At 68.1% G+C, this 54,949-nt stretch carries 61 protein-coding genes, 1 tRNA gene and 1 pseudogene (2 of these 63 cut by a window edge); 12 read left to right on the top strand and 51 right to left on the bottom strand.

The genetic code is table 11. The features are described 5' to 3' along the window. From BMX97_RS14195 to argB, 5 genes are all read right to left on the bottom strand, one after another. Positions 1–226, bottom strand: partial view of a hypothetical protein gene (locus BMX97_RS14195; protein WP_091751091.1) — the 5' portion only. It extends 56 nt beyond the left edge of the window; 226 of the gene's 282 nt are visible here — the first part of the coding sequence; its start codon is at positions 224–226; its stop codon lies off the left edge, out of view. Between the two features lie 259 nt (positions 227–485). Further along, positions 486–908, bottom strand: a complete 423-nt coding sequence (locus BMX97_RS14200; protein ID WP_091751094.1) for a metallopeptidase family protein — start codon at positions 906–908, stop codon at positions 486–488. Between the two features lie 20 nt (positions 909–928). After that, entirely contained in the window at positions 929–1,087 is a 159-nt protein-coding gene (locus BMX97_RS32865) for a hypothetical protein (protein WP_177202221.1), read from the bottom strand. Further along, positions 1,084–1,815, bottom strand: a complete 732-nt coding sequence (locus BMX97_RS14205; RefSeq protein ID WP_060845858.1) for a pyrimidine 5'-nucleotidase — start codon at positions 1,813–1,815, stop codon at positions 1,084–1,086. Before BMX97_RS14205 ends, BMX97_RS32865 begins: the two co-directional genes overlap by 4 nt. 135 nt (positions 1,816–1,950) lie before the next feature. After that, positions 1,951–2,874, bottom strand: a complete 924-nt coding sequence (gene argB, locus BMX97_RS14210) for an acetylglutamate kinase (RefSeq protein WP_060845859.1) — start codon at positions 2,872–2,874, stop codon at positions 1,951–1,953. A 321-nt stretch (positions 2,875–3,195) separates the two neighbouring features. On the opposite strand from argB, the gene BMX97_RS14215 reads away from it, so the two are divergent. After that, entirely contained in the window at positions 3,196–3,405 is a 210-nt protein-coding gene (locus BMX97_RS14215; RefSeq protein WP_060849203.1) for a hypothetical protein, read from the top strand. A 16-nt stretch (positions 3,406–3,421) separates the two neighbouring features. Here the strand turns inward: BMX97_RS14215 and BMX97_RS14220 are convergent, their stop codons facing one another. Beyond that, positions 3,422–4,198 (bottom strand): MOSC domain-containing protein, encoded by a 777-nt coding sequence (locus BMX97_RS14220; protein ID WP_091751097.1) that lies wholly within the window; start codon positions 4,196–4,198, stop codon positions 3,422–3,424. 264 nt (positions 4,199–4,462) lie between these two features. Here BMX97_RS14220 and clpB point away from each other — a divergent pair, with 264 nt between their 5' ends. Next, a complete protein-coding gene (gene clpB, locus BMX97_RS14225) occupies positions 4,463–7,102 on the top strand; it encodes an ATP-dependent chaperone ClpB (RefSeq protein ID WP_091751100.1) in 2,640 nt (879 codons plus the stop codon). Positions 7,103–7,297: 195 nt separating this feature from the next. Here clpB and BMX97_RS14230 read toward each other — a convergent pair whose 3' ends face one another. The 5 genes from BMX97_RS14230 to BMX97_RS14250 form a co-directional block, all read right to left on the bottom strand. Continuing rightward, positions 7,298–8,002: a haloacid dehalogenase type II gene (locus BMX97_RS14230; RefSeq protein WP_091751103.1), complete on the bottom strand. Its 705-nt coding sequence runs from the start codon at positions 8,000–8,002 to the stop codon at positions 7,298–7,300. A 609-nt stretch (positions 8,003–8,611) separates the two neighbouring features. After that, positions 8,612–9,652: a tryptophan--tRNA ligase gene (gene trpS / locus BMX97_RS14235; protein ID WP_091751106.1), complete on the bottom strand. Its 1,041-nt coding sequence runs from the start codon at positions 9,650–9,652 to the stop codon at positions 8,612–8,614. 90 nt (positions 9,653–9,742) lie between these two features. After that, a complete protein-coding gene (locus tag BMX97_RS14240) occupies positions 9,743–10,507 on the bottom strand; it encodes an endonuclease III domain-containing protein (protein ID WP_091751109.1) in 765 nt (254 codons plus the stop codon). A gap of 56 nt (positions 10,508–10,563) precedes the next feature. Next, complete coding sequence (locus tag BMX97_RS14245) at positions 10,564–11,202, bottom strand: septation protein A (RefSeq protein ID WP_091751112.1); 639 nt, start codon at positions 11,200–11,202, stop codon at positions 10,564–10,566. 142 nt (positions 11,203–11,344) lie between these two features. Beyond that, positions 11,345–11,584, bottom strand: coding sequence for a hypothetical protein (locus BMX97_RS14250; protein ID WP_091751115.1), 240 nt, complete (start codon positions 11,582–11,584; stop codon positions 11,345–11,347). Between the two features lie 402 nt (positions 11,585–11,986). On the opposite strand from BMX97_RS14250, the pseudogene BMX97_RS32870 reads away from it, so the two are divergent. From BMX97_RS32870 to BMX97_RS14280, 8 genes and pseudogenes are all read left to right on the top strand, one after another. Next, positions 11,987–12,193 (top strand): annotated as a pseudogene (locus BMX97_RS32870) (serine/threonine protein phosphatase); the annotation flags it as partial. Between the two features lie 137 nt (positions 12,194–12,330). Further along, positions 12,331–12,405, top strand: a tRNA-Thr gene (locus BMX97_RS14260). Between the two features lie 326 nt (positions 12,406–12,731). Next, positions 12,732–12,950: a hypothetical protein gene (locus BMX97_RS32875; protein WP_177202223.1), complete on the top strand. Its 219-nt coding sequence runs from the start codon at positions 12,732–12,734 to the stop codon at positions 12,948–12,950. Further along, positions 12,947–13,189, top strand: a complete 243-nt coding sequence (locus BMX97_RS14270) for a hypothetical protein (RefSeq protein WP_091751118.1) — start codon at positions 12,947–12,949, stop codon at positions 13,187–13,189. Before BMX97_RS32875 ends, BMX97_RS14270 begins: the two co-directional genes overlap by 4 nt. Before the next feature lie 305 nt (positions 13,190–13,494). Beyond that, entirely contained in the window at positions 13,495–13,935 is a 441-nt protein-coding gene (locus BMX97_RS32065; protein ID WP_143074619.1) for a hypothetical protein, read from the top strand. A 14-nt stretch (positions 13,936–13,949) separates the two neighbouring features. Next, entirely contained in the window at positions 13,950–14,240 is a 291-nt protein-coding gene (locus BMX97_RS32070; RefSeq protein WP_143074620.1) for a hypothetical protein, read from the top strand. Between the two features lie 310 nt (positions 14,241–14,550). Then, positions 14,551–14,880 (top strand): hypothetical protein, encoded by a 330-nt coding sequence (locus BMX97_RS14275; RefSeq protein ID WP_244538426.1) that lies wholly within the window; start codon positions 14,551–14,553, stop codon positions 14,878–14,880. Between the two features lie 193 nt (positions 14,881–15,073). Further along, a complete protein-coding gene (locus BMX97_RS14280) occupies positions 15,074–15,883 on the top strand; it encodes a glycosyltransferase family 2 protein (RefSeq protein WP_177202224.1) in 810 nt (269 codons plus the stop codon). A 64-nt stretch (positions 15,884–15,947) separates the two neighbouring features. On the opposite strand, the gene BMX97_RS32075 is transcribed toward BMX97_RS14280, so the two are convergent. After that, positions 15,948–16,178, bottom strand: coding sequence for a hypothetical protein (locus BMX97_RS32075; protein ID WP_143074621.1), 231 nt, complete (start codon positions 16,176–16,178; stop codon positions 15,948–15,950). A gap of 286 nt (positions 16,179–16,464) precedes the next feature. Here BMX97_RS32075 and wrbA point away from each other — a divergent pair, with 286 nt between their 5' ends. Continuing rightward, positions 16,465–17,100, top strand: coding sequence for an NAD(P)H:quinone oxidoreductase (gene wrbA / locus BMX97_RS14285; protein WP_244538427.1), 636 nt, complete (start codon positions 16,465–16,467; stop codon positions 17,098–17,100). A 122-nt stretch (positions 17,101–17,222) separates the two neighbouring features. On the opposite strand, the gene BMX97_RS14290 is transcribed toward wrbA, so the two are convergent. Next, positions 17,223–17,687: a LexA family protein gene (locus tag BMX97_RS14290; protein WP_091751126.1), complete on the bottom strand. Its 465-nt coding sequence runs from the start codon at positions 17,685–17,687 to the stop codon at positions 17,223–17,225. Positions 17,688–18,488: 801 nt separating this feature from the next. On the opposite strand from BMX97_RS14290, the gene BMX97_RS14295 reads away from it, so the two are divergent. Further along, the gene (locus tag BMX97_RS14295) at positions 18,489–19,598 is read left to right on the top strand and encodes a Hint domain-containing protein (protein ID WP_177202225.1); all 1,110 of its coding nucleotides are present in this window, start codon (positions 18,489–18,491) and stop codon (positions 19,596–19,598) included. 72 nt (positions 19,599–19,670) lie between these two features. Here BMX97_RS14295 and BMX97_RS14300 read toward each other — a convergent pair whose 3' ends face one another. The 38 genes from BMX97_RS14300 to BMX97_RS14480 form a co-directional block, all read right to left on the bottom strand. Next, positions 19,671–20,195, bottom strand: a complete 525-nt coding sequence (locus BMX97_RS14300; RefSeq protein ID WP_091751132.1) for a hypothetical protein — start codon at positions 20,193–20,195, stop codon at positions 19,671–19,673. After that, positions 20,192–20,419: a hypothetical protein gene (locus BMX97_RS14305; RefSeq protein WP_143074622.1), complete on the bottom strand. Its 228-nt coding sequence runs from the start codon at positions 20,417–20,419 to the stop codon at positions 20,192–20,194. The genes BMX97_RS14300 and BMX97_RS14305 overlap by 4 nt, the downstream gene beginning before the upstream one ends. A 14-nt stretch (positions 20,420–20,433) precedes the next feature. After that, positions 20,434–20,775: a hypothetical protein gene (locus tag BMX97_RS14310; protein WP_091751138.1), complete on the bottom strand. Its 342-nt coding sequence runs from the start codon at positions 20,773–20,775 to the stop codon at positions 20,434–20,436. A 7-nt stretch (positions 20,776–20,782) separates the two neighbouring features. Beyond that, the gene (locus BMX97_RS14315) at positions 20,783–21,478 is read right to left on the bottom strand and encodes a hypothetical protein (RefSeq protein WP_091751140.1); all 696 of its coding nucleotides are present in this window, start codon (positions 21,476–21,478) and stop codon (positions 20,783–20,785) included. Positions 21,479–21,558: 80 nt separating this feature from the next. Beyond that, entirely contained in the window at positions 21,559–21,810 is a 252-nt protein-coding gene (locus tag BMX97_RS14320) for a hypothetical protein (RefSeq protein ID WP_091751142.1), read from the bottom strand. Then, positions 21,810–22,508 (bottom strand): NlpC/P60 family protein, encoded by a 699-nt coding sequence (locus BMX97_RS14325; RefSeq protein ID WP_091751145.1) that lies wholly within the window; start codon positions 22,506–22,508, stop codon positions 21,810–21,812. The genes BMX97_RS14320 and BMX97_RS14325 overlap by 1 nt, the downstream gene beginning before the upstream one ends. Before the next feature lie 156 nt (positions 22,509–22,664). Beyond that, on the bottom strand, positions 22,665–22,925 hold the full coding sequence (locus BMX97_RS14330) for a hypothetical protein (protein ID WP_091751147.1): 261 nt from the start codon (positions 22,923–22,925) through the stop codon (positions 22,665–22,667). 37 nt (positions 22,926–22,962) lie between these two features. After that, the gene (locus tag BMX97_RS32085) at positions 22,963–24,633 is read right to left on the bottom strand and encodes a hypothetical protein (protein ID WP_143074623.1); all 1,671 of its coding nucleotides are present in this window, start codon (positions 24,631–24,633) and stop codon (positions 22,963–22,965) included. Between the two features lie 7 nt (positions 24,634–24,640). Beyond that, entirely contained in the window at positions 24,641–28,453 is a 3,813-nt protein-coding gene (locus BMX97_RS14340; RefSeq protein ID WP_091751153.1) for a hypothetical protein, read from the bottom strand. 82 nt (positions 28,454–28,535) lie between these two features. Next, complete coding sequence (locus BMX97_RS14345; RefSeq protein WP_091751156.1) at positions 28,536–31,547, bottom strand: TipJ family phage tail tip protein; 3,012 nt, start codon at positions 31,545–31,547, stop codon at positions 28,536–28,538. After that, positions 31,537–31,971 (bottom strand): NlpC/P60 family protein, encoded by a 435-nt coding sequence (locus tag BMX97_RS14350; protein ID WP_091751159.1) that lies wholly within the window; start codon positions 31,969–31,971, stop codon positions 31,537–31,539. Before BMX97_RS14350 ends, BMX97_RS14345 begins: the two co-directional genes overlap by 11 nt. Positions 31,972–31,975: 4 nt before the next feature. Next, the gene (locus BMX97_RS14355; protein WP_091751162.1) at positions 31,976–32,482 is read right to left on the bottom strand and encodes a hypothetical protein; all 507 of its coding nucleotides are present in this window, start codon (positions 32,480–32,482) and stop codon (positions 31,976–31,978) included. Next, positions 32,482–32,907, bottom strand: coding sequence for a hypothetical protein (locus BMX97_RS14360; protein ID WP_091751165.1), 426 nt, complete (start codon positions 32,905–32,907; stop codon positions 32,482–32,484). Before BMX97_RS14360 ends, BMX97_RS14355 begins: the two co-directional genes overlap by 1 nt. Next, entirely contained in the window at positions 32,904–36,800 is a 3,897-nt protein-coding gene (locus BMX97_RS14365) for a phage tail length tape measure family protein (protein WP_091751168.1), read from the bottom strand. Before BMX97_RS14365 ends, BMX97_RS14360 begins: the two co-directional genes overlap by 4 nt. Next, positions 36,790–36,939 carry a DUF7697 family protein gene (locus BMX97_RS32880; protein ID WP_177202226.1) on the bottom strand — a complete coding sequence of 50 codons (150 nt, stop codon included), beginning with the start codon at positions 36,937–36,939 and terminating at the stop codon, positions 36,790–36,792. Before BMX97_RS32880 ends, BMX97_RS14365 begins: the two co-directional genes overlap by 11 nt. Positions 36,940–37,040: 101 nt before the next feature. After that, positions 37,041–37,457, bottom strand: coding sequence for a hypothetical protein (locus tag BMX97_RS14370; protein WP_091751171.1), 417 nt, complete (start codon positions 37,455–37,457; stop codon positions 37,041–37,043). Between the two features lie 231 nt (positions 37,458–37,688). Continuing rightward, positions 37,689–38,630 carry a phage tail tube protein gene (locus BMX97_RS14375; RefSeq protein ID WP_091751174.1) on the bottom strand — a complete coding sequence of 314 codons (942 nt, stop codon included), beginning with the start codon at positions 38,628–38,630 and terminating at the stop codon, positions 37,689–37,691. 17 nt (positions 38,631–38,647) lie between these two features. Next, entirely contained in the window at positions 38,648–39,082 is a 435-nt protein-coding gene (locus BMX97_RS14380; protein ID WP_091751177.1) for a hypothetical protein, read from the bottom strand. 10 nt (positions 39,083–39,092) lie between these two features. Continuing rightward, positions 39,093–39,284: a hypothetical protein gene (locus BMX97_RS33700; RefSeq protein WP_244538441.1), complete on the bottom strand. Its 192-nt coding sequence runs from the start codon at positions 39,282–39,284 to the stop codon at positions 39,093–39,095. A 599-nt stretch (positions 39,285–39,883) separates the two neighbouring features. Continuing rightward, positions 39,884–40,462 carry a hypothetical protein gene (locus tag BMX97_RS14390; RefSeq protein WP_091751184.1) on the bottom strand — a complete coding sequence of 193 codons (579 nt, stop codon included), beginning with the start codon at positions 40,460–40,462 and terminating at the stop codon, positions 39,884–39,886. Between the two features lie 15 nt (positions 40,463–40,477). Next, positions 40,478–41,143: a DUF6441 family protein gene (locus tag BMX97_RS14395; RefSeq protein ID WP_091751187.1), complete on the bottom strand. Its 666-nt coding sequence runs from the start codon at positions 41,141–41,143 to the stop codon at positions 40,478–40,480. Then, positions 41,140–41,502, bottom strand: coding sequence for a head-tail joining protein (locus BMX97_RS14400; protein WP_091751190.1), 363 nt, complete (start codon positions 41,500–41,502; stop codon positions 41,140–41,142). The genes BMX97_RS14395 and BMX97_RS14400 overlap by 4 nt, the downstream gene beginning before the upstream one ends. Next, positions 41,499–41,903: a hypothetical protein gene (locus BMX97_RS14405; protein ID WP_244538428.1), complete on the bottom strand. Its 405-nt coding sequence runs from the start codon at positions 41,901–41,903 to the stop codon at positions 41,499–41,501. The genes BMX97_RS14400 and BMX97_RS14405 overlap by 4 nt, the downstream gene beginning before the upstream one ends. 10 nt (positions 41,904–41,913) lie before the next feature. Further along, positions 41,914–42,969, bottom strand: coding sequence for a major capsid protein (locus BMX97_RS14410; protein WP_091751193.1), 1,056 nt, complete (start codon positions 42,967–42,969; stop codon positions 41,914–41,916). Between the two features lie 6 nt (positions 42,970–42,975). Then, entirely contained in the window at positions 42,976–43,356 is a 381-nt protein-coding gene (locus BMX97_RS14415) for a head decoration protein (RefSeq protein WP_091751196.1), read from the bottom strand. A 3-nt stretch (positions 43,357–43,359) separates the two neighbouring features. Further along, on the bottom strand, positions 43,360–43,890 hold the full coding sequence (locus tag BMX97_RS14420) for a hypothetical protein (protein WP_244538429.1): 531 nt from the start codon (positions 43,888–43,890) through the stop codon (positions 43,360–43,362). Between the two features lie 126 nt (positions 43,891–44,016). After that, on the bottom strand, positions 44,017–44,919 hold the full coding sequence (locus tag BMX97_RS14425; RefSeq protein ID WP_091751202.1) for a S49 family peptidase: 903 nt from the start codon (positions 44,917–44,919) through the stop codon (positions 44,017–44,019). Between the two features lie 2 nt (positions 44,920–44,921). Then, positions 44,922–46,481, bottom strand: coding sequence for a phage portal protein (locus BMX97_RS14430; RefSeq protein ID WP_091751449.1), 1,560 nt, complete (start codon positions 46,479–46,481; stop codon positions 44,922–44,924). Positions 46,482–46,543: 62 nt separating this feature from the next. Then, positions 46,544–46,798 carry a phage head-tail joining protein gene (locus tag BMX97_RS14435; protein ID WP_091751204.1) on the bottom strand — a complete coding sequence of 85 codons (255 nt, stop codon included), beginning with the start codon at positions 46,796–46,798 and terminating at the stop codon, positions 46,544–46,546. A 2-nt stretch (positions 46,799–46,800) separates the two neighbouring features. Beyond that, positions 46,801–48,801 carry a phage terminase large subunit family protein gene (locus BMX97_RS14440; protein ID WP_244538430.1) on the bottom strand — a complete coding sequence of 667 codons (2,001 nt, stop codon included), beginning with the start codon at positions 48,799–48,801 and terminating at the stop codon, positions 46,801–46,803. Positions 48,802–48,835: 34 nt separating this feature from the next. Then, positions 48,836–49,471: a single stranded DNA-binding domain-containing protein gene (locus BMX97_RS14445; RefSeq protein WP_091751211.1), complete on the bottom strand. Its 636-nt coding sequence runs from the start codon at positions 49,469–49,471 to the stop codon at positions 48,836–48,838. Between the two features lie 827 nt (positions 49,472–50,298). After that, complete coding sequence (locus BMX97_RS14450) at positions 50,299–50,913, bottom strand: transcription termination/antitermination NusG family protein (RefSeq protein ID WP_125901347.1); 615 nt, start codon at positions 50,911–50,913, stop codon at positions 50,299–50,301. A 67-nt stretch (positions 50,914–50,980) separates the two neighbouring features. Continuing rightward, positions 50,981–51,907 carry a DUF7146 domain-containing protein gene (locus tag BMX97_RS14455; RefSeq protein WP_091751217.1) on the bottom strand — a complete coding sequence of 309 codons (927 nt, stop codon included), beginning with the start codon at positions 51,905–51,907 and terminating at the stop codon, positions 50,981–50,983. After that, positions 51,888–53,366, bottom strand: a complete 1,479-nt coding sequence (locus tag BMX97_RS14460) for a DEAD/DEAH box helicase (protein WP_177202227.1) — start codon at positions 53,364–53,366, stop codon at positions 51,888–51,890. Before BMX97_RS14460 ends, BMX97_RS14455 begins: the two co-directional genes overlap by 20 nt. Beyond that, a complete protein-coding gene (locus BMX97_RS14465; RefSeq protein ID WP_244538431.1) occupies positions 53,363–53,878 on the bottom strand; it encodes a YdaU family protein in 516 nt (171 codons plus the stop codon). Before BMX97_RS14465 ends, BMX97_RS14460 begins: the two co-directional genes overlap by 4 nt. Positions 53,879–54,011: 133 nt before the next feature. After that, entirely contained in the window at positions 54,012–54,314 is a 303-nt protein-coding gene (locus tag BMX97_RS14470) for a hypothetical protein (protein ID WP_091751225.1), read from the bottom strand. Next, complete coding sequence (locus tag BMX97_RS14475; protein ID WP_091751228.1) at positions 54,314–54,628, bottom strand: DUF837 domain-containing protein; 315 nt, start codon at positions 54,626–54,628, stop codon at positions 54,314–54,316. The genes BMX97_RS14470 and BMX97_RS14475 overlap by 1 nt, the downstream gene beginning before the upstream one ends. A gap of 3 nt (positions 54,629–54,631) precedes the next feature. Further along, on the bottom strand, positions 54,632–54,949 hold the 3' portion of the coding sequence (locus BMX97_RS14480) for a hypothetical protein (protein WP_143074624.1). It continues 42 nt past the right edge of the window; the window shows 318 of its 360 coding nt (coding positions 43–360); its start codon lies beyond the right edge, outside the window; the stop codon is at positions 54,632–54,634.

Below are 54,949 nucleotides of genomic sequence, written 5' to 3' on the forward strand. Positions count from 1 at the left end.
GGGCCGCGTCGAGGGTCGGGAAGGCGGGCGGGCGCGGCTCGCCGGAGATCGGCCCGAACCCGGCCTCCAGGAACCAGTGCCGGCCGACGCCGAGTTCGCCGTGCAACTCGGGATCGAGCAGCGTCAGGACGCCGATCAGGCGCCCGTCGCGATAGGCCAGGCGGCCCTCGCTGTCGCTGCTGCCGGTGTCGATGCGGATGGGGTCGAGGATGATGCGGCTGGACATGTCGGGGATCGCGGTGACGACCGGATCGCCGGTCCGTCCTCGCCGATAGGGGAGGCCCCCGCTCGCCGGCAATCGCCTCGCCGTTATACTGCCCTGGGGCATAATCGAGCCGACAGGACGCTGGTCCGGGTCCGAAACGGTCGCCGCACCAAGGGCTTGGGCCGGCGCAGGCGCGCGATCTAACGCCGCTTCATCCTAGAACGTCAGAACTAGGCCCGTCCGGCGCGGACGCGGTCGGCCTAGCCCACGCCCGGCGACATCACGCCTCGGCCGCCGCCTCGATCGCCGCCATGTCGTCGTCGGACAGGCCGACATGGTGGCCGATCTCGTGCACCAGCACATGGGTCACGAGGTGGTCCAGGGTCTCGTCGTGCTCGGCCCAGTAGTCGAGGAGGGGCCGGCGGTAGAGCCAGACCATGTTGGGAAATTGCCCGGTGGCGAGATGAAGGGCGCCGCCGCCCTGGGCCAGGCCGGTGCCGCGAAACAGGCCGAGGAGGTCGAACTCACTCTCGCAGCCCATCTCCTCCAGGGTCTCGTCGTCGGGAAAATCCTCGACGCGGATCACCACGCCGTCGCACAGGGCCCGGAACCCCTCCGGCAGGCGCGCGAAGGCCGCCTCGGCCAGGGCCTCGATGGCGGCGAGGTCGGGGGCCTTGCGTCCGCTCCAGTCGGTCTGGGGCATCTCGTCTCCGGGCACGGGTCTCACCACAGCTGCAATTGCCGGCCGAGCAGGAAGGCGAGCCCGGCGAGCGCCACGGCGCCGAGCCCGCGGCCGATGCGCCGGCCCCAGATCTCCACCGGGTCGTCGGCGTCCGGCCCGCGACCGTGCGGGTCCCGCCCGGGGCGCTCCTGTGGGCTCACGCCGCCAGCGCCGGGGCGACCCGGTCGGTCAGGAAGCCCGCGAGGTCGTTGGTGATGTGGTCGATATGGGGCGCGCGCACCGCCTCCTGCTCGAAGCTCTCGCGGAACGGGTCGATCGTGCGGGGCACCACCAGCACCGTCGCCATGCCGAGGTCGTGCGGGACGACGAGGTTCTTGGCCATGTCCTCGAACAGGGCCGAGCGCGTCGGGTCGACCCCGTGGCGGTCGAGGAACTTCTCGTACGCGCTGCGCTCGGGCTTGGGCACGAAGTCGGCCGCCGCGATGTCGAACACGTCCTCGAAATGGTCGAGGATGCCGAGCTTCTTCGCCACGTTCTCGGCGTGCCGGCGCGAGCCGTTGGTGAGGATCAGCTTGCGGCCGGGCAGGCTCTCGATCGCCAGGCCCAGGCCCGGATCGAGGGCGATGCTCGAATGGTCGATGTCGTGGGCGAAGTCGAGGAAGTCGTACGGGTCGATCTTCCACTCGGCCATCAGGGCGCGCAAAGTCGTGCCGTAGCGGTGATAGAAGTATTTCTGCAGGGCGCGGGCCGAGATCCCGTCGAGGCCGAACAGGTTCATCACGTAGAGCGTGATGCGCTCGTCGACCTGCGGCCAGACCCGGGCGTCGTGGGGATAGAGCGTGTTGTCGAGGTCGAACACCCAGGTATCGACCCCGGAGAAGCCGCGGGCCTCGGGCGCAGTGAGGTGGCTCTCGCCTGGCAGCAGCAAGGGACGATCCGGCGACGGGGGCCCCACGGCCCCGGGCGCCTAGATTAAGCGAGGCGGGGCGGAAGGGAAGACGAAAGAAGGCTCTGACGGACCGGGCGGCCGCGAGGGGCGGCTGCCCGGTCGTCCGGTGGCGTGTCAGGACCGGCGGATCAGGGTGCCGGCGCCGTAATCGGTGAACAGCTCGAGCAGCACCGCGTGCGGCACCTTGCCGTCGAGGATGACCACCGCCTCGACGCCCTGCTCCAGGGCGTAGATGCAGGTCTCGATCTTCGGGATCATGCCGGCCGTGATGGTGCCGTCGGCGATGAGCCGGCGGCAATCCTCGATCGACAGCTCCGGGATCAGCTTCTTGTTCTTGTCGAGCACGCCCGGCACGTCGGTCAGCAGCAGCAGGCGCTTGGCCCGCATCGCCCCGGCGATCGCCCCCGCGAAGGTGTCGGCGTTGACGTTGTAGGTCTGGTTGTCGGCACCGACCGCCACCGGGGCGAGGACCGGGATCAGCTCGGCCTTCAGCACCGCGTCGAGCACCGTGCGGTCGACGTGCTCGGGCTCGCCGACGAGGCCGAGATCCACGTGGCGCTCGATGTGCGAATCCGGGTCGGTCACCGTGCGGGCGGCGCGGCGCGCCCGCACCATGTTGCCGTCCTTGCCGCACAGGCCGATCGCCTTGCCGCCCTCGGCCGAGATCCAGCCGACGATCTGCTTGTTGATCGAGCCGGCCAAGACCATCTCGACCACCTCGACGGTGGCCTCGTCGGTGACGCGCAGGCCCTCGCGGAACTCGGACTTGATGCCGAGCCGGTCGAGCATGCGGCCGATCTGCGGCCCGCCGCCGTGGACCACCACGGGCTTGAGGCCCGACTGCTCGAGGAGCACGATGTCCTCGGCGAAATCCTCCGCGGCGGCGCGGTCGCCCATGGCGTGGCCGCCATACTTGATGACGACGACCTCCTCGTCGTAGCGCTGCATGTGCGGCAGCGCCTGCACCAGCACCTCGGCCCGCACATGGACGTTGGGCAGCTGGACGTCGGGCTGCTTGTCCGCTCCGGAATCGCTCATCGCGGCGGGTTTCCTCTCGCTAGGTCGGGCCGCGGCGCGGAAGGCGGGCGCGCGGCCGGGGCAAGGTTCGGCCGCGGCACGCGGCCGGGACGGCGCGGGTTTCTACGCATCATCGCGCGGCCTGTCACACCGAAATCGCACGGTCGCGCGCTTCCGGGCGACGGCCATGCCCCGCAGGGGATCGCCGGCATCCGGCGGGGGTTCTGGCGGGCCAGCACGACGGTTCGATGACGGGAGCCGGCCCCGGTTCGCGTCGGTTGCATTTTACGGGAAATTTACCACGTCCGGCACAATCTGGGGACGGTTTCACGGATGCCGACGATGCGCCCCGCCGATCTCCTCCTGCCGCGCCCCGCCCTCACCAACCCGGCGCTGCTCGCCGCCACGGTGAACTCGCTGAGCGACCGCGCCGCGAACCGCCAGGACCTCTGGCGCCTGCTCACCGACAGCTACACGGTCGACCTCGACGCCGTCGCCGCGGTGCTGCCGCGCCGGGAGCCGGAGCCGGCCTGGTTGCCGGCCAAGCGCTGAGCCGGACGCCGGACCGTCAGCCCGCCACCCGCAGCACGTCCCCGGGCCGCACCTCCCCGCCCGACACCACCTCCGCGTAGACCCCGCAATCGGCGTGGCCGAGGCCCTTCTGCAGGGCGTTCGGGATCGCGAGGTCGCGCTCGCCCGTGACGGGGTCGACGTTGGTGGCGGCGCAGCGCACGATGCGCTTGGTCACCTTCAGCCGCAGGCCCCCGTCGGTGACGAGGCCCGACCCGACGAGGTCGAGCTCGGCGAAGGCCGGCAGCCCGGTGACGTGCAGGTTGCCGCGAAAGCGCAGGGGATCCACCGGCGCCCCGACCATGTCCTCGACCGCCGCCACGCTCGCCAGGTTGATGAGCGAGACGTAGCCGCTGCGCGAATCGGTGAAGCGATAGCCCTCCGGCGCTTCCAGGACCTTCGGCGGGCCGCGCAACTCCTTCGGTAGGAAGCGGCGAAAGAACGCCTCGATGGCGAGCCGGCCCTCCCGCGTGGCGAGGTCGCCCCGCGCCGCCTCCCGGTCGCCCTCGCGGATCGTCAGCACGCCGGTGGTGTCGTCGTAGGAGGTCTGCAACCGGGCCAGGGCCTCGTTGCGCATCAGCATCAGATACTTGATCTTCGGCTGGTGCACCGGGGCGGCGGGGTCGAAGCCGCTCGGGCCGTTCTCGACCGCGAACAGCCGGTCGCCCGGGAAATAGTTGCCGGCCGTGAGGGCCGCCGCCGTCAGCGGCTCGGGCGAGAGGCCCTTCACCGGATAGCGGTGAAGGGCGGTGACGGTGAGGGCAGGGCTGCTCATGGCTCCTGCCTAGCGCGATTGGCCGCCGCAGGGAATCGGGCCCGGCCAGCGACCTTGCAGCCATCCGCGCACCGCATATCCCGCAACCGTGAAATCGGCGGGCCCGCCCCTTGTGTTACCGATATGTCACACCACATGGAGTGGGCCGGCAGCTTCCTGGAAGGGCCGGCGCCCGGCGCGCGACGACCGCGCGAGGGCGAACCCTTCGGTCCCCCGATGCCTCGTCGCGAGGGTGGGAGGGATCGGCCAAGGAGGAGCGAATTCATGAACTTCGAAAAATACACCGAGCGGGCTCGGGGCTTCGTGCAGTCGGCGCAGTCGCTGGCCCTGCGCGAGGGCCATCCGCAGCTGTCGCCCGCCCACGTCCTGAAGGTCCTGCTCGACGATCCCGAGGGCCTGTGCGCGGGCCTGATCGACCGCGCCGGCGGCCAGTCGCGCGTCGCGCTCGCCCAGACCGAGGCGTGGCTCGCCAAGCAGCCGACGGTGTCGGGCGGCGCCTCGCAGCCGCAGGCGACCCGCGAGCTGATGCGCCTGTTCGACACCGCGGAAAAGGCCGCCGAGAAGGCGGGCGATTCCTACGTCACCGTGGAGCGCCTGCTGCTGGCGCTGGCGGTCGAGAAGGACACCGATGCGGGCAAGATCCTGGCCCAGGCCGGCGTCACCGCGGCCTCGCTCAACGGCGCCATCAATGCGCTCCGCAAGGGCCGCACCGCCGACAACGCGACGGCCGAGAACGCCTACGACGCGCTGAAGAAATACGCCCGCGACCTCACCGAGGCGGCCCGCGACGGCAAGCTCGACCCGGTGATCGGCCGCGACGAGGAAATCCGCCGCACCATCCAGGTCCTGTCGCGGCGCACCAAGAACAACCCGGTGCTGATCGGCGAGCCCGGCGTCGGCAAGACCGCCATCGTCGAGGGTCTGGCGCTTCGCATCGTCAACGGCGACGTGCCGGAATCGCTTCGCGACAAGCAGCTGCTCGCCCTCGACATGGGCGCGCTGATCGCCGGGGCGAAGTATCGCGGCGAGTTCGAGGAGCGGCTGAAAGGCGTGCTCTCCGAGGTCACCGCCGCGGAAGGCCAGATCGTCCTGTTCATCGACGAGATGCACACGCTCGTCGGCGCCGGCAAGGCGGACGGGGCGATGGACGCCTCGAACCTGCTCAAGCCCGCGCTCGCCCGCGGCGAATTGCACTGCGTCGGCGCGACCACGCTCGACGAGTACCGCAAGCACGTCGAGAAGGACGCGGCGTTGGCCCGCCGCTTCCAGCCGGTCTTCGTCTCGGAGCCGACCGTCGAGGACACGGTCTCGATCCTGCGCGGCATCAAGGAGAAGTACGAGCAGCACCACAAGGTGCGGATCCAGGATTCGGCGCTGGTGGCGGCCGCGACCCTGTCGAACCGCTACATCACCGACCGCTTCCTGCCCGACAAGGCGATCGACCTCGTCGACGAGGCGGCCTCGCGCCTGCGCATGCAGGTCGATTCGAAGCCCGAGGAGCTCGACAACATCGATCGTGAGATCGTGCGCCTGAAGATCGAGGGCGAGGCCCTGAAGAAGGAAACCGATTCCGCCTCCCGCGACCGCCTGCAGCGGCTGGAGAAGGAGCTCGGCGACCTCGAGGAGCAGTCGGCCTCGATCACCGCGCGCTGGAAGGCCGAGAAGGACAAGCTCGGGCGGGCAGCCGAGCTGAAGACGAAGCTCGACGCGGCGAGGAACGACCTCGCGGCGGCGCAGCGCCAGGGCCAGTACCAGAAGGCGGGCGAGCTCGCCTACGGCATCATCCCGGGCCTCGAGCGGGAACTCGCCGAGATCGAGGCTCGCGGCGCGGATGGGTCCCGCGGCAACGGGTCCGGCATGATGGAGGAGGCGGTGACGCCGAGCCACGTCGCCGGGGTCGTGTCGCGCTGGACCGGCGTGCCGGTCGACAAGATGCTGGAGGGCGAGCGCGAGAAGCTGCTCGGGATGGAGGCGGCGTTGGGCAAGCGCGTCGTCGGCCAGACCGAGGCGGTGGTGGCGGTGGCGACCGCTGTGCGGCGCGCCCGCGCCGGCTTGCAGGACCCGCACCGGCCGATCGGCTCGTTCATGTTCCTCGGCCCCACCGGCGTCGGCAAGACCGAGCTGACCAAGGCGCTCGCCGGCTTCCTGTTCGACGACGACACCGCCCTCGTGCGGATCGACATGTCCGAGTACATGGAGAAGCACGCGGTGGCCCGCCTGATCGGCGCGCCTCCGGGCTATGTCGGCTACGAGGAGGGCGGCGCGCTGACCGAGGCGGTGCGGCGCCGGCCCTACCAGGTCGTGCTGTTCGACGAGGTCGAGAAGGCGCATCCGGACGTGTTCAACGTCCTGCTGCAGGTCCTCGACGACGGCCGGCTCACCGACGGGCAGGGGCGGACGGTCGATTTCCGCAATACGCTCATCGTCATGACGTCGAATCTCGGCTCCGAGTACCTCGTCAGCCAGCCGGAGGGCCAGGACACCGACGTGGTGCGCGACGACGTGATGAACGTGGTCCGCTCGCACTTCCGGCCCGAGTTCCTGAACCGGGTCGACGAGATCATCCTGTTCCACCGCCTGCAGCGGCAGGAGATGGGGGCGATCGTCGACATCCAGCTCGGGCGCCTGGCCAAGCTGCTCGAGGATCGCAAGATCACCCTCGACATCGAGCCCGACGCCCGCGCCTGGCTCGCCGACAAGGGCTACGACTCGGCCTACGGCGCGCGCCCGCTGAAGCGCGTGATCCAGAAGGCGGTGCAGGATCCGCTCGCCGAGCAGATCCTCGCCGGCCGCGTCCATGACGGCGAGACGGTACCGGTGCGCCTCGGCCCCGCCGGCCTGTTCATCGGCGACCAGTCGGCCTCGCCGGACGAGCGCCGGCCGGCCCATGCTCTGCTGAACTGACGACCGTGGGGCCCGCTTCCCCGGAGGAGGCGGGCCCTTTCTCTCCACAGGATGCCGTGTCGTCGATTGACCGATTTTACCCCACTCTCGACCTCATCCTGAGGTGTTGGCGATCGCAGATCGCACGCGATCGAAGATCGGCTGACCTCGAAGGATGAGGTGAGTGGGTAGGATGCCGGTTGTCATGTCCAGTTCTCAGCAGCCGAGCTGCCTCGCCAGATCCGCCAGATCCGATGCCGCAACATCCACCGGCACCAGGGGCGCCGCCTCGCCGGTGCCCGGGCCGCTCTCGCCGGGCCGTGCGACATGAGCGGTGGCAAGGCCGCAGGCCGCCGCCGCCGCGAGATCCGAGGAGTGGGCGGCCACCATCATCACCTCGCCGGGCGGCAGCCGCAAAGCCTCGACGGCACGGAGATAGACGGCGGGCTTCGGCTTGTAGTCCTGGGCGAAGTCCGCCCCGAGCACCGCGTCCCAGGGCAGCCGGTTGCGGCGGGCCTGCGCGATGGCGAGGCGGACATGCGCGTTGGAGCAGGGCGCCAGCAGATACTTCTCACGCAACCGGGCAAGCGCATCCGGCACCTCCGGCCAGGCATCGAGCCGATGCCAGGCGAGCACCAGTTCGTGGCGTACCTCCGGCGGCACCGTCTCGGCGAGGTGCAGGCCGGCGAGCACGCCCTCCAGGCTCTCGGCATGCAGGGTATCGAGGTCGGCGTAGCTCCGGGCGCCCTGGCGGATCGGCTCCATGCCGGGCTGGTAGCGGTCGCGCCAGGCCCGGGCGAAGGCGGCGCCGTCGAGGTCGGGCCGGAAGGGTGCGAGGAGCCGCACGGCCTCCCGGGCGACGCCGCCGTGCCAATCGAGGAGGGTGCCGAACACGTCGAAGATGAGGGCCTGGATGGCCATGCGGATCGCCTCCCGGATGGTGTGTCGTCGCCCCGGGTTATCGGCCCCGTGGCCCGCGCTTCAAGGCCGCCTCCCGCGATGCATCACCTTCGGGTGAGCGGGGCCGGACGGCCACCGGGATCGAGGGGGCATTTACCTCCCGTTAACGACGCCCGATGAGCATGCCCGGCATGTCGAGCCGCCGCAAATCACCCCCGCCTTCCGAGCATCGCGATGCTCCTCGGAACACCGTTCTAAGGGACGAGATCGAATACCTGAGACAAAGGTCGCGCGCTCGTCCCACCCTCATCGAGGAATGGGCTCAGGATGTGCAACGAGATGATTCGGCCGAGCGGGCCGTGACGCGACTGGCACGGCTGAAGGCCAGCGGCAAGATGTAAACTAGACTTCGCGCGCACACACGCGGGCGGCGAAGTCGCGCGCGCTCATTCCCGCATCGGGATGCAGGGCCGCATCTGGCTCGGGCGAAGGCCGGATGGACATATCATGAACCGTCGAAGACTGGACGGTTCATCGTTTTGTTCAGTCTGGTACTGGACGAAGATCGCACCCGCGGCCCGGCTCGACCGGCATGCAAGCTGCCGGGAGCCGGTGCGTCGCCGCGGCCGCTCAGCGCCGGCGCACGAAGCCGACGATGTCCTTCACGGCGGCGATGTTCGGCGCGGCGATCGCCTCGGCGCGGGTGGCGCCGTCGGCGAGCACCGCATCGATGTGACCCGGATCGGCGACGAGGCGCTTCATCTCGGCGCCGATCGGCCCGAGCTTCGCTACCGCCAGGTCGACGAGCGCGCCCTTGAAGGCCGAGAACTGGGCGCCGCCATACTCGCGCAGCACGTCCTCGCGGCTCACGTCGTTGAGCGCCGCGAAGATGCCCACGAGGTTGTCGGCCTCCGGCCGCTTCTCGAGACCGGCGGTCTCGGAGGGGAGGGGCTCGGCGTCGGTCTTGGCCTTGCGCACCTTCGTGGCGATGCCGTCCGAATCGTCGGTCAGGTTGATGCGCGAATAGTCAGACGGGTCCGACTTCGACATCTTCTTGGTGCCGTCGCGCAAGGACATCACCCGGGCGGCCGGCCCGCCGATCAGCGGCTCGGTGATCGGAAAGAACGCCTCGCCGTAACCCTGCTGTTGAATCGCACCAGCAAAGTCGTTGTTGAACTTCTGGGCGATGTCGCGGGTCAGCTCGAGGTGCTGCTTCTGGTCCTCGCCGACGGGAACGTGGGTGGCGCGGTAGGCCAGGATGTCGGCCGCCATCAGCACGGGATAGTCGTAGAGGCCGATGCTGGCGTTCTCCCGGTCCTTGCCGGCCTTCTCCTTGAACTGCGTCATGCGGTTGAGCCAGCCGAGGCGGGCGACGCAGTTGAAGATCCAGGCGAGTTCGGCGTGCTGCGGCACCTGGCTCTGGTTGAACACCACCGAGCGGGCCGGATCGATGCCGGCGGCCAGGAACGCCGCGGTGACCTCGCGGATCTGGCGCGTCAGCTCGGCCGGGTCCTGCCACACGGTGATCGCGTGCAGGTCGACGACGCAGTACAGGCAGTCGAACTGCGCCTGCATGGCGACGAAGCGCTTGATGGCGCCGAGATAGTTGCCGAGGTGCAGGTTTCCGGTCGGCTGGACGCCGGAGAAGACCAGTTCCTTGAACGCGGGCATCGTGAGTTCGTCGTCCCCTGGCCGAGGGCTGTCACAGTCCCGCGGGCGCGGCGTTCTGGACCGTTCCGGAAGGGGGGTCAAGCACGCCGATCAGGGGTGCAGCGCGACCGCACCGTCCGGCCTGCGGGCCTCGGTTCGGGCCTGGCCGGTGGGGCAGAGATCGAGCACGGCGCAAGACCCGCAGGCGGGGTTGCGGTGGAAGCAGCAGCGCTGCCCGTGCAGCATCAGGATCTCGTGGTTGTCGTAGAGCTTCTGCGAATCCCAGTCCGCCGGCAGTTGCGCCCGCAGGAGGGCATGGGAGGGGCCGACATCGACCTTGGGGCCGATCAGCCCGGTGCGTTGCGCCACCCGGTGATGGTGGCTGTCGACCGGGAGCGCCGGCATCCGCAACGCGCTGAACGACAGGACCGCCGCGCTGGTCTTCGGCCCGATGCCGGGAATCGCCTCGAGCCAGGCCCGCGCCTCGGCGACCGGCATCTCGCGCAAGAAACCGAGATCGAGGCTCCCGGCCCGCGCCTGCACCGCGCGCAAGACCGCCTGGATCCGCGGCGCCTTCAGCTCGGGCCAGGTGACGCCCGAGATCAGCGCCTGGACCTCCTCGGTCGGCGCCGCGATCAGCGAGTCCCAGTCGTTGAAACGCGCCCGCAGCGCCTTGAAGGCGCGGCCGGAATCGGCGTTGCGGGTGCGGTGCGACAGGAGCGAGGAGATCAGCTCGCTCACCGGGTCGAGATCGTGGAAATAGGGGATCGGGCAGCCATAGACCCCGCACAGGCGGCGGTGGATGGCCAGTGCTTTCTCGGTCAAGGCCTTGTCGGTCACGGCCTTCTCCGGCAGGTTGGCAGGTGCGGGGCTCATGACGGGATGAATCGCCGAAGTCCTGCACCCGTTCCGGCTGCGGCACCGCGCCCCGCTCAAGACTGGTCCGACGTCGCCCCGCCTGTCGTGGTCCCGTCCTTCTTGCGCTCGTAGCGCAGCAGGAGCGGCGTCTGCGCCAGCGCGAAGGCGATCGTGAGCGGCATGATGCCGAACACCTTGAAGCTGACCCAGAAATCCGTGGTCTGGGTGCGCCACACCACCTCGTTCACGGCCGCCAGGAAGAAGAAGAACAGCCCCCAGCGGAAGGTCAGCTTGCGCCAGCCCTCCTGGGTGAGGTCGAACACGCTGTCGAGCACGAGCGCCAGCAGCGGCCGGCCGAAGGCGAGGCCGCCGAGCAGCACCGCGCCGAACAGGCTGTTCACGATGGTGGGCTTGAGCTTGATGAACACCTCGTCGCGCAGGAGCAGCGTCAGGCCGCCGAACACCACCACCACGACGCCGGAGACGAGCGGCATGATCGGCAGCCGCCGCACCCAGACGTAATGCACTGCGAGCGCCACCAGGGTCGCGACGATGAACAGCCCGGTCGCTACGAACAGGCGCTGGTCGGCGGCAAAGCCGAATTTTTCCGCGTAGGCGTTGCCGAAGAAGAAGACCCCGAGGGGGCCGAGTTCCAGGGCGAGCTTGGCGAGCGGCGGCAGGTGGGTTTGGGGCGGGACGGCTTCGATGGGCATGGGGCGGGGGCGACGCTCCTGTCTCGCGCGCGGACGGCCGGGATCCCGTGCAGGTGGGTCCGCACGGTGCCGCACGCAACGGGAGGCGAGGCCATAGACCGGCGCGGCCGCGCCGGCCATCCCCCTCACCCGCGGCGCACCGTCAGGGCGTGACGCTGTCGGGGCGGAGCGCCGCGGTGCGGCGGCGTTCGCAGGCGACCTTCAGGTAGGTCTCCTGCCCGCGTAGGAAGCCGCTGCGCGCCGCCAGGGTCTCGCCCTGCATCAGGCAGGCGATCGGCGTCGGCGCGGGGGCGACCGCGACGTCCACGGCCGTCTCGCGCGAGCAATCCGGGGCCGCCAGGGTGCTGACGCAGACCAGCGCCACGGTGAGGAACTCCGCCATGCCACCTCCACCGGCCACCTCGTGCCATCGGGACGGGCGGGGGTCCGGGCCGGAGGGACGCACGCCGTCCCGGCAGATCAGCGATTCGCGTGCCAGGATCTGACAGAGCGGAAGAACTGCGACCTCATGTTGCAGCGCAGCACCACGCCGCCGGTTCGGGGCGGGTCGTCCCACCCGCCGTCGCGGCTCCGCCGGTGCCGCGGCACAAGTCTAGACCCGCATGCCTGCACCGCCCAGGACCTTCGGCTCGCCCTTGGACATAGATCGCTCGGCCGATCTTTCGTTTCCTTACGCTAACGCCAAAGATCACAGGACGCGAGACCGCTGCGTTCGATACTCGACTGTTCGCACGGTGGCGTGTTCGGCGATCGACGATTCGAGATCGACCCGAGCGTGCGGGCCCGCCTGTGGATCCGCGAGCCGTTCCTGTCGGTCGACTACGATTTCGGCAAGCACGTCGTCCACGGGCACACGCCCTGCTACGAGGGCGTGCCGGGCCGCCACCCCTACCGCACCAACCTGGACACGGCGCCCTTGCGGACGGGCCGCCTGACCGCGGCGGTCTTCGACCAGGCGAACCCCGGCCCGGTCGCGTTCCTGCAATCCTGACTCGCGCCTTGCGACCGCGCCGGCCCCGGATTTTGCGCCTTGACGACGGACCGGCCAGGGGTTCTATAGACCCGCCTGTCGCGCGCGCCTCGCGCTCGGGCATGAACAGCTTGCAAATCAACGGCTTGCAGGCTCTCGCCGGTGTAGCACAGCGGTAGTGCAGCGGTTTTGTAAACCGAAGGTCGGGAGTTCGATCCTCTCCACCGGCACCATCTAAACCATTGGAAAATCAAACGATTAGGCCCGTCAGAGGCGTCACTATACGCATCTAAGGCCCTATCCCGTCGGCACGAAATCCGGCACATTCTGTTCCGCAGACGTTCCGCTCTCCCTTCGATGAGCAGCTAAGTCGGCCCCAAGGCGTAAAATCGGGGCCGCACAAAATCCGGCACAGCATGACCCCATTCCCGACACCGTCCTCACCTGGTCCCGCAGTCTCGCCAGCCTCTCCCCTGGCGTCGTCCCGTGCCGCGGGCTCCGGCCCGACGAGTGGCGTGAGACGCACCGGCGCTGCGGCGAGTTCGTGGAGCGCTGGGGGATGCAGGCGCACGCGGCGGGATGGGATACGCTCCGGCTGTTCGGGGTGCACCCGGAGCTCGGCACGATCCGCGGGGACTACAGCGGGATCCTCGTGACGCTCTCGGTCGACATCCACGAGGTCACGCCCGAGTGGATCAAGCTCGGGAGGTGGACCGCCTACCGGCACGAGCCCGTGAAGATGCCGGGGATGGTGCCGATCTGGGAGGCGAAGCGATGACCGGCGGCGAGGCCTACAAGCAGAAGCTCCTCACCGAGGACGCGCTCAACGCGGCGGTCGCGGCCTACCTCGCGGACCCATCGGCGCCGGCTGTGCTCGAGATCGGGACGGGCCGCATTGACGTCGCTGCGGCCGTCCTGGCGCACGCCTACGCCGTCGAGGTGCTGGGGCGAGAGGACGTGACCGGGCCGCAGAAACGGAACGCGGTCAGGACGGCGGTGCTGCTGGCGCTGGTCTAAGCGGCCCGGCCCATAGACGGGCCGGAACAAGCCCAAATCGTAGGTTGAAAAAAAGAAGCCGGGCGCTTGTGCAAGCGGCCCGGCTTCGTCCACCATCGGAGATGCGACTCAACCAATTGGAGGCATCATTATGGGCGCACCCGATCCGACAGTCAAAGCCCAACCCGCGGTACGGCGGTTGCATTTCGCTGCAACAAAAGCGCTGTAGTACTGTGCCATCAAATTTGATTCACGCTGCGAAGCGCATCCTAAATCAATCGTGCCTTTTTGGGTATGCTTTCATAATCCAGATGAGCGTAACGACAATGGCAATTGCGGATAGTCCAGAGGCCGAAAGCAATATCACAAATGCAGCCTCAATAGTCACGCTCGGCCTCGATGGTTCCACTTGGGACAAATTGATGCTTTGGGCATTGGCTGTGGCTGCTCTAGCGGCAGGCGCTGTCGTCGTCACGACAGGCGGATCAATTTTAACGCACAAACGTGAAGCTGAGGCCGCTGAGCACAGTCTAGAACGTTACAAGGAGACTGTCGCCGGAAAAGTGGCTGAGGCCCACAAGGCAGGTGTCGAAGCTGGCCGTGCAGCGGGTGGTGCCGCAGTCAAGGCGGCTGAGGCAAATGAACGCGCAGCCAAACTCGAAGCAGCGAACCTCGCACTGGAAACCCAGATCCAACCCAGGCGATTTACAAGCGTCAACGGGCAACAGGTTGGCGCTCTTAGGCCATTTGCAGGGCAAACCGTTTGATAAAAATTTATCAGATGGATGCAGATGCTGCCATTCTTGGGGGTCAAATTATTGATATATTCAAGCAGATCGGATTTAATATTATCGACAGGCGTATGACAGATGGTTCTATCGGCGGTATCGCACTAGGCATTTTAGTTTCCGGGTCGAATCAAGCTCTCAGAGATGCAATAATAATGACATTCAATCAGGTTGGATTGAAGTCGACAGTAGGTTCTCCTCCGCCAGCAGCAGGAATATTTGTTGGAGATCCGAATGAAACGGGGGACGTGAACATTTTTATTGGCGTTAAGCCGCCGGTCTGAGGCATGACCCCCACCACTTACCTCGCCCTCACCTCCGTCCTGGTGCTGGCCTGCGCCCGGGCCGCGGTGGCGGGCCTGAGGCGGGCGGCGCGGCGGCTGGACGGGAGGAGCGGGCGGTAAGCCATCCTCCCGCCGATCCTCAGCCTCTCGACGTCATCGCTCGCGAACTGCATGAGCACTCCCGGCAGCGGGTGACATGGTGGCCGGCATGGGAAGACCTCGACATGACCGACCCGTTCGAGGCGGGGCTGATCCGGTCGGCCTATGATCGGGCCCGGGCCTTCGTGGAGATGCACGGCGGGGATGCGAGGTGAGGCGAGGCCGCAACCCGCGCTGGGCCTACGACGAGGACGGTCGCGAGATCGCGCCGCCCACGGTCGCCAAATGCCGCGCGCAGGGCGAGACCACGATTGCCGCCCACTGCCACGACTGCCGCCACCAGGCGATCGTCGCCACCGACCGCTTCCCGCCAGACCTGCCCATCCCTGACATCGCGCTCCGCCTCCGCTGCTCGGCATGCGGCGGCAAGCGCATCGGCGTGATGAAGGATATGAAGGCGCACTACGCGCGCCTCACCGCCGAGACCGGGTGGCAGATGGTGGTCCGGCCGATGCCGGGGCTGCCGGATCCTGACGCCTGACCCTCGTCATCGGCCGGGACGTGCTGTGGCCGGAGGGGTGGGGCCGGGCAGCAAAGGGCCCGCCGAGGTGTAACCCGGGCGGGCTCATGGGTCTTTCGTGAGAGGAGGCCAAACTGCAATCGGCTTCCCTGATCTTAGGGTCCTATGGTAGGCAGCCATCTTTATGGGCCACCGCAGTCAATGGTGCTTGAAAATGAAATATGCAGCTGTGTGTGCTCATGTTAAAGACGAACAAGATATCATTGGTGAATGGATTGCTTTTCACATTGCTTCCGGCTTTGAGCATGTGTATATCATTGATAACGGCAGTTCAGACAATACTAGAAAAATAATTCAGTCTTATGAGCAAGATGGCAGAGTAACATATCTGTTCCAGCCTACTGGGACTCCAGCAGATTTTTCGACGTTATTTATAAAGAATTATGGTGAGAAATATAGATGGATGGCATTCATTGATGCGGACGAATTTTTGTATCCTAGTGCCGGCGGTGATGTCAGGGCGGCCCTTTCTCAATATGAGGACGTCGCTGGTGTAGGCATTTATTGGCAGATATATGGCTCTAGTGGGCACAACACCAAGCCCGAAGGCTTGACTATTGATAATTTCACCAAGCGGGCACGGCCTGATTATTACTTGCACCGCCATGTAAAGTCCATCGTTAATCCCGCCAAGGTAATACAACCATTGGGTTCTCACATATTTAAGCTCGACGGCATTTTTGTAGACGAGCAGCATAGGCTTCTACATGATGGCCCTCCGCACGGCTATTATGACGAAATGTCGCCATCTCATAGCATTTTGCGAATTAATCACTACCATGTTAGATCGCGCGAGCAATACGATCGCAAACGCAAGCGCGGTTATTTTGGCGTCGATGATAGCAAGCTTCAGGCAAGCGATGAAAGATTTGAACACATGTGGCAAGCCCACGATATGAATGACGAATATGATGATAGCGCGAAATATTATCGCAATCTAGTAAATTTTTACATGCGTAAATAATAGTATATGGTAGCCCGCACGTCATAGGTTTTAAATCGTGCGGGCTAACAAGAACTAATATTTTTTAGCGAAATCCAGGCAAGTACACTGCGCCAACAACACCCTTCGCTGTCTTATCTTTCTCTACCCTAAGGATTTCTTGGTCAATGGCGAAGAGTGGCTCTGCATAGGCATTTGGGTCCATCAAAAACCCGGCCTCTTTCAGGAGGTCGACAGCGCCTGTAGCTGTCAAAGTAGCGCTTTTATCAGTGTAGGTGATGGTGATTTCATTTGGCATGCGTCGCTGCTCGGACATCGATGGCCTCCGTTACCCGAGCCGGTATAGGCTGAAAGTCTAGATCGCGCACGCAAGAAAAAACCCCGCTCGGCGGCTGCCGGCGGGGCTCACCGGATCGCCGACACGCACGGCACCTCGCTCAACCGCGTCGTGAACCGCGGCGAGCATCAGCGGTAGAGCTCCGTCTTCGACCACTTGCGGTGCGCGCAAAAAGCGCAGGAGCCGTAAGGGCCCGGTCCTGTTGTCCGACGCAACTCTCCAACCTTCACGGGCAGGCAGGACAATGGTCGAGCCGCGGGTTCGTATGCTGGTCGTCTTCTACTCGCGCACCGGGTCCGTCGAGGCCCTGGCGGTAGCCGCTGGAGAAGCAGCGCGCGAGGCCGGTGCCGAGGTGCGCCTGCGGCGTGCGCGCGAGGTCGCCTCGGCCGAGGACATGTCCAAGGTCGAGGGGTGGCGTGAGGAGGCTGACCGCCAGAACGCCCTCTACCCGGAGCCGACGCACGAGGATGCAGAATGGGCCGACGCGATCCTGTTCGGGACACCGTCCTACTTTGGGGCGCCGGCTACCGAGTTGAAGAACTTTCTCGACCGCCTCGGCCCGCAATGGAAGCGTGGCACCCTGTCGGGCAAGGTCGGCGGCGCGTTCGCCGCTGCATCCTGGCCGCATGGTGGCTCGGAGGTAGTGACGCTGGCCCTCTACGCTCCGATGGCGCACCTCGGCATGGTGATCCTACCGACGGGCTACACCGACGAGGCCATGCTGGAGGCAGGCTCACCCTATGGCGCTTCGACGATCGTGGGCGGCAAGAAGGGAAAGCCGCGCCAGGAAGATCTCGATGCCGCGCGCCACCAGGGGCGGCACACGGTCGCGATAACTCGGGCGCTTGTCATCGCTGATGAGATGCCGAGCCGTGCCAAAGCCGAGACTTCGAAGGCGTAAGCCGGCAAGTGAGCTGCCGGCCTAACCGGCAGCTCCACCGATCGCGCTCACCGCTGGGATCTCATGGAGCCTGATGGTGTAGCGCGGCGAGCGCATCTCGAACTTGGTCGACGAGGCCCGGCTCATCGCACGAGGCTCGCGCGGGACTTCACGTGGTGCCAGCGTACCGAGAACAGCAGCACGCCCCAGAGCAGGCCCTCCTCCAGGTCCTCCAGGGCGAATTCCTGATCCATCTCCGGGTTGTCGAACGTGAGGGACAGCCGGTTGCCGGTCATCACCAGGCGCTTCAGGCTCATCTCCCCGTTGACCACCGCGACCACCACCACGCCGGAAGAGGGCCGCAGCGACCGGTCCACGATCGCCAAGTCCTCGTCGTGGATGCCGGCGCCCTTCATGCACCAGCCGCGCACCCGCCAGATAAAGGTGGCGAGCGGGTTCGGCACGAGCCAGCGCGGAAGCTCGAGCGCGCCTTCGATGAAGTCCTCGGCTGGGCTCGGGAACCCGGCGCAGAGCGTCGGGAGCATGAACGGGATCCGCACGAGCCCGCTGTCGTCCGCCGCCTCCGCACCGACCCGATAGAGACTCACGCGCGCCCTCCGTATTAGAACAGAAAGAGAACAAATAGGCCTGAGGTTCCCGGTCAAGGCCGAGCTTCGGGGCCGAGTGGCCGCGCCTACGCGAATCGATAGTCTCGTAGCTCGCTCGCAACCACAGAAGCGCGAGAACTGTTTCGAAAATAGGCCAACCGGCTTGACGGTGCCGTTATGCTGATCCGACCCGTGTGCCACTTTTTACACTGTTGACTGACTGCAAATTCCAGACTCGCTCTGCCTTCACCAAGCGTATGGCGTGTGGGGAGATGCGTCTGCCGGCACAAAAGCCCACCAACGTCAATGCATGAATAATTTCCGATGTAAAAATATCACATTTCGTATATAATACAACTTGCATGCTCGTGCTGGTTGACGCGGCCTGGATTTTTGCTAGCTGTTGCTCGTTAACATCTATCTGTAAAAGTAAAGGAATCAATAACAATGGGTGATGTGACGCAGCGTACCGGATTTACTGATAGTCCTTTCTTTAATAGGACGATATATCCGATCGAAAATATTGTAGGCACCGGATCTTTTGAGTACAATATAGCAAGCGGGGCAGGGTCTGCAGTTTCCGCACCCCTTAGCTCGACATTTTCTCGATACACCGCTTTGGCCCTCAACAATGAGGGGCAAAATTCGAGATATTTATACGGCGTCAAAGCGGACGGGTCCGAGGACAGTCTTGGTATTTACAATATACCATTCAAGACCTCAGGAATAGTAGTAACTTCTGAGACGAAGGTTGATAACCCTTCGAATTTCGTACTTGAAAGTCAAGATCAGTCAAGCTACTTGATATTTTCCAACGGTACCGCCCCTGCCGCTGGATCCAACTACAGCTTTACGTCTCCGCAGGGAGATTATGCGCTGCCAGTTTGCTATGGCGCCGGCTCGAAGATACTGACATCTCGCGGCGAAGTTGCAGTCGAGGATCTGCGCGTCGGCGATCTGGTTCTCAACGCCGCCGGCGAGGCCCGTCCGATCCGCTGGCTCGGCCACCGGACTGTCGATTGCACACGACACCCGCATCCGGACAGCGTCCAGCCCGTGCGCATTCGCGCCCACGCGTTCGGCGACAACCGGCCGTCCCGCGACCTCGTTCTCTCCCCGGGCCACGCTGTCTGCCTCGACCTTCTCGGCGAGGTGCTCGTTCCGGCCAACGCCCTCGTCAACGGCGCGACCATCGTTCGCGACACGGTCAATACCGTCACCTACTGGCACGTCGAGCTCGACAGCCACGATATTCTCCTCGCCGAGGGCCTACCCGCCGAGAGCTATCTCGACGCCGGCAACCGCGCCTTCTTCGCCGAGAACGATGTCGTCGACCTCGACCTCACACCCGATGATCGGCCCGCCCATGCCGATTTCTGCCGGCCCTTCCACGAGGATGGTGTCCTCGTCGATGCCGCCCGTGCCCAGCTCCGCCGACGCGCGGAGGCGCTGGGCTGGCGCCTCGAGACGCCCGAGCCCTTCGCGGACACGCACCTGATGGTGGACGGCCGCATTGTGCAGCTCGACCGCCTGGGCCTGATCGGCTGCTTCCTGCTGCCTGCCACGGCGCAGGAGGTGTGGCTGATCACCCCAACGAACACGCCGCGGGACGCGGCCATGGGCCTGGATCAGCGCGATCTCGGATTGTCGCTGAGCCGGCTCGCCCTCGACGACGGTTTGCATGCCGTGCGCGAAATCGCGCTCGACGACTCCCGGATGGTCGATGGCTTTCACATCGCAGAGGTGGATCACCGCTGGACCGGCGGACGAGCGCGCATACCAGCGGATCTTTGGGCTGGACTGATCGGCACGGTGCGACTGCGCTTAGATCTCCGCGGGCCGTCCCTGCCGCGCTGGGTGGTCACGCCCGAGGCGATGTCGACTGCCGGTTCGGAAGACCAAGTGGCGTAGGCCAGAAACGAAAAAGCCCCGCTCGGCGACTGCCGGCGGGGCTGAGGAAGTCTCGGGGTAAAGGCGAGCTGGTCAGCCCAACCTCTGGTCGTAGAAAACACCGGCTTCGGTCCACCGGTCAATGGCGTAGCTCGCCACCACCATCATAAAGACGGCAGCGGCGACGACGGCACCCCAGCGGATCCAGCGCTGTGGCGGCACGCGCTCTTCGCCGATCGCCTCGTCCGCGATCAGGTGGAAGTAGGCGCCGCACGCCACCAGGAAGAGCCCGTAGGCGACGATCCAGGAGTTCGCGAGCCACATCGGCTGGTCGAGCCAGCGCCACACGATCGACCACCACCGTCCGAGCTGCGTCCCGGCCCAGGACAGGAAGATCCCGAGCGCCAACCAGTGCACCTTATTGAGCGGCAGCCGGCCGAGCACGATGTCCCGGGTGGTCGTGAAGTAGGCCACGCAGACCCCGGCCGCGAGCGCGACGATGGCCGCGTTCAGAATGCCGATCATCGCCTCCGAGCCGAACAGCGCTGCCCCGAGCAGGAACAGCCCGTTGGGGAGCACGAACAGCAGGCAGAGACGTGATGTGAGGAAACGCTTCATCGATCCCGTTCCAGGAGAGCGTTGAGGGTGGCGATCTGCCGGTTGCGGTGCTCCACCCGCTGCTCGGCGGCATCGACCGTGACGCGCATGTCCTTGACCCGCCGCTGCTGCTTGCGTGCTGCCGTCGTCAGCTCGATTGTGGAGAGAGCGTGAAGCTCCGCGGCACGGCGCAACTCGTCGCCCGCCGATGAGCAACGGTTCGGGAAGATGCGGTCGAGGAGCATCCTGATCCTCCGGATCATCGCACACCCCCACGGCAGATCGTGTCGACCCGGCCCTGGATCGCATTCAGCTTGTCGTGGACCCGCTCGTCGCCGCTTTCGATCTCGCGCTGAGTGACGGCGAGCATGCGCAGGACTTCGGTCTGCCCCTCGCGGATCGCGTTCAGACCGGCCGCCGTCTCGATGTTCGTGCTGGCCTGCCGTTCCAGGGCGGACGTATTCACCTTGGCGTCGGAGACCCGCGCCTCCTGGCAGCTCTGAACGAGCTTGTGCAGGTAGACGACTACTAGGCACAGCATCCCGATCATACCCCAGGGGCCGTAGTCCCTGAGGAGGCTGGCGATCTCAATGGCGTTCACGGCTGACTTACCGAGCCGTCGCCGGCATGCGAGCCAGGATCGGCTCCAGGATCAGCGCCGCGGACGAGTTCTCGTCGAGGTGCATGGCCCGGAATAGGCGCTTGGCGATCTCGGCCGGGCCGCCCACCGCGTCGATGATCTTGGCGGGCGTGCTGTCGATGATCCGCTGCAGGGCGACGGCGAGCACCTGGGAGCCGACGGGGACGGTCAGCCTGGCGTCCTTGGTGGCGCCCTGCACCGCGTTGATGCCGTAGTCGAGGCCGGTCTGGATCGTCGCCTCGATGCGCTTCTGGCTGATGAAGAGCGTGGCCCAGGGCGCAAGCTTCGCGAGCGCGGCGGAGGCGACGCCGCCCAGGATCGTGACGGCGACCGACGCGACCGACGGCATGGCCGCGGCGAGCCAGGCGCCCCAGGGCAGATCGATCGACGTGCCGCAGACGGTGGCGACCTCCGCGGCGAGCGCCGGCCCGGCGATGCCGGCGATCAGCGCCGCGACCAGGATGCCGAGGACGGGCAGCCGGACCCGGGCAGCGAGGCAGACGCCGTCGACCAGCGCGAGCGCGCCGAGCAGCACGAGGCCGAAGGCGAGGCCGTGGGCCGGGTTGCCGCCGGTGGGCAGCATCTCGGCGATCGGGCCGGCGCCGGCCATGGCGGGAGAGCAGACGCAGGCGAGCGCCAGCGCCGCGAGGAAGATGCGGTGCATGATGGTGTCCTGATTGTGGGGGATGTGCTCGGCTGGCCCGGCCGGCGCGGGTCGAACTGCCCGGGATCTCCGGGGGTCGGTTAGCGCGTCCGGCGCCCGCCGAGCGCCTGGCAACGGTCCAGCGCCTCGTTGATCGCCGCGGCGATGAGGATCTGGATGCGGGCCGTGCGAACGGCGACGGGCTGGAGCGTGCAGAGGTCGCCGATCTCCCGCGCGGCCGCGAGCGCGAGGGCATCCACCGGCGGGTCCTGCGCGTCGCCGAGCGGCATCGGGCCGGTGACCCGGACCGGCAGGACCGGATCGTTCGGCGGGATGAGGCGGCGGGCGCGCATCAGGCCTCGCTCACGCCCGACCGCGCCCCTGCGATCGTCGTCGGCAGCTTGCTCGCCACCGGCAGAGGCACGTCGGCCGGCCAGCGGAAGGAGGTGAATTCTTTGCGGGAGAAGGCCGCAATCGACCAGGCGTCGCCTTGGTTACCCCCGAGCAGGAAGATCTGGTTTGAGTTGGCGCCGACCACGAAGCCGACATGGCCCTGCCAGGCGCTGTTGCCGCGCCGCTTGGTGGCGACGCAGCCCAGGGCCGGCTCCTTCAGTCCGACGCCCCAGCCCTCGTATGACCGGGCCGCGAGGCTGCCGGAGGGTTTGTGGCCGGCGCGCTGGAGCATGGCGCCGACGGCAGCTGCGCACCACGCGACGCTGTCATGCTTGATGCCGGAGAAGCCGGCATCGGCGAACAGCTGCACGACGCGCGGGTTGTTGGCGGCGCCCGCACCTTCTCGCACGCCGAGTTCGCCTTCCGCGAGGACGAGCCAGCCGGGCTTGTCGACGGGAACGCGCCCCTCGGTGACGTCGGCCTGCTGCAACGCCTTCTTGGTCAGCTCCCCAGCGATCCCGTCCGGTAGAAGGCCGGCCGAGCGCTGGAACGCCGTCACCGCGGCGATGGTGCGGGGGCCGGCATCGCCGTCGGCGCCGGCCGGCCCGAGGTCATAGCCGCGCGCCAGGAGAGCGCGCTGGATCTCAGCGACGGTCATCAGGATCTCCAGATTGTCAGGGTGTCAGGACCGGGCCGGGTGGCGCAGCTTCAGGGAAGGATCAGAGCGCTGCGCCAAGATGCAGCGCGCAGGCTCAAATGGCAGCAGCTTTCGACGCGCCACGGGGATGTGTCATGACCCGAGCGCCCGAACGTACTAGGGCTTGGGCGGCGCGCTCGCGGGAGCCTCGCTCTCGGCCGCCTTACGGTCCTGCTCAGCCACCTGCGCGCGGATCTTCTCGAACGCGGGCAGCGCCACCTCCAGCGGCAGCTTACCGAGGCCGCTTGCCACCGCCTGCACCTCCTGCGGGGTCAGGGTCAGGGTGTAGGCCTCGCGGCGCGGAGCCGTGGGCGACTGCGCGAACGCGGGTGCTGCTGCCAGCAGAGTGGTCGCGGCGGCGACGATGCGGACTTTCATGATGATCTCTCGGTTCGGGTGACGTGGTCCGGGCGCGTTACTGCGCCAGCCCGTTATTGATCAGGCAGGAGCGGATCCTATTGACGGCGGTTGAGATACTGGCGCTGGTGGCGCCGTTGTCGGTGGGGAGCGGGTCCAGCGAGCATTTTCCCACCGGGGAGGCGCCGTTGAACCCGACACCGGCCGTCGTAGCCCACACCCGGATTGTCTGGGTGCCATCGCGCAGGACAACGCCATCGCTCCCCTTGCCGGTGAGCACGATGGCCCCGTTGGTGGAGCTGCCGCCGAGGCCGAGGAATGCGTTACCCGCGTTGGAGCCCGCGATCGTCAACCAATCTGTTGCCCCCGATACGGACAGCACCTGGAGCTGCGTCGCCCCGCCCGTAAGGCCTCCCCCCGCGACAGCCGTGCCGGCAGTGGCGAAGATATGGCTCCCTGTCCCCTGCGCCACGTATCGCCCCGAGACATTCGCATCCGAGCCAGTAAATTGCAGCGCGGGGGTGCCGCCTGTATCGCTGGACGAAAGCACCGGGAAATTTACCGGCGCTGCTGATCCCAGCACGCGCATCACTGGGACGGCGCCGTTGCCGAAGAATTCTGCAGACTTGCCCTTGAACTTCAGCCCAAAAAAACCGGGCTGGTCAACTTCAGACCATATTGCATTTCGTTGGGTGTTTCCCGCATTGCGCCAGTTGAGCATGTGACCCATGCCCATCTCTATAGCAATCGATGTCTGCCCGGCAGTTAAGCCGTCGTTCCCGCTCAGCCCATCAGCGGCAAATACAATTCCCTTGTCCCAAGTAGATGCATTACGTCCAACAAGATGCGCGATATTGGATGGCGCCGTGGGGGCGCCCCCGTATGTGGCATCCGCGCCCGCTGCCATCCAAGTGCCGATGACGGCGTTGGTTCCCTGAGGATTGTAGGGGTCGCCCGTGATGCTATCGGTACCGCGGTTTTTGGCCGCGACTTCAAGACCGTAAGTCGTGGAGCTGCCCTTCTGACGTAACGTCTCCAAATACCCCGCCCATACTCCGGTCAGTAGGCCGGGCTTGTCGCTGATGCCGAGGCCAGCGATCCCGATGGGGGCTCGCGGTCCGGGCATGTCCCCCGGCTGGTCCGACGCTCGGGAACCGCCGAACACGCCGATGAGCCCCTTAGGCGAAATGACCGAGGCAACGCTGTCGCGCTCTAGGTAGCTGGCATACCCTCCGATTGGGGAGTTTCCGGTGTACTGCTGGCCTGTATATTTGACTGCATCGCCAATCAGCAGCCGCCCGGCGATACGGTTGAACCGGCCAGGCGTTGCGTCGTCTGACCAATATCCGGCGGTCGCAGCCTGAGAAATGCCCTGCTCGACCTGGCGAGACAGATCGGTCCACAATGCGACGCTTCGGGCGTCACCGGGAGCGCTGGACGGCGCGACCTCCAAGTCGTCGCCCCGCCCTTGCTCGACGGCGCGGCGCCCGGACGAAGTGGCGTTCATCAGCGTGGAGGTACCGAGCGTACCATCTAGTTTGCGCCAGAACAGCCGCCCGTCCGCCCGGTTGATGGCGAGCGTATCGTCTTTGATCGGAGCCTGCCCTTGCCCAACTCCCGGCGTGTTGCCGGGAATTGGCGAGAACCGCATGTCGAGCGCCACGGCGGGTGCGGCAGAGACAGCGGCCAAGAGCAGGGCGAGCCGTGCGGCGAGGTGCGTGCGGGTCATACGAGCCTCAGAACGAAGAATTGAGCTGATCGCGAAGGGCTGCGATCCGGCCCAGATCCGGCAATGCAACGTCGAGTTCATTTACTGCCCACAACAAGGGGGTTGTCGCATTTTTTATCCAGAGCCCGTTGGCATCGAGGCCAAAACTATCGCCGCGAATGAAACCTGCATTGTCGCCGCGCACGAGATCGGTCCCGACCCGAACGAAGCCTCCTTTCTTTACGCGGCCCGTCATTCCAGGCGGGATGTCCTCGTAGGCGATCCCGGCAAACACGGAAGCCGGGTCGTCGGCGGACATCGGGCGGCAGGTTCGCTGTGACGACGCATAGGCCACGGCCCGCTTGCGCCGGATAGCCGTGGCGCCGCCGTTGTAAACCTCGATCTCCTCGTCCCGCATGGCCGGGCGCCAGCGCTCGGTCACGTCCATCAGCGATGCGGTCGCGGCCGACCCGAGAGCGCCATTTATGATCCCGAGCACGGTGGCGTTGCTCTGAGCGCGGTGATCGGCCGAGAAGGTGACTGTATAGCTCGTGCCGCCGTTGACCTGCACGACGAGCGTCTTGGGTGTCGTGCGGCAATCCCCGAGTCGCTGACCGAGCGTGGTCAGGCCGGCCGTTTGCGACAGGCCGAAGGGAATGCCGGCCACCTCCCAGGCGCCGTATACAGCACCGCGGAGGCCGCCGCCGCTGCGATCGACGGTGACGGCGCCGAAGATGGCCGCCACGGCGGAGCCGCTGACCGCGATGGCCGTACCCGCCGCCGTGCTGGCGCTCTCGATGCGCAGCGCGCGGGCGCCGAGATCCTGGCAGTCGTAAGCGAAGGGCGTGTTGCCGTATCCGCTCACGCGCAACTGGAACGCCCGGTCGGCGAGCTGCAGGGCCGGGTCGGCGGTCAGCCAGGGGAAGGGCGAGAGCAGGAAGTGGCCGGAGATCTGGTTGCCGATGAGTTCGACGACCAGCGGCTCCCCACCGCCGAGTGGCTGCACGATGATGCCGGTGCCGTACTCTGAGCGTCCGATCAATTTACTATTGCGCACGACGTGCTTCGACGGGCGAGTGAAGTCCTTATTATCGTGGACGTAAAACCCGTTCTCGCCTCGCATCGTGCAGCGCTCGATGAGCAGCGTCTGCCCCGACGAGCAGCCGTAACCCCACGGGGACAGGGTCGCGAAGACGGTGTTGGGGTCTCCGCCCTGGCTGGAGACGTAGGCGCGGACCTCGTCGTTGCCGAAGTTCTCGAATTCGCAATCAAAGACTCGCTCGTCGATGTCAGGGACCGCCCCGTTGGTCTCCGAATGGACCGGATATCTCATATTCTGACAAGTGATGCGGCAGTCCAGGAAACGACACGTAACGTCAACATCAACTGTTGAATTGTTATTGACTTGGTCGATCGGCGTCGACGGAGCCTGGTAGCCGCGCAACCACGAGCGAGCGATGCCATGCCCGACGAGGTCGGTGAAGCGCGGCAGGCGGATGCTGATTTCATCGTAGGTGCCGATGAAGTCGATCGCGTAGCGTTTGAACGCCGAGCTGTCCCTGATCGAGAATGCAGCCGCCTTGACGGATGCGAAATCGCCCGTCCCGTCCTGCCGGACCTTCAGCGTGACGGCGTAGGTGTCGGCTGCGGCCGGGATCGTGACGGCGGCGCGTGCGGCGAGACGCCGAGCCGCGATCAGCGCGTTCTCCTCGGCGAGCGTCATCGCGTCGCTCGGGCTTGCGACGATCCGGGCCGTCAGTTGTGTCAGGATAAGGTGCTCTTCAGCGCTCGCTACGGCATCGCTCAAGAGCCCGTAGTAGGGCGCCAGCACGATCTCGTCGCCGGTCAGGGTGGCCTCAAACTGGACCACTCGCCGGAAGCTGGAGACCTGCGCATCCGCCAGCGGTGTCACCGCGACCTGACGGGGGGCATCCGCCATCGGCGTGGTGACCATGCCGATCGTGATGGAACGGGCGGTCGTCGAGGTGAATGTCGCCGTCACCAATACGGTCCGCCCGGCGAGCAGGGGGGCGTCTGCCGGATCCACCTTGACGCCGAACGACAGGACCGACCCCGATCCGGTCTGGCCCGCGGGAATGCGCAGGCCGAAACCCGGGGGCTGCCCCTCGACATACCCTGCGGCGCCGGCACGGAGCTGCGGCGCCGGCACGAGGACATCGTAGACCGGCCCGATGCCGGGGGTGGCCTCGGCGAACCGGCGATCCAAGAGAATGTCCGACCCGGTGCGCGAGTCGTTATCTGTCGTCTCGACGCGGAAGTTGACGCTCTCGATCCGGATCACATGGGCGTTGGCCGTGGAGGTCGACCCGATCTGGATGATGGGGCCGATCAGGCTGTCGGCCGCGGTGACCCGGTAGGCACAGACGCGCGTGATGAAAAGCCCGTCCTGGCGGGTGCTGAGAACGATGCCGTCGTTGACGTAGGTGCCGGAGCGCAGCACCCGCACCGCTAGGTCAAGAGGCTTCTCGGCCAGGAAGTCCGGGCGCGAGACGCCGTAGACGGTCCTGAACACGACAACCTGCCCGACGAGGGCTGCGATCTCGTCGGGGGTAAACGACCGCATCGCCGCCACGTAGGTCCCAGCACCCGACGATCCGGCGGGAATTGAAACTGAGAAGTCTGGCTTGCTCTGGTAGGGGCTGAGCGTTGCGCCGTTGAACGCTTGGGCCTGGGCCGAGACGCGCGCGAGGAACGAAGCCCCGGCAGTCAGACCGCCTGCACGGTCGGAGGCGGCGAGCCGCGTCGCGAGATTGGCATAGCCGCCACGACCATCGAAAATCTCGGTCTGGAGGTTGCCGATCGCCTGGGTAAACTGGTCGCCTCTATCGTCTATGTTGTCGATACGCACACCCAGGGCAGACTCTGCCTGACGGGCGGCGGCGACCTCATCTGCAAGATCCCCGACAACCTCGTCGATCCGCGCCGAGAGGGCCGGAAAGGCGTCAGGCGGGACAAGCCGACGGATCGCGTCGTCGATGTCACTGATATCGCCGGCGTGCAGGTCGGTCAGGACCGTGCGGCCCTCGACGCCGTAGCTCTTCAGGCCGACGCGGAAGTAGACGGCTCCGGCCGGACGAGAGACCGTCACACCCGTCACGCCAGAAATGCCGATGAAGGCGCTGAACTCGCGCGGCGTCCCCACCGCGGGCGTGGCTGCATCGACCTGGACGGGGCTGCCGATCAGTGAGCGATCCGCGCCGTACCACTGCACCAGTGCGACGATGCTGTCCCCCGACGGGTCCTGCGACGGCGCGGTCCGCACGTAGCGCCACCGGCCGCGCCACAGGCGAGTGGTCTCGGCCGCGTGCAGGGTCCGCTCCCAGACCTCGCGCGAGCCCGAAATCTCGACGCCAAAGCCATCCCCGACGACCCGGATTGGGTAGACGACCGTGTCGAGGGGCGAGAGCGTGTCGGGATCGCCGCCAGCGCGTGAGGCCGTGAACGCGACCGGGTTGTCGCCAGGGCGCTCGGCGGGATAGAGGCCGGCGTAGATGCGCAGGATGCGGGCGAGGAGATCCGCGACGGCGCTCGCGTCCGCCTTGCCGCCGACGGCCTGCTGCAGCGGCGCGAGAGCCTGCTGTACGGTCGCCAGATCGCCCTGGGAGGCCTTGCCGTTGACGACATTGCTCAACGCCTCGAGCGCCACCCGCAGGTTCGCGACGCCGCTCGGGTCGTTGACGACGATGCCGCGCACAGCATCGGCCAGCGCATCAAGTGGCGCCCGCACTAGGTTCCGCTGCCCGTTGCCGGCTTCGGCATGCCCCAGCACCTCGACGAGGACGCCGAGCGGCAAATTGGAGGAGCGGATGCCAGCGGTCATGCGATTGTCCAGCACTGGAGAGGCGCCGGCTACGGCACCCTGTCGGGATGGATGGAGGGGAGCGGCCCCGGCGGGCCGCGGATTAGGAGAGCGTGACGTAAACCGGCCCGAACGGGATGCTCTCGGTCGGCGGGCTGTTGCCATCGAGCGCCGTCGCCCAGAGCCGGTATGTGCCGGCAGCGAGCGCCGCGCCGCTCGGCAGGGTGGTGAGATCAACGGGCGGCAGCGGTGTGTTCGGACCGCTCACCTGGTCGCCGGTATAGGCGGTGGCGGCGGAGAACGACGCGCTCGCACCGACGGCGATGTAGAGGCGGGTCGCCGCGCTCTTCGGGTCGGCGCTCGAGGTGCCGGTGGCGCGGATCGTCCGCGAGCTCGCGCCGGTGACCTGCGTGGCGGTGAGAGTCTGAGGCGCCGAGGGCGCGGCCGGGTCGGTAGCGGCGACCTGGTGCGTCAGGGCTGGGGTGGACCAGTCGCCAGGCGTTCCGCCGGCCGAGATCGCCCGGGCCTGAAGCTCGATGCTGTCGCCCTTCTGATAGCCGGGCAGCACCACCGCGCCGGCGGCGGCTGCACCAGGCGCCGACATCCACGTGCCAGCCCCGATCTTGCGATGGCGCACCTCGAACGAGGCGATGGTCAGCGTCTCAAGCGCAGGCGACCGGACAAGTACAACGACCGGGACGGGGTTGGTGGAGGTCGCGGCGTCGGACGCGAGTACGCCCGAGACCACGTTGTCGACAATCGGTGCCAGCGGCGTACCGGCCTGCTGCTGCGCCGGAGCGCCGGCCCGGCCGCTCCACGCCGGCGGCACCTCGGCGTCCACTAGCGCTTCGATCTCCGCAGCGTGATCGATAAAGGTCACGCGAGCGCCGAGGTCGGAAAGCGCCTCCATGCCCTTCACCGTCACCGGGAAGCTCTCCCGGGCGGCGGGGCCGAACATGGCGAGCTCGCCCGACGGATCATCCTCTGTGGGCCCGGTCGGCACGTCACCGATGCCGGTCAGCCGCACCGCGTGCGTCGTGCCGGGGACCGTGGCGACGGTCCGCAGCAAGGTCGCGCCGTCCGCTCGCCGGAACCGAATTGCGTAGCTCTCGCCCGCCTCCATGGTCACGGCCTCGTCCAGGTAGATCATGGCGCTGCCGGCGACCGTCGTGACCGCAGTCACCCGGCCCGAGATCATGGTGCGCTCAAGGACGTCGTGGCTCAGTTGCGCGCGGTCACCGCGCCGGATGGTCATCGCCTCCCAGTCAAGGTTGACCGTGTGGGTGTCCGGCCGGTGGATCAGCTCGTACTGGCGACGGCGCGCCTCGCGCCACACCATGGCGGGGTTCGTGACCCCAGGCATGTCCATCTTCTCGGTGACGCGGATCTCGCCGCTATGCCCGGGCCAGGGCACCAGCCGCTCGGCCTTGGCGAAGCCGTTGGTCTCGTCGAGAAAGCTGACCCGGAAAGCATCCGGGAACACGGCATAGGGCCGCTTGCCCTGGTAGCTCCAGGAGTTCCGCGGGCTGATATGGGTCGAGACGACGGACAGGGCGCGGTCGATCACCACCTGCCAGACCTCGCCAGTATCGTGCGGGCTGGCCCGGCCGGCGGCGGCGATGTCGCCCAGCACCTCGAGGACGCTGGCCTCGTAATCGTGGACGCGGTTGTAGGTCAGGTTCTTGAGCCGGCAGAAATCGTGCCACGCCTCCATCGCGCCGACCTCCCCTGGAGTGAGCGGGTAGGCCATGGCCGGGCCGGTGAGCACATAAGGGAATAGGCTCGCCGGATTGTTGGTCTCGCGCACGACCCACGTGCCGGTCGTGAAATCGTAATCCGGGCAGAGGGTAGCCACGTCGCAGTTGAGCGCGTCGAGCGTACCGTTCAGCTGGCCGGTCGCACGGATGCGGCAGGCGGCCAGAGCCAGCGGCTGGGGGAAATCGATCGGGTACTCGGGGCGGAACGAGCGCAGGACGGACCATACCGTGACTCCGTGGCGCTGGATGCTCTTGTTCGACTGATCCGCCTCGTCCCAATCGGTGGTAGTGCGGGTCAACTCAATGTCGTAGCGACCGCGCTCCGGGAACGTAATCGGCGTCGTGCGGGTCAGTGCCTTCGCCTTGTTCGACGTGATGCTGATCGCCGGGCCCGAGATCCAGTTGTTCGTGCCGGACTTGCAGTAGCGGACGCCGATGCTGACCGTGAAGTTCTGGTAGGCACCGTCCTTATTGACCTGGTAAATGCCGGTGCTGGTGATGTCGATCTCACAGCCCGTGCAATCGGAGGCCGTGGTACGGATTTGCGGGCCGCCAGTCGGGAGTTGCGCGGTTTTAAGCGCGACGGACAGGGCTTCCTCGAGCACCTGCTGGGGGTAGAGCGACAGTCGCTCATCGCTCGCGTAGCCCTGACGGGTCTCCATGGTGATGTCGGTGTAGCGCTCGATCGGTGTCTCGCCGATACGCCAGTTGCGCACCGCGAGCGGGCCGTAGCCGAGGAGGAACGCGGCGACGACGTAGCGCTCATCACCGACCGCCTGGGTGTAGGGCGTGGCGGCATAGGGCGGTGCGAACCGAATCTTGCCGAGAATCAACGGCACCGGCGCATCCGGCGTCAGCTGGTTCTGGAGGCCCTGGATCGAATAGCTGGGCTTCTCCTTGGCATCGGCCCGCGGCGGCACAAGGGCGTTGATGAGCAGCGTGCCGGCCAGCAGCGTCGTGCCGGTGATGCCGGCGGATATCAGCGAGGCGAGCGGGCCGGTCGCGGCGCCGCCCAGCCCGAGGAGCGATCCGGCCAGGAGCGGCCCGTAGAACTGCCCGAGCGCGATGGCGCCGACCGTGACGGCGATCGTCAGGATATTGCGCGCCGCGTCGCCGGCCGGGATCGGTTGGATCAGCAGGTGCGTGCCGGGGCGTGGGCGGGTGCCGCGCCACATCCCCATCGGTACCACCCGGCCGTCGATCGTCACCCGGAGGCGATTACGCAGTCCCTCGGCGAGACCCGGGAACGCAATCGCCACGATCTCCGCGATGCTGCAACCCGGCGGCGAGACCATCTCGCGACGACGCCCGGCATCAAACAGGCTGTCGAGGGCGAGGACCGACACGTCACGCGGCACAGGAGCGATCCATGATGGCGGCGTGGCGGTAGAGGCCGGAGAAGCGCGAGGCCCAGCGGGGCGCGCGAATGTCGACCACGGCGCTGTCGAGCCCGCCCGTGATGTGCAGCACCTGTGTCTGGGTGCAGACGAGGCCCACGTGAGCGTCGAGCTCGCCTACCCGGAACACCGCGACGTCGAACTCGCGGGCTGCGGTGAGCGGCACAGGGCACCAGAGCGCACCGCCGGCCTCAGTGCCGATGGCCGCAGCGATCTGCCGGCGCTCGGCCGAGCAAGCGCACAGACCAGCGTAGGACGGCAGTGTGATGCCCAGCACCTCGCGGTAGACGAGAACGCAGAGGCCCCAGCACGACACGCCGTCGGGCACGTCGCCGGTCTCGGCCCACGGGAGGCCGACGTAGGGGGCGGACCAGTGATCCTGCATACGCCTACCTGAAGAGGCCGGGGAACCGGGCCTTGCTCATCCGCCCGGACGGCATCGGCTCATTGGCGAAGCTCTCGCGCGACGCATCAAGCGAGATCTGGCTGGCGTCCCAGGTACCCAGCGTGCCCTTGAGCTTGAGGTAACGGGCCTCGATCACATCCGGCGTATCCGCCATGACGATCGTGAGGTCGGCCGTCGGCGGCGACAGGATCGAGCGCAGCGGCTTCGCCATGTCGGCAACCACGTTCTCGAACACGAGGGTGGTTTTCGGCGCCGAGCCGCGCTGATCGTCCGGCCAGGGCAGGCCCATCAGCACGAACTCGTAGGCCTGGCCTTTGTGGCGCGTGCCGTACCTCAGCGGATCGGTGCTGAGCCGCACGGTTGGGTCGCTCGACAAGCGGATCGGCTCCGGCAATTCGGGGTGCCGGATCTCGGTCAGCGTCACCGGTATCCGGTCCGTCGCTTGGGCGTGCGCCGCGGTGCGGGCGTTCAGGGAGATCAGTCGCGGCATCAGGGCATGACCACCAGCGGGAAGGAAGCCGAGAAGGCCATACCCCGCTGAAGCGGCGTGAAGCTGAGCGGTGCATCTCCGGCCATGACCAGCCACCAGGCGGTGTTGATGAGCGGCCGGCCCTGATCGTCAAGCAGCTGCAGGCTGTCGTCGGTCAGGAGCGGCAGACCGTCATGGGTCTGATCCGGCATCAGAAACGGCAAGCTGCCGCCGCCGATCTCCTCGCGCCAGAACCGCTCAAGGCGCGCCTTGCCGTCCGGAGAGACGCGGAACGAGGCGGGGACCGGACGCACCACCGCAGAGAAGCGCCGGCGCACCTTCATCGGGCCGGCCTCCATCTGCGTGCGCAGCCGGCCCTCACCCATGGTCTCGCTGTAGCCCGAGGCGAGGACGCGCTGCGGTAGTTCGGAGGGCCACACGATCACCGCACGAACCTCCGGCCGCCCTGCGCCAGCGCCTCACGCCCCTGCGGCGTGCCGGCGCCGGTCACGAAGGTGTCGCCGATCGTCATCTCGAGACGGCGCTGACCCCGTTCGTCGGTGCCCCACCGCGCGGGCGCCTTCTGCTCCTGAGGCGTCCCAGTGTTGATGAAGGCGATGCCGGGAATCGCGTCGTTGCCGGGTCCCATCATCGCCCGGCTCGGCATGGTGAAGGCATTGCGGCCGACGATGCCGCCATCAGCATAACCGCGCAGACCGCCCCGGCGGATGGCCTCGACGACCGCGACGCCGCCATGCCGCGCAACGTCGTCCTGCGAGTAGACCACCTCGCCGCGGTGGACGAAGCCGGCGACGTCATACCGGCCGCCCGGGCCGGTGTAGCCGCCGACGTCGAACTTGCCGCCGCCGATCACCGACGCGATCGTGCCGAGGAAGCCGTTGCTGTTGGCCGCCCCGCCCTTGGTGAATGCATCGAAGAAGGCCGAGATGGTGCGATCCGAGGCGGTCTGCAGGAGCTTGTCGGCGAACCGTCCGGTCACGTTCGTGAGCGCGGAGGTGAGCGATACGCCCTGGCGCAGATCGCCGAGCATCCCCGAGAAGGCGGAACTCGCGAGATCCTTGGTCTGCTTCAGGTTATCGTTGAGACGCAGGCCGTCTGCCTCCTGCGAGTCGAGTCCGAGGCCGGTCCCGCGCAGCCGGGAGGCGACCGCCTGCTCGGATTGCGTGCGGCCGATCTGAGCGCGATCGAACAGGATGTCCTTTCCAATCTGACTGCGCTGCAGGTTCGCCTGCGCCTTGGCATAGGCGTCAGCGGTCTCCAGGATGACCTTGCGCTGCGCCTCCATCTCGGGCGTCATCTGGCTGGCCGAAGCCTTGACTAGGTCCTGTGCCGTCGCGAAGGTGCGCCCGATGGCGGTGCCACGCTGGATCTCGTCGTTCAGGAGTTCCTGAACCTTCTGCCGGCGCGCCTCCGCCTCCGTCGTCTGCTCCGTCAGCGTGGTCCGACTGCGCACGTCCGCGGTCTCACGGTCCGAGGCTCGGATGTTCGGCGCGCTCTTATTGATGACCCGCTCGGCATAGTCGAGGACGTTGCCGACCGTCCGGCCGCCGCCGACGATGGTCGGGTTGGCACGGGCCGCATCGCTGCCGAGGATCGATGCCGCCGAGGCGCCGCGATCCGCCCGGAGGAGATCGACCGCCCCTTGGGCACCAGCGAAGTGCGCGAGGTAGAGGTTGCGGTCGGTGGTCGCGAGACCGGCCTTTTCCAGGGCTCGCGAGTTCTGCTCGGTCAGGGCCCGGATCAGCTCGATACTGTCGCTGCGGTCGGTCCGGCGCGCCAGGATCTCGTCCCGGGACATGCCGGCGGCCCGTTCGGGGAACCGCTCCTTGAACAGGGCGAGCCAGGTCCGCTCAATGAACTGGCCGAGGCCGGTCGCGGTCGAGCGGGTGTTGCGCGCATTCGGATCGCCACCGCTCTCGGCACCGATGACGCGGTCCATGTAGGAGCTGACGTTCTGCGAGCGCTCGGCCCGGACCGCGGTCTCCTTCTGGATCGTGTCGGTGTCGAGGTTGAGGGAGCGCTGCAATCCTTCTCTCGCCAAGGCGTTCTTCAAGGCCGCGTCCCGCGCAGCTGTCAGGCCGACAAGATCTCGGGCGTCGGCGTTGCCGATGCGGGCCTCGTAATCGGCGCGCACCTGCGCCGAGGACAGCCCTGTCACGTCAATGCCGAGCTTGCGCACCTCGTTGTTGTACTGCTCCTGACGATCGGCCAGCGCGCGATCGACTGGGTTCAGGCGCTGAGTCGCAGCACGGTTGGCGAACTCTGACGCGCGCACCTGTGTCGCGATGGTGGCGCTGCCGAAGCGCTCCATGTCCTCGGTCATCGTGCGCAGCTGCGCCGACACTCGCCCGAAGGCGCCCTCGGTCTCCGCCAGGGCCCGCGGGCCGAGGCCGAAGGTGATCGGGTCGGAGAGGGCGCGGCGCAGGCGCTCCGCCGTACCCTGGAGCTTGTCGAGCTGCGCCTGCTCGGGGTCGAGCGAGCGGACGATGTCACCGATCTCTCGCGAGCGCTCCGCCGTTTGCGCCCGTTCGGTCTGCTGTGCTTGCCGGGCCTGGATCCCGCGCAGGCGTGCGATCTCCTCCTGCAGTTCATTAGCCGGGGCATCGACCCTGTAGTCGAGGAGCCCGCCAAACCGGCCGCGCAGGCTCTCGGTCTGCTCGAGCTGCGCCTGCAGATCCTTGATCCGTTCGTCCAGGGAGCCGCCAGTCAGCACCTTGTCCAGCTTCTCGCCGACCATGTCCCAGACGTTGCCAAACACGCGGCCGAACGCCGAGGTCTTGTCTCCGAAGGCCCCCGTCAGCTCGCTCGCCTTGGTCAGGGCCGCGGCGTAGGCGTCGAATCCCACCCGCTGGGCGGCGAGCCGGTCGCCCTGCTCGGCGAGCCGACGGACCGTCTCCCGAGTGCGATCGTCCAGGAAGCCCAGCTTCTCGTTCAGGGTGTCGAGGCCGCGGACCAGATCCGGGTTGCCGAACGCCTTGACGAGGTCGGTGTTGGCGTCGCCCACGTCCTGACCGGTCGAGGCCGCATAGTCGCGCGCGGTTCGGGCGAGGCCGGCATACATCTCGATGCCGATGCGGCCGGTCGAGGCGTATTCGGCGGAGAACTGCCGGGCCTGCCGGACCGAGACCTCGCCGGACGCGGCCGCAGCCTGCGCCGCCGCGTTGATCAACGCCGCGTTGGCGCCGGACGCGCGACCAACACCGGCCAGCGCGCGTTCCGTCTCTCGCATAGAGTTCTGGTATGAGAGCACCGCCGCCGTGCCGGCGACCGCCGCGGTAGTGACGACGCCGATGGCGCCGCCTACCAGCCCGATACGGGAGACGAAGCCGGTCACCGCCTCGCCCGCCTGCCCGAGCGCACCCTTGATGCTGGCCGAGCCAGGTCCGGCAAACACGGGCGCGATCTGCCCGCCCTGCTGCAGCAAGATGGTGAGCGGGGACATGCCGCTCGCCGCCGAGGCGACGATGTCGGTGCCCTGATAGAGCAGGTTCTGGGCCTGGAAGCCTGTCAGCCGGCCATCGCCGCGGGCGCGTAGGTCGGTCACCTGCCGGGCGAAGGCGTCCTTCGTGGACTGGATCGCCGCCGTGCCCTCGGCCTGCGTCAGCGCGCCCGTCCGCACGGCCTGCCGGATCTCGGCAAGCTGCCCCAGGTACTCGCGCTGGGCAGCGAACAGCGGGCTGTACTTGGCCCGCAGCCGGTCGAGTTCATCACCGTATGCCACGACATCGGCGCCGCGGTTCGGCACGATCATCTGGCCGCTGACCGCCGCCTGCGCGCTGGCCTTCTGAGCGAGGCCGGCGCGTTCCAGTCGCTGAGTGCTGTCCTCGAAGGTGCGCACGGCCGCGAGGCGTGCCGCTGCCGCCTTGTTCGCCGAGAGGGCGCCGACCTCCTCCGCCCGGGCAATGTCCGCCAGCACGGCCGAGTAGCGGGCACCGGCCGCCGCCATCGGGTCGAACCGGCTTTGAAGCGTCGCAACCTCGCGCGCCAGAACCTCGGCACGGCGCGCGGCTTCGTCGGCCGCCCGGGCCTGCAGCTCGAACACGGAGGCCGAGTCGCGCGCGGCTCCGCTCGATCCCTGACCGACGCCGAGAACGGCGTTGATGTTCGCTTGCGCCCGGGCCTGCGTCTCCGCCTCGCGCGCAGCTGCCGCCAGCCGCTGGAACTTGGCGGTCTGCCGATCTACGGCCGCGCCGGCCGCATCGCTCGCGGCGGCGATTTTCTGGAAGGCGGCCTGGCCGTCCTGACCGGTTTCGGTGAGGACGCGCTTGACCTCGGCTCCACCCTCGACGCCGAGGCGGATGGCGACGCTAGTCGGCATTCTCGCTCTGCTCCTGGTAGGCCTTCACGATGACGGGCTCGACGTGCGGCAGGACGTCGGCGAGGAGCGCCGAGGTGGCGCCCATGGCGCCGGCCAGCGCCAGCACGGCGCCGAAGTCGAGGGCGTAGGGGGCGCCCATGCCCGCCCGGACCTGACCACCGCAGCGGCGGATGACGGCCCAGGCCGTCAGGCCGTCATCGGTCTCGGGCGCGTGCTCCCGGTACGGGCAGGCCTCGCACTCTACGCCGCAGGCGTCGCAGTATCCGGCGCCGCCGCCGAAGTGCCACCGGACGAGCTCGACGATGCGTTTTTTTCCGCGTCCCTCGCCAGGGCGGGGGCGACGTAGAGGGTGTCGATCGCATCATAGGCCGGCCAGTTCTCCATCAGGAGATCCACGGCCTCGCGGGTGACCGGAAGCGGCTGTCCGTCGGCATCGCCGATGCCCTCCCACTCCATGATGCCACGCCGGGTGAGTTCCCGCACAAGCGCAATGTTGGCGCGGGCGCCGACGTCGTCCTGGTCCTCGCCGCGGAACACCTTGCCGACCGCTTCGCGTGCGACCAGCATCGAGGCGACGGTGATCGGCCGGAAGCGGATCCGGACGCCGGGCAGGACGTCGAGCCAGAACGGCTCGACCGACTGGGAGAGCTTGAGCATTATTCCTCGCGGAGAAAGAAGCGATCGGACGCTGACGTGCGATCATCTTGCCGGTCGGCAGTCTCGCAACGATCCCCAGGCACGCGGGGAACTTCGCTCGGCGTGGCGAGCAAAGCTAACGCACGGCAGGTGCGGAGCCACTGCCGTGCAATCCATCCCGCAATCGCGGAGGCACACTGTTGTACCGAGGGCCGACCCCGAAGGGCAAGGTACTTGCCGACCGAAGTGCGGTCAGTATGCCGCGACGTTGTTGATGAGCGTGGCGGTGACGGTCTTGCCGAGCGCCATGTCCTTCGCCGCCTGCCACGCGAAGGTGGCCTGCACCCCGTTCGGGCCGGTCACCGGTGTCTTGGCACGGGGCAGGTAGACGGCATGCGCCGTGAACACGAGTGAGCGCGCCGCATCGGTGACCCAACCGAACGTGAGTTCGATGGGCGTGCCGGCGGTCGCCTGGTCGAGAAGGACGGTGTTGGCGAACCGGACCGTGACGTTGCCGGACATCATGACCATGCCCGGGTCGGCATCTTCGATCCGACCGTCGCTGCGGATGACCTCCACCTTGTCGAGGTTGTTCGAATAGGTGAAGTCGGCCGAGACGACGGACCCGAGCGGCTGACCGGCCCGGGTGATGGCGCCCTGGAACGGGCTGAAGCGCTCGACGCTGGCCTCGGCGAGGGTGCCGGCAGCCGAGGACGGCAGCTTGTTCTCGCCCTGCGCGATCAGGCCGAGCGTCGCGGTGAGCAGGCCGGAGCGCTGCATCTGGACCCGCATGGTGTTGCCGCGGACGCCGAAGTTCTGGCCGTAGCTCGGCACCTCGGGCAGGCCGACCTCCACTGTCATCGACGGCAGAGCGACCGCGCCGGACGTGAAGACGTGGGTGCGCACGCCGGTGGCATCGGTGCTCGTGGGCGCGCCCATGAACAGCTTCAGCCAGTTGCCGAAGTTGCGCAGGTCGATCGGCACGACCACGTCGCCGTCGTTGTTCACGACGTCGCGGGTCGGCGGCAGCGGCTCGCGGCCGTAGCCGAGCAGGTCGCTGGCGATCAGGCCCTGCTCCTCGCCGAGGTTGGACGAGACGAAGGGCAGCTTCCGGAACCCGGTGGTGGGCGGAACGCCGTAGGTGGTCTCGAAGGCAGCCGCCATGATGGCGTTCGCGCCGCGGGCTCGGGCCATGGTTCTCTCCTCGGGGATCAGTTCAAGGGGTCGGTTGTGCCGTAGACGGCGACGATCTCGACCAGCGCCAGGCGCGAGACGGCCGCGCCCTCCGCCGTCAGCGGTTCGGTGGTGGCGGCCTGCACCATCAGGTAGTCGCAGAGGCCGCCGAGGGTCCGATCCGCCGCCACGGCCGCGCCGATGGCCTGCAGCATGGCGTCCAGCCGCAACTCGGCGCTGACGGTCCGGCTCTTGAGCGCAGCGACGTCGACCGGGATGGCGTGCTCGTAGATCCAGGTGGTGGGATTCAGCGTGACCTCGGGCTCGCCCGGGTCGCCGTCGTCCATATTGACGAAGCCGTTCGCCGGAATGGCCTCGGGCTTCACCTCGTTGCGGAAGTGGGAGGCCTTCGGCAGGGCGGCCTTCAGCAGGTCTGAGACGCCCTGCAAGACCTGTTCACGCTTGCTCGGCATGGGCGCCCATTCAGTTGCAGATGACGCGCACGGTCGAGGCCGTGCCGGTGTCGGCCTGCCGGAACGGCGTGCCGGAGAGAGCGATCGTGCCCTGCGAGATCTTCACCGCGACCGTCGCGCCCGATGCGGTCTGCGAAGCGACACCGCCGGTCACCATCTGCTGCACGCCGCCGATCGTGATCCACCCCGGGATCACGTCCACGTCGGGCGTCGTGGTACAGGCGGGCCAGGTGAAGGTGGCGACGCCGCTCGCGTTGGCGGGCTGGGTGTAGCGCTCGACGCGCCGCGGCGTGCCGGCGGCACCTGCCGGGCCGGTTGCCCCGGTGGCTCCAGTCGACCCTGTCGAACCCTGTGCGCCTGTCGGGCCGGCGGGTCCGGTTGGTCCCGTCAATCCCTGCGCACCAGCAGGGCCCGTTGTTCCTGTTGCGCCCGGGCTACCTGCGGGTCCAGGCGCGCCGGTAGCGCCGGCCGCTCCAGCAGGACCGCGCTCACCGGCGGCGCCTGCGGGGCCGGCCGGACCGGTATCGCCCTTCCCGCCTGCGGCCCCGGCCGGACCAGGCACACCCTGAGGTCCAGGGTTGCCCTGTGGTCCAGTAGGCCCCGCGGGGCCGCGCTCGCCATTCGGTCCAGGCGGTCCAGCCGCTCCCGGAAGTCCTCGCTCACCAGGATCTCCCTTCGGACCGGGCGCCCCGGGCTCGCCCTTTTCGCCTTGCAGCCCCGGCGGACCGGCGGTCCCGGGCACGCGCGCGGCAGCAGGTGCTGCCAGGAGCGCGCCGCACAGCGCGATGTGAAGCAAGCGCATCAGCCGCCGCTCCCGTACATGAGCTCGAATTCGCACGTCATGCCGGACAGGTCGGCCGGGTACCCGGGGATCGGCACGATCATGATGGAGACGATGCGGTTCGGGCCGCCCATCGGGTTGGCCGCGCTGCCCAGGGTCTCGGCGCCACAGCCGAACCGCGTGCCGCTGAACCGGTCGATGGTGCCGGTGCGCGACGTGATCCGCGCCACACCGGGGTACTCGGTCGCAATCGCGATCAGCGGCTCGAGCGCCGACACGCTGGTGATCCGGACATCCGCCGCGGCGCACGGGTTGTAGGCCCGGTAGGTGGTGGTGCCGGGCGGCTGGGTGACGAGGAACTGCTGCGGCGACGCGGTCGCCGGGAAGATGAAGCCGCTGCCGGTCGCCCGGACGAACGGCATGACCATCGTCCGGTTCGGGTCCGGGAAGGAGACCACCCGGCCATCGGCACCGTAGATCGCGACCGGCTGCAGCTGCACGCTCTGCGCCGCGCCGGGCGCCACGGTCGGCGGCGGCTCGGCCAGGGCAGGCGCGATGAGCAGCAGGGACAGGGCGACGAACGGAGCGATGCGCACCATGGCGACGTCCTCGGATCAGGCCTGCCAGTTGGCGGCGATGGCGGCGGGCACGCGCTCGGCCCAGGCCCTGGCCGTCGTGTCGATGTCGAGCCGCTTACGGAGCTTCGCCTGCTTCACGAGGACGAAGATCACCACGAAGGTGCGCCCCCTCGACGGGCCGGCCTCGCGGATCGGGCGGAAGCTCTTGCGGCGCTGGAAGCGCGCGGCCTGCCGGCGGTAGAAGGCATCGGCGACCAGCACGCCGCCGCTCCGGGTCGGAATGAAGCGCAGCTTCGTGCCGGTCTCCCGCTCCCACGCAGCGGGGGACAAGGTGTTGTCGGTCGAGCCCTTAGTGCGCCGCTTCGACAGCTGCCGGACGCCAGCATCGGGCGTCGGGATCGCAAGGTACTTTCCGCCCTTCGCGGTGATCGTCACGCCACGGTCGAAGGCGTCGATCAGCTTCGGGGCATTCGAGGAGACATAGGCCGCGGCGTCCGCGCTCTCGCCGGTCTTGGGGAAGGTCTGCCCGCGCCAGGTGTTGGCAAGGCGCGGCCCGAGGCCGGCTTCGCGCACTTCGTCGCGCAGGTCTTCCTTCAGCCCGTCGGTGACCTGCCGCATGCCGGCCGTGACCGAACGGGCGATCTGCACCTCGGTGCCGACGAGGGCACCGCGGATGTCCGGCACCTGGACGGTGGGCCTCACGGCTCGTCGTCCTCCGGATCGTCCTCGGCGAGGGCCGCCACTTCGCAGGTGCGCACCAGGCGGTGGCTGTCGATCGTGGCAAGCCCGATGACCTCGAACAGGCCGCCGGGCTCGCCGTCGTCCGATCCCACCTCGAAGGTGTCGCCCTTGGCTGGGGCCGGGACCTCGGACAGGCGGACGTCTATCAGCATGGCGTCGAGGTCGAAGCGGTTGTCGCCCACCCCGATGACCGCCTCCGGCGAGCGCCGGCGGATGCGAACGGGCAGGCCATCGCCGGCACCGCCCGCGCGCCACACGGCGTCACGGCTGAGGTTGGGGTCATCGAAGAGGGCGTCCACCGCCATCGACAGGACGCTCATCGCGCGGCGCGCAGCGCCTGGACGACGTCGGCCTTGGCCTTGGCCTTCGACACGTCGATGCCGCGCTCGGCGGCGATGGCTTCGAGCTCGGGACGGGTGAGCGCGTCGAAGTTGTCGCCGCCCTGCTCGGCCCCGCCCTCGGCTGCCCCGGTGTCGCCGCCGGCCGCGCCGTTGTCCGAGCCTTCGGCGACCTCGTGGGTGCCGGCGGCGAGCGCCGCCTGCGCCTCGTCCCAGCCCATGGTGACGGGCTCGCCGTCGGTCTTGCCCTTCTCACGCAACCGCATGGCGCGCATCCTCTCGATGAAGGCCTGCTGTGCAGGCGTCAGGACGATGGGGCCGCCCAGGGTCCCGGGCGGCCAATGGTCGACCTCGTCGGCGACGAGCATGCGGATGGGCCGCACGCCGCGCCGGTCAGTTCGAGGTGGTGCCGCGCACCAGCAGCGCCGGGCGCTTCACGAGCGGGAGCGGGTTGGACTCGGTGTGGATGTCCATGCCCTTGCCGAACTTCTTCGGCTCGAGCGGCGCCACGAACACCTCGGCGTCGCCGATCGCCGGCGCCTGGTTCACCACCGACCAGAAGTCGGGCGGCGCCCAGTAGTTCGTGAAGGTGTCGGTGGTGCCGAGCGGGAAGAACCGCACGTCGCCGGCCGGGATGAACCGCTCGGGCACGCTGGTGGTCCCGTCCTCCTGCACGTAGGAGGCCGAGCCGCGATACTCCTCGAAGGTGATGCCGCCGAAGGTGAAACCCTTGCGGACGTCCTCGCGCAGGATCTGCGGCCCCGACTGGTAGTACTTGAACGCCTCCTTCACGCTGGCGTGCGAGGTGAACTTGCGGAACCACTCGGGCGAGGCGAGCGCGTGCACGCCGGTCATGGTCTCGCCGAGGAGGTTGTCCTCCATGTAGCCGGTGACGTCCTGGCACTTGCCGAGCACGTCGGTCGAGGAGGTGCCCAGGGCGAAGTCCACCACCTGCTGGGTCACCCCGAAGGCGGCGAACAGGTCGAGGATGACCGAGCCGTCGTAGTCGCGGATCACGCCCTTCAGCGCGTCCATCCGCAGCTTCTCCAGCGTGATCGCGTGCTTGTTGCGCATCACGATCAGCTTCCGGTTCAGGAAGCCCAGCACGGTCTCCAGGCCGGCGATGCCGTTCGGCGTGAGGGCCAGCATGTTCTGGACGTCGGTCGCCAGCACGCTGTCCTCGTGCGGGATATGCGGCACGGGGAACGCCTTCGGCTTCTGCCGGCCGCGGGTACCGAGCGACGCCGGGGCGCCGCGCGGCCGGGTCGGCAGCAGGTTCAGCACGCCGTTCTCGAGGATCACCGTCACCGTGGTGGTGGCGATCGGCTCGGGCCGAAACAGCCCGAGCGCGTTGATGCGCCCGTAGGCATTCGGCACCAGTGTGATGTTGCCGGTGAGGGCCGACGCCGAGAAGGCGTCCTGGTTGAAGATGTCGAGGATCTCGGGCATCGCGGTTCAGGCCCCCTGGCGGACGATGATGCCGACCGCGTTCAGCTGGGCGTTCGCCGCCGCGCGCTTCGTGGCATCGTTGATGGTGGCCCCGTAGGTGAGGCCGGCGTGGCTCGCGATGGCGTACCGGGACACGATCACCGCCTTGGCGTCGGCGCTCGTCGCGTCGACCGGGAAGAGCAGCACCGCGACGGCGGTCTGCGAGCCGTCGGAACCGGCGGCGGCGGCCGGCACGTGCTTGCCGGTCGCGGCGACCTTGGCGAGCACGGTGCCGGAGGCGAGCTTGCCGGCGCCGGAGGCGATGATCGCCGTGTCGCGGCTGCGGTAGGAGCCGTCCTCCGCCTTCAGCCAGTCGGAGGCGACGATTGCGGTCTCGAGGAGGGCCATGGATCAGGCGTCCTTCTTCAGGCCGGCGCGGCGGAGCTCACGCTCCATGTTGCTGGCGGAGGCGGTGAGGCCGGCGTTGCCCTGGGCCGCCGGCACGTGGGAGCGGATCGAGGTCTTCTCCTCGGCCGCGACGAAGCGCTCGAAGAAGCTCGCCCGGGCCTGCTCGACCGTCTTGCCCTCGGCGAGGAGCTTGTCGGCGGCGTCGGCCAGGATCGTCGGATCGACGCGGCGGGCGTGCTCGACCACCGCCTTCATCTCGCCGGCGGCGTTGATGCGCGCCCGGGCCTCGTCGACCGACACGCCCTCGGCGATCAGGGCGGAGGCCATGGAGGCGACGCCGCCGTTCACGCAGAGCTTGGCGATCTCCGCCGCGTCGGCGCGGGTGCTGGCGCTCGACGTCGAGCGATCCGCCTCCGCCTCGGCGGCGGCGATGTCGCGGTCGAGATCCGTCACCTTGCCGGCGGCGGCGTCGAACTCGCGCTGCTCGTCGTCGGTCATCGAGCGGCCGCGGGCGGCGGCGGCAAGCTCGGTCATGCGGGAGGAGGCCTTCGCGCGATCATGGCGAAGGCCCGCGAGATCACGCGGCATTCGGTACTCCTGGGATGGGCGGATGGGCGGGCGATGTGCCCTGGCCCGGCTCGGCCGGGATGGGAGGCGCGGCTATCGCCGCGTGGCGCGGACGGCGCGCTCGTTGGCGGCGGTCCGGCTCAGATCCTTGAGGGTGGCGTCTTGCGTCCGAACGCGATCGGCCATGCCGGCGGCGACCGCATCGGCCCCCACCTTCATGCCACCGGCGCCGAAGTCGGTGCGGACCCGCGCGGGCGTGGTCTTCCGGCCGCGCGCCACGTCGGCGATGAACTGCGCCTCGATGCCGTCGAGGAGCGCCCGCACCTGGCCGGCACCGTCCTCGGACTGGGGGTCGGGCCGCTTGTTCGGCGCGTTCGAGGACACGATCTCGATGGACAGGTTGCCGGTCGCGTCCGGCTCGACCTGCTTCGAGAGCGCCGCCACCACACCGATCGACCCGAGCATGCCTGTCTTGTCGGTCACGAGCTCGCCCGCGGACGAGGCGATCCAGTAGGCTGCCGAGGCCGCCGAGCCCGAGACGTGCGCGACCACTCGCTTGACCCCCCGTAGGGCGTAGAGCTGATCAGCCAGGGCGTTGATCCCGGTCGGGGAGCCGCCGGGCGAATCCACCAGGAGCATGATGGCGCCGACGTCCGCGCTGTCGCGGGCAAGCGCCAGGTCTCGGGCCAACATCGCCGTCGAGGCGCCGGTGCCGGACATCTCGGTCATCATGTTGGCGCGCGGGAAGATCGGGCCGACGATCGGGATCACCGCCACGCCCTCGCGGGTGAGCATGGCGTATCGGGCGCCGTCGAGGCGCTGCGCGGTCGGGCCGGCGGCGGCCTGCAGGTCGAGGCGGAACCAGTCCTCGCCCTCTGCCGCACGGCGATCGGCGCGGCCGGACCGGTCGAGGCTCGCGAGGCTCGCCATGAAGTGCAAGTAGTCGGGGCGGATCGCCCACGGCTCGGCCGTCAGGGCGTGGAGCGCGCTGGTCATGGTCACTCTTCCGGCTGGGTCGGCGCGGGGGAGGGCTTCGGCGGCGGCTCGCTGCCGCCCGGTGCGGCGTCGGCCGACGAGGCCGGCTTGACCGCGTTGCGCCCGTCGCTGGTGTAGGCGAGCCCCATCTCGTCGGCCCGCTCGTTGTCCGCCTGGTTCTCGGCGTCGATCGTTTCGGCGTCGAAGCCGCCCTCGGCGACCTTCCTGGCGCGTGAGGAGAGACCCGACTGGATCTCCTTCGTCTTGCCCTCGACGTCCTGCACCGGGTGGATGTACGGCCAGGCCTGCGGCACCCAATTCGCGGCGTAGGCCGTGGCGCGCGGCATGCCGGGCGGCAGCTTCAGGGCGCCCGACATGATCGCGAGGTCGATCCACCGGCGCCAGATCGGGCGGCAGAACTGGAACACGACCTGGTGGTGCTGCAGCGCCTCGACGCCGCGGCGGAAATCGTTGAGCGCGGCGCGCAGCGTGCGGTCGTCGAGCGTGCTGTAGTCGCCGCTCAGGATTTCGTAGAGCAGGCCGCAGGCCGCCGCGATCTGGCGCTTGGCCTCGCGGACGAACATGTCGAAGTTCGGCCCGACGTCCTTCGGGTCGGAGAACTGCACCTCCTCGCCGTCGGCCAAGACCTGCAGGGTGCCGGGCTCGAACTCCAGCGAGACGGCACCATCGTCGTCCGCGCCGTCGGTGCCGAGCGGGCCGGAGCCGGCCGGGCTGTCTACCCCCTCTTCCATGGACCGCTTGATGAAGCCGACGAGGCGCGTCGTGTTCTTCTTGCGGACGAGCTCGGCATCTAGGTAGCCGTCGAGGTCGTAGAGCGTGCGCAGCGCCCGAGCGAGCCAGGGTTCGCCCCGATCCTGTCCCGGGCGCATCGCCCGGTAGAGGTGGGCCACGTCGCCCGCCGGCACCTCGGCGAGTTCGAGGCCGGCCGGCGCCATCACACCGTCGCCCGGGTGCTCCCGGTAGAGGAAGTAGCTCTGGCGCCGCCCGATCGCGTTGTAGCGGATGCCCTGGCGGATGTTGCTGCCGGGCTCGGTCTTGAGGTGCGGGCAGTGGTCGCCTTCGAGCACTTGCAGCTGAAGCGGCACCGACAGGCCATCGGAGAGCAGCCGGGTGCGCAGGCGGGTGAAGCTCTCGCCACCCTCGACCATGCCGCGCACCGCGATGGCCTGTAGCCCGTAGAAGTCGTGGGCGCCGATGCTGTCGGCCTCGTCCGTCCAGGCCAGGAACAGCGCCTGCAGCCCGGCCCGGAAAGCGGCGTCCTCCTTCTTGATCCGGCGGGCCTCGGCCTTCGACAGGCCCTCGGTCGAGCGCGCCGCGGTGGAGCGCGGCACGATGCCGGTGCCGACGATGTTCGACACCAGCCGGTCGACCGCGGCACCGGCATAGGGGTTGCGCCGGGTCTGGTCGCGGCTCTTCCGGCGCAACTCGTCGAGCGCGTAGGTGATCGCGGTGTTCGGGCCGTAGCTGCCGACCCGCCAGCTGCGCGAGCGGCGTCCGCGCCCGCCCGCGACGTCGTAGGCCGGCGCCTCGAGCGTGCCGGCCGGCTCGCCGTCGAGATCCATGGCGACCGGGGCGACGTACTGGCCGGTGCCCTTGACCCGGAACCGGACCGGCGGGTTCGTGCTTACCACCCGCTGCGCCCCGTCATCACGACCTGGCTGGCGCGCCGCACGACCGTTCCGCCGGTCGCGACGACGAGCGCAGCGATGTCCCGGTCCAGGTCGCGCAGCGCCTTCTTCATTTCGTCGTAGCTGCGGTAGGTCACGCGCCCCGTGTTGTCGGCGCCCTCGACGGTGAGCACGCCGCTCGCCATCGCCACGCGCAGCTTCACCCGCTGGGCGCGCAGTTTCGCGAGTTGCTGTTCCGGCGTGTCGGCCATGCTCACCTCGTGGGCCTGTTGTTGACCCGGCTGCGCCGGACGGCGCGGCGTTGCAGGTTCCGCGCGGCCAGCGTGCCGGCGGCGATGGCGGGCGCCAGCGGCGCATCCTCGGCGGTGGGGCGGACCCGCTCGATGCCCAGCGCCGCCTCGAGGTCGCGCCAGTGCAGTTCCCGCCACCGGTCCCACCCGCGCATCGCGGCGAGGCCGCGGGCGTAGTTCGCGCAGTCTAGCACCTCGTTGCGCCGTCCGCCGATCGGCACCCACTCGCGCCGGGTGCGGCCGCGCGTGACGTGGGTGACCAGTTCCTCGGCGGTCAGCTGCTTGACCTGGTCCTCGGGCACGTCACGCGGCAGGTGCACGAAGCCGGCCGGGAAGGGGTTGCCCTCGGCCGGGCGCTGCAGAGCGAGGCAGCCCATCAGCTCCTGCTTGGCGAACGAGGCGCCCACCCGGATCGTCTTCAGTCCGCGCCGCAGCTTCTTGCCGGCAGGGGTGGTGTCCTTCGCGCCAACGCCAAGGAAGGCAGAGGCGTAGCTGTCCTGGCCGTCGACCGCGTGCACGTTGCCGCGCCCGCCCTGCGAGCGGACAAAGGCGTAGACCTCGGCAGTGAAGCCGCTCGAATCGATCCCCCAGTCCCGCACCGCCATCTCGGCGCCGGCCTCGTGCTGCCACGTCTCCCCAAACATGGCCTCCAGGTCGGCCCATACCTCCGGCCGGTTCGTCGGCCCGGGCAGCACCCGGTGCTCGACCAGCCAGCGTTCCCGGTTCCGGCCGAAGCCCCAGATCCCTACCTCGAGGCGGTCCTTCTGCACGTCGACCCCGGCGAACAGGATCAGCGCGGCCCGGCAGACCGTGCCCGACAGGTAGGTGTCGCGCCGGGCGTAGACGTCGTGCCAATCCGGCGCGTCGGCGCCCTCCTTCCAGGTGCGGGCGAGCTGCGTGTTGAAGAACGTCCGCAACGTCTCCGGCCCCCGTCGCAGCGCCCGGGCGAACTTCGTCACCGTCTCTCGGATCGTCTGCTTCGGCGCGTAGAGCTTCGAGGCGACGCCACCGGCATGGTCGTTCGGTACCGCCTGCGCGCCGCAGTGCCGGCAGAGCGCCCGCCGCACCCCGTGCGCCAGGGGCGCCCAGCGCTCCGGCGTCTGCGGCTCACCGCAGCAGGTGAACGACCGGGTCTGCCGCCACTCGATGCGCTTCAGCGCGCCCAGGCGCTGAGCCTCGGTCCATGGCCGCTCGCAGGCCTCGCACTCGTACCGTGCCGTTTGGGGATCGATCTTGCCGGACTCGTCCTTCTCGAACCGGACCCGCTCCCATTCCAGCGACTGCCAGGCGCCACAGCCCGAATGGGGACAGCGGACGAATGCCTTGCGCTGGTCGCTCTCCTCGTAGCTCGCCTCGATGGCCGAGCGCCCGGCGATCGTCGGCGAGCAGGCCACCACGGTCAGGCTGTTCGCCTTGAACTCGGCCTGCCGCTCCTCGGCCAAGTCGATCGGCGGGCCCTCTCCACCGGCAGAGAGGGGATACTTGTCGATCTCGTCGCAGACCAGGAGCCGGATCGGCCGCATCGCGAGGTTGGTCGGGCTGTTCGCGCCCACCAGGGTGATGTGGCCGCCCGGGAACTGCTTGTGCGACAGGGTCGCGCCGGCGTCCCGGGACTTGGCCTCGCCGAACAGGTCGGTCAGGACCTTCGTATCCCGGATCATCGGCGCCAGCCGGTCCTTCGAGAAGGTCTCGGCCGCGTCGTCCTTCGGGAACACCCCGAGCATCGGGCAGGGATCGACGTGGGCGAAGCGGCCGATGACGTTCTCGATGAGCGTCGTCTTCAGCAGCTGGGTGCACGCCATCAGCGTGATCTTGCTGACCCCGGGCTCGGTCGCCCAGAGCATCGGGCCGCGGGCGACCTCCACCCGCGACACGAAGAACTTGCCGCCGTTCGAACTCTCCTTGCTCAGCTTCCGGTAGCGCTCGGCCCACTGCACCACGTCGAGGTTCGGCGGCGGGGTCATGCCGCGCCGCCAGGACCGGCGTAGGCTGCCGACGTCAGCTGGCTTTGGGGGAGCCGAGATCGGGGCTGCTGGGCTCGCCAAGCTCGGCGAGGTGCTGTTGGACATAGGTGGCGAGGACCTGGGTCAGCGTCCGGGCATCGACCTTCAGCACGTCCGCCATCTCGATGCCGACCCGGGCCGGCCAGGCGATCCAGGCGTCCCGCATCGCCCGGGCCTCGTCGAAGAAGGCGGCCTCGGCCTCGGCCCGGTCGACCAGCTTGCCCTGCTTGGTCAGGTACTCCTGCCGGCGGAGCAGGCCGAGATGGTTCTCCTTCCGCTGCGCGGCCGCGGCGAGCGAGAGGTTCGGGTTCTCCGGGTCGAACTCCGGGGGATCGCCTGGTTCGTCGTCAGGCTCGGGCAGGGGCGCTTGTATGGGTGGCGCGCCCTGGCTCGCCTTGCTCGGTTGCTGCGCCGGGCGCTCGCGCGGATCGGGCTCGGCTCGCGGGATGGCACGGATCGGCCGGTGTGTCGTGCCGCCCCGGTTCGTCGCCGGCCGCTGGTCGAGGTTCCATTCGGTAGCCTCGACATTGACCCGGCCGTCCGCGGCCAGCGCCAGGAGGCCCTGGCCCTTCCACTTCGTGACGATCGCCTTCGAGACGCCGCGGTGCCGGGCGAACTCAGCCTGGGTCATCGTCGAAGGGCGTTCACTATGGGCGTTCACCGTTTACCGTTCACGGGTTTTGGAACCCTGGCGCTAGGAAACTTGGGGGCCCCGACCACCCGTATAGGTCTGGACGGGCCAGGGGCCCTGACAATCGGTGCGAAGGTGGTGATGTGGTCGAGCCAGCGGGATGAGCCGACGATCCCGCACCTTAGGAGGGTATGACACGGGCGGCAGGCCAGGGCACAACGGGAAGCTGTTCAGACTGCGTCGGCCCGGCCTGCCTATCGCGTGAGGTCGCGGGGGCGATACTCAATGCGACACACCAGCCTTAGCAGGCCATGTGCCATGGACAAAACTGGCAAGCTCTCGGCAGCGAAGCGACGATGGTCATGGCGATGCCGTTGGGCTGGCGGGGAGCTTCAGCTGAGCCCGCTCACTCTGCTGCCCAGCCTGATGCTCCGTTAGTATCAGCGGTGAGGGTTATCACCCATCCACGAGCTTACTGAGCAAGCTGCCAGTCCACAAAGGGAGCCGCCTAGCACTATCGCGAAGATGGACCACCAAAACGTTGTGGCGTGATACACCCAAGCGCACGATGCGAGCCCACCACCTATGGTCGCTGTTGCAACGAAAAACATCTCGCGCACCCCACCCGTCCTCGCCAGAGTACGACAAGTTGTCTTGAGTGCAAACGAGTTGCGCGCAAATGGTATATCGATCGTAAACTGCTACTTGGCTTGGTGCCTTGAAGGGCTGACTGAATTGCCTGGGGGATCAGGAGCCGGACTGAGCCGTAGCGCCAAAGCTAACGCACGGCAGGTGTGGAGCCACTGCCGTGCTGAGATCTCTCGATATCACGCTACGTCCTTGAATTTCAAGCCCAAGTTCCGCGCTGCCTTGTGGGTACAAGTCGCCGAGTAAGGGAGGGCGCCGATGCTGACGAGGTGCCGTATCAGCGGCGGCACTTCCATCTGCGGATCTGTCTGCCTGAGTGTGGCGTCGAACTCACCCCTGAGGATGCGTAGGCGCAAGTCTTCCACCTCGCCTTGAGCCAGTACCGCCCAGCGGTCCGATGCACCCCTGACGATGCGCTCCAGGCCGTAGATGCCGGCGATGTGCTGCGTCGAGCGGTCGAGCCCAAACACCAGGATGCGGGCCATCAGCGGGCGCTCGGCGATGATCCGTTTGCGGTTCCGCACCCGCCAGAACCGGAGCATCGGCAACACCGTGTCGACGCCCCTGCGGGCCATGGCGTCGCGGACCATGACCTCACATCCGGGGTTGGTCACGGCGGCATGCCAGCGGACCGGGTTGGGCTCACCGGCAGCTTGAGCCATGGCTGTTTCCCGGCGGCTGTCACGCGGCCAGCGGCAGCGGTCACCGAGGCGCAGGGCCGGCGTGGCGGGCAGCACCGGCGCGTCCGTCGCTTCACCGGCGGCCTGGGCAAGAGCAATTGAGCGGCGAGACATCTCAGGCAACTCCATACTCATACATAGCACAATCCACTCGCTTGAGCATCAAAACGATGGGCAAAGATCAAGCTGCGATCAGATTTTCCTCTAAAATATCACACCAATCCATTCCGATCTTGGACGGTATCTCAACTCGCACGGCCGTCAGTTCGCGCTGAATGCGATGGGCGAGGGCGTAGGCCGCTGCCTGCCCCGCATAGGCGGCGTCCGAATCTCCGAATACGACGACCTCCTCGACGTTCGGTGGCGGCTCCCACTTGGCGAGCATGGTGGAGTTGATCGCGGCCCAGCATGGGATGCCGAAGAGGGAGGCCGCGGCTAGGGCCGTCTCGATGCCCTCGGCGATCCCCAGGACAGGGCCGGGATCGAAGAGACGGATCGCAGCACCGGCCGGGATGGCGCCCGGCATCATCCGGCGCTGGTCCGCGACCGGCGCCTTCCTGCCGCCCTCGGTCAGGTAGGTCCGGTGGATCGTGGCCGGTGCGCCGTCCGGGCCGGTGACCATGGCGAGCATGGCCGGGTGCCAGGACGGCGTGTCGTCCTGGTAGCGAAGGCGGGCGATCGTCCGCAGGCAGGCCGGGACGGTCCTCAGGCCGACACGTTGGGCGAGATACCGGGCAACGGGATCGCCGGCCTGCACGGGCTTGGAGGACCGCCACAGGCGGTTCAGGCGCTCGCGGCAGTCGTTGGCGGACCGCTTACCCCGCACCGGGCGGACCGGGACCGTTCCCATCAGCGAATCGACCCGATCGGCCACCTCCCGGAACGTGATGCCGAGGACCCGGATCGCCAGCATCGGGCCATCGCCGGGGCCGCAGTGATTGCAGATCCAGGTCCCACGGCCTTCGAGGTCGTCGAAGCGAAACCGGGTCCGACCGCCGCAGAGCGGGCAGGGGCCTTGCTTGGCGGTGAGGTACTTCCGATCCACCCCGAGGAGCGGCAGAAGCTCGGACCACCGCCCCGACGCGCGCTCACTCAGCGGCCTGGACATGGTGGACCTCCCGCTTCCTGGCGAAGGCGATGGCGCGCGATTTCACCCAGCCCAGGATCTCCGGGGTGGGCTCGACCTCCGGGGCATCCCGGTAGTGGTTGGGCCAGACGCCGGTGAGTTCGCGAAACTGGTTCGCTGCCCAGCCGGAGGAGTAGCCCCGGCGCCGGCCGACGAACTTGAGCTGCCCGAACAGGTTCGCCTTCTCGAACGTCTTGGCCCTCGCCTTCAGCGGCCGCACCTCGACGAGCTCGCCGTCCTCGCAACCGATCTCGCTCTGCTTCTCCGGCTTGAAGCCGCAGGCCGGGCAGGCATGGACCTTCGGCGGCTTGAGGAAGCTGCAGGACGAGCACTCTTTCGGCAGGGGCTCGAGACGCTCCCGCGCGTCGCGCTTCTGGCGCTCCCGGCCGTCGTCGAGCCGGTCGTGGTGGATGTCGGTCACGAACCCGAGCCGCAGGTGCGTGTCGGAATGGTCGAGGATCAGGCAGTCGGCCTTGCCCGGCGCCGTCCGCAGGCCCCGCCCGATGATCTGGACGAACAGCATCTCGGACTTCGTCGGGCGGGCCAGCACGATGCAGCGCACATCGAGATCCACGCCGGTGGTCAGGCATCCGACGCTCGCGATGGCCTTCAGCTCGCCGCGGGTGAACTGCCGAAACAGCGCCTCCCGCTCCTCGCTGCCGGTGTAGGCGTCGATGTAGCCCGTCGCGACACCCGCGGCCTGGAACTGCGCCTGGAGGTGCTTGGCGTGCGGCCGGTCGACGGCGAAGATGAACGTCGGGCGGTTCTCGCCCCGCCGCAGCCAGGTCTGGACGATGTCAGCGACGAGCGTGGCCTGGTTCATCGCCTCGCCCAGATCGCCCTCGTGGTAGTCGCCGGCGACCGTGCGGACCTCCGACAGGTCGGGGTGCGACGGGGCGTAGACCCGGAACGGCGACAGGTAGCCGGCCTCGATCAGCTCGGCGGTGGTCGTGACCTGGATCAGGTCGTCGTAGAATTTGCCCAGGCCCTTCGTCCACGGCGTCGCCGAGAGGCCGACGAACGGGACGCGCTGCCAGGCCGGATCGGCCATCCACACGCCCAGCATCTCGAACCAGCGGTGGGCCTCGTCGACCACGACGAGGTCGAACGGCGGGATCGCCCGGCGCTGCAGCGTCTGGATCGACGCGACCTGCACCGGCTTGCTCGCGTCGGTCATCGGGTGGCTGCCCTGGATCACCCCCACGTCGTGGATCCCCTCGGTGAAAAACGACCTAACGGTCTGGTCGATGAGGGACAAAGCAGGAACAACGAACAGGATCCGCCGGCCCTTCGCCAGCGAGCCCTTCACCAACGCCGCACCGACGACGGTCTTGCCGAAGCCCGTCGGGGCCTGGAGCATCGGGCGGCGCCGGCCGCTGCGGAGCGAATCCCGGAGGCGGTCGATGATCGCGACCTGATGGGGGCGAAGTTGCCGGGTCACGGGCGCCCCCCACCGGAGGCGGTCCGGCCGAAGGGAGCGTTGCTGTCCCAAGCCGTGGGATCGGGTTCCGCAGGGGCAAGCGCCCCAGGTGAGAGCCTACCCTCCCCAGGAAGGTTCTTATCACGGCTAGGTAATCTATGTGGTTGTGATTGTGATTGCTGTGGCCGGGCTCCAGCATCACCACTGCCGTCGCTCTGGCCCTGGCGTAGCATTGCTTTGGCATTGCCACCCTTGGCGCCTGCCTTTGCCCGCCTCTCGTAAGCGGCCTTGGCCGAGCAAAGCTCCTGCTCGATCCTGGCATGGTGCCAGTCGTCGCCGAAGAATTCGGCCAGCGTATCGCGCACCCCGGCCCATTCGCGGGACGACAAGCGGCAGATCCGGGCGAGCTTTGCTTCCTCGGTCGGCAGCTTGCCGTTCTGCCAATAGTGCATGATGAGCAGCAGGTAGGCGCCATGCTCCAGCGTGCTCAGGTGCCCGGTGTCGGCGAGGTAATCGGCGACGTAGAGCGGCATCCAGGGGCGGCTCATGTCAGGGCCTCGGAGGCGAAGGCATCGGGCATGGGGGGACCGTTCCGAGAACCGCGAGGCGCGGTCGGTTGCAGGCGTCGGGCGGATGGGACGGGTGGGCGCCCTCAGGAGCGGGCGGTCACGGCGGTGCGCGGACCTGCGCCTTGGGCCGCTCCTTGAGGGTCAGGTGGCCGCGGAACTCGGTGGCGGGCGGCTCGGGCACCGGCTGCAGCAGCGAGAGGGCCAGGACCGTGTCGCGGTGGGCGCGGGCCCGGGACCGGTTCCGCTCGGCGGCCTCGGTCAGGTCGGTGCCGGCGAGTTCGTTGGCGAGCCGGTCTTCCGATCGGGCCTGGGCGTCGTACCAGCGGATGAGCTGGTCGAGCCGGGAACCCGAAATCGGCCGATCGCTCGCCAGGATGACGATGGCAATGTCCTCGGCCATCACTCGGCGGCCTCCGGCATCGTGACCGCCGCGGCGGCCGTGAGGATCGCGCCCCGCAGCCGCAGGTTCTCGGCCGTCAGGCGGGAGACCTCGTCCTCGAGCGCCAGGTGATCGCGCTCGTCGCGGGCGAGGTGGGCCCGCATGAAAGCGGTGTAGGCCGCACCGACCGCCGCATGGTCGGCCGGGTCCTCGCTGTCGGCGGCGCACCGCTTGGCGTCGATCCAGGCCCGGAAGAGCCGGTCCCGGTAGGCCCGGGCCGGGGCGAACCCGGCATCCGGCGCGTCAGGGGCGAGAGTGGGGGCAGGAGCGGTCACGGGTCACTCTCCATCAGCCAGACGCCGAGTGCGGCGAGCCACCGCCCGGAACGCAGCAGCATCCGCCCCAGCCGATCCCGCAGAGAGGCGGGACATGCGTTCCGCCAGCGCTTCGAAGTCTGCTGCCAACGAGGCGTACTCATCTGATCTCTCCCGGGTGCGGGCCGCACGCGCCGCTCGGATCGCCTCGATCTCCGCGGCGTGGACGCACCGGGCCTTGCGGTACCAGAGGTCGAACGCCCGCCAGTACGAGAGCCCAGCACGCCGCGCGGCGCGGCCGATCTGAACCTTGATGCTGTCGTTGCCGGAAGGCTGCGCGAT

This window comes from Methylobacterium sp. ap11 (genome assembly GCF_900110515.1).
GTDB lineage: Bacteria > Pseudomonadota > Alphaproteobacteria > Rhizobiales > Beijerinckiaceae > Methylobacterium > Methylobacterium ajmalii.

What these genes read in the sequence shown, in the direction of transcription:
- BMX97_RS14200 (WP_091751094.1), bottom strand. Translation starts at nt 908, where the DNA reads ATGCCCCAGACCGACTGGAGCGGACGCAAGGCCCCCGACCTCGCCGCC.
- argB (WP_060845859.1), bottom strand. Translation starts at nt 2,874, where the DNA reads ATGAGCGATTCCGGAGCGGACAAGCAGCCCGACGTCCAGCTGCCCAAC.
- BMX97_RS14215 (WP_060849203.1), top strand. Translation starts at nt 3,196, where the DNA reads ATGCGCCCCGCCGATCTCCTCCTGCCGCGCCCCGCCCTCACCAACCCG.
- BMX97_RS14220 (WP_091751097.1), bottom strand. Translation starts at nt 4,198, where the DNA reads ATGAGCAGCCCTGCCCTCACCGTCACCGCCCTTCACCGCTATCCGGTG.
- clpB (WP_091751100.1), top strand. Translation starts at nt 4,463, where the DNA reads ATGAACTTCGAAAAATACACCGAGCGGGCTCGGGGCTTCGTGCAGTCG.
- BMX97_RS14230 (WP_091751103.1), bottom strand. Translation starts at nt 8,002, where the DNA reads ATGGCCATCCAGGCCCTCATCTTCGACGTGTTCGGCACCCTCCTCGAT.
- trpS (WP_091751106.1), bottom strand. Translation starts at nt 9,652, where the DNA reads ATGCCCGCGTTCAAGGAACTGGTCTTCTCCGGCGTCCAGCCGACCGGA.
- BMX97_RS14240 (WP_091751109.1), bottom strand. Translation starts at nt 10,507, where the DNA reads ATGAGCCCCGCACCTGCCAACCTGCCGGAGAAGGCCGTGACCGACAAG.
- BMX97_RS14245 (WP_091751112.1), bottom strand. Translation starts at nt 11,202, where the DNA reads ATGCCCATCGAAGCCGTCCCGCCCCAAACCCACCTGCCGCCGCTCGCC.
- BMX97_RS14250 (WP_091751115.1), bottom strand. Translation starts at nt 11,584, where the DNA reads ATGGCGGAGTTCCTCACCGTGGCGCTGGTCTGCGTCAGCACCCTGGCG.
- BMX97_RS32875 (WP_177202223.1), top strand. Translation starts at nt 12,732, where the DNA reads ATGCAGGCGCACGCGGCGGGATGGGATACGCTCCGGCTGTTCGGGGTG.
- BMX97_RS14270 (WP_091751118.1), top strand. Translation starts at nt 12,947, where the DNA reads ATGACCGGCGGCGAGGCCTACAAGCAGAAGCTCCTCACCGAGGACGCG.
- BMX97_RS32065 (WP_143074619.1), top strand. Translation starts at nt 13,495, where the DNA reads ATGGCAATTGCGGATAGTCCAGAGGCCGAAAGCAATATCACAAATGCA.
- BMX97_RS32070 (WP_143074620.1), top strand. Translation starts at nt 13,950, where the DNA reads ATGGATGCAGATGCTGCCATTCTTGGGGGTCAAATTATTGATATATTC.
- BMX97_RS14280 (WP_177202224.1), top strand. Translation starts at nt 15,074, where the DNA reads ATGAAATATGCAGCTGTGTGTGCTCATGTTAAAGACGAACAAGATATC.
- BMX97_RS32075 (WP_143074621.1), bottom strand. Translation starts at nt 16,178, where the DNA reads ATGTCCGAGCAGCGACGCATGCCAAATGAAATCACCATCACCTACACT.
- wrbA (WP_244538427.1), top strand. Translation starts at nt 16,465, where the DNA reads ATGCTGGTCGTCTTCTACTCGCGCACCGGGTCCGTCGAGGCCCTGGCG.
- BMX97_RS14300 (WP_091751132.1), bottom strand. Translation starts at nt 20,195, where the DNA reads ATGAAGCGTTTCCTCACATCACGTCTCTGCCTGCTGTTCGTGCTCCCC.
- BMX97_RS14305 (WP_143074622.1), bottom strand. Translation starts at nt 20,419, where the DNA reads ATGCTCCTCGACCGCATCTTCCCGAACCGTTGCTCATCGGCGGGCGAC.
- BMX97_RS14315 (WP_091751140.1), bottom strand. Translation starts at nt 21,478, where the DNA reads ATGCACCGCATCTTCCTCGCGGCGCTGGCGCTCGCCTGCGTCTGCTCT.
- BMX97_RS14320 (WP_091751142.1), bottom strand. Translation starts at nt 21,810, where the DNA reads ATGCGCGCCCGCCGCCTCATCCCGCCGAACGATCCGGTCCTGCCGGTC.
- BMX97_RS14325 (WP_091751145.1), bottom strand. Translation starts at nt 22,508, where the DNA reads ATGACCGTCGCTGAGATCCAGCGCGCTCTCCTGGCGCGCGGCTATGAC.
- BMX97_RS14330 (WP_091751147.1), bottom strand. Translation starts at nt 22,925, where the DNA reads ATGAAAGTCCGCATCGTCGCCGCCGCGACCACTCTGCTGGCAGCAGCA.
- BMX97_RS32085 (WP_143074623.1), bottom strand. Translation starts at nt 24,633, where the DNA reads ATGACCCGCACGCACCTCGCCGCACGGCTCGCCCTGCTCTTGGCCGCT.
- BMX97_RS14340 (WP_091751153.1), bottom strand. Translation starts at nt 28,453, where the DNA reads ATGACCGCTGGCATCCGCTCCTCCAATTTGCCGCTCGGCGTCCTCGTC.
- BMX97_RS14350 (WP_091751159.1), bottom strand. Translation starts at nt 31,971, where the DNA reads ATGCAGGATCACTGGTCCGCCCCCTACGTCGGCCTCCCGTGGGCCGAG.
- BMX97_RS14355 (WP_091751162.1), bottom strand. Translation starts at nt 32,482, where the DNA reads ATGCCGCGACTGATCTCCCTGAACGCCCGCACCGCGGCGCACGCCCAA.
- BMX97_RS14365 (WP_091751168.1), bottom strand. Translation starts at nt 36,800, where the DNA reads ATGCCGACTAGCGTCGCCATCCGCCTCGGCGTCGAGGGTGGAGCCGAG.
- BMX97_RS32880 (WP_177202226.1), bottom strand. Translation starts at nt 36,939, where the DNA reads ATGGGCGCCCCCTACGCCCTCGACTTCGGCGCCGTGCTGGCGCTGGCC.
- BMX97_RS14370 (WP_091751171.1), bottom strand. Translation starts at nt 37,457, where the DNA reads ATGCTCAAGCTCTCCCAGTCGGTCGAGCCGTTCTGGCTCGACGTCCTG.
- BMX97_RS14375 (WP_091751174.1), bottom strand. Translation starts at nt 38,630, where the DNA reads ATGGCCCGAGCCCGCGGCGCGAACGCCATCATGGCGGCTGCCTTCGAG.
- BMX97_RS14380 (WP_091751177.1), bottom strand. Translation starts at nt 39,082, where the DNA reads ATGCCGAGCAAGCGTGAACAGGTCTTGCAGGGCGTCTCAGACCTGCTG.
- BMX97_RS14390 (WP_091751184.1), bottom strand. Translation starts at nt 40,462, where the DNA reads ATGGTGCGCATCGCTCCGTTCGTCGCCCTGTCCCTGCTGCTCATCGCG.
- BMX97_RS14400 (WP_091751190.1), bottom strand. Translation starts at nt 41,502, where the DNA reads ATGAGCGTCCTGTCGATGGCGGTGGACGCCCTCTTCGATGACCCCAAC.
- BMX97_RS14410 (WP_091751193.1), bottom strand. Translation starts at nt 42,969, where the DNA reads ATGCCCGAGATCCTCGACATCTTCAACCAGGACGCCTTCTCGGCGTCG.
- BMX97_RS14415 (WP_091751196.1), bottom strand. Translation starts at nt 43,356, where the DNA reads ATGGCCCTCCTCGAGACCGCAATCGTCGCCTCCGACTGGCTGAAGGCG.
- BMX97_RS14420 (WP_244538429.1), bottom strand. Translation starts at nt 43,890, where the DNA reads ATGACCGAGCTTGCCGCCGCCGCCCGCGGCCGCTCGATGACCGACGAC.
- BMX97_RS14425 (WP_091751202.1), bottom strand. Translation starts at nt 44,919, where the DNA reads ATGACCAGCGCGCTCCACGCCCTGACGGCCGAGCCGTGGGCGATCCGC.
- BMX97_RS14430 (WP_091751449.1), bottom strand. Translation starts at nt 46,481, where the DNA reads ATGGATCTCGACGGCGAGCCGGCCGGCACGCTCGAGGCGCCGGCCTAC.
- BMX97_RS14435 (WP_091751204.1), bottom strand. Translation starts at nt 46,798, where the DNA reads ATGGCCGACACGCCGGAACAGCAACTCGCGAAACTGCGCGCCCAGCGG.
- BMX97_RS14440 (WP_244538430.1), bottom strand. Translation starts at nt 48,801, where the DNA reads ATGACCCCGCCGCCGAACCTCGACGTGGTGCAGTGGGCCGAGCGCTAC.
- BMX97_RS14445 (WP_091751211.1), bottom strand. Translation starts at nt 49,471, where the DNA reads ATGACCCAGGCTGAGTTCGCCCGGCACCGCGGCGTCTCGAAGGCGATC.
- BMX97_RS14450 (WP_125901347.1), bottom strand. Translation starts at nt 50,913, where the DNA reads ATGTCTCGCCGCTCAATTGCTCTTGCCCAGGCCGCCGGTGAAGCGACG.
- BMX97_RS14455 (WP_091751217.1), bottom strand. Translation starts at nt 51,907, where the DNA reads ATGTCCAGGCCGCTGAGTGAGCGCGCGTCGGGGCGGTGGTCCGAGCTT.
- BMX97_RS14465 (WP_244538431.1), bottom strand. Translation starts at nt 53,878, where the DNA reads ATGCCGCTCTACGTCGCCGATTACCTCGCCGACACCGGGCACCTGAGC.
- BMX97_RS14470 (WP_091751225.1), bottom strand. Translation starts at nt 54,314, where the DNA reads ATGGCCGAGGACATTGCCATCGTCATCCTGGCGAGCGATCGGCCGATT.